48 protein-coding genes and 1 pseudogene (2 of these 49 cut by a window edge) are annotated in these 57671 nt (G+C 71.0%); 29 read left to right on the top strand and 20 right to left on the bottom strand.

What is annotated here, in order from left to right; genetic code table 11:
• From ACIBI4_RS26420 to ACIBI4_RS26395, 6 genes are all read left to right on the top strand, one after another.
• A protein-coding gene (locus ACIBI4_RS26420; RefSeq protein ID WP_399206533.1) for an ABC transporter substrate-binding protein crosses the window boundary here: on the top strand, positions 1-1424 show its 3' portion. It extends 214 nt beyond the left edge of the window; 1424 of the gene's 1638 nt are visible here — the last part of the coding sequence; the start codon falls outside the window, past its left edge; it ends in the stop codon at positions 1422-1424.
• Positions 1425-1487: 63 nt separating this feature from the next.
• On the top strand, positions 1488-2447 hold the full coding sequence (locus ACIBI4_RS26415; protein ID WP_399206532.1) for an ABC transporter permease: 960 nt from the start codon (positions 1488-1490) through the stop codon (positions 2445-2447).
• Positions 2447-4594 carry a dipeptide/oligopeptide/nickel ABC transporter permease/ATP-binding protein gene (locus tag ACIBI4_RS26410; protein ID WP_399206531.1) on the top strand — a complete coding sequence of 716 codons (2148 nt, stop codon included), beginning with the start codon at positions 2447-2449 and terminating at the stop codon, positions 4592-4594. Before ACIBI4_RS26415 ends, ACIBI4_RS26410 begins: the two co-directional genes overlap by 1 nt.
• Positions 4591-5664 carry an oligopeptide/dipeptide ABC transporter ATP-binding protein gene (locus ACIBI4_RS26405; RefSeq protein ID WP_399206530.1) on the top strand — a complete coding sequence of 358 codons (1074 nt, stop codon included), beginning with the start codon at positions 4591-4593 and terminating at the stop codon, positions 5662-5664. Before ACIBI4_RS26410 ends, ACIBI4_RS26405 begins: the two co-directional genes overlap by 4 nt.
• Positions 5661-6587, top strand: a complete 927-nt coding sequence (locus ACIBI4_RS26400) for a dihydrodipicolinate synthase family protein (protein ID WP_399206529.1) — start codon at positions 5661-5663, stop codon at positions 6585-6587. The genes ACIBI4_RS26405 and ACIBI4_RS26400 overlap by 4 nt, the downstream gene beginning before the upstream one ends.
• Before the next feature lie 170 nt (positions 6588-6757).
• Positions 6758-7375 carry a hypothetical protein gene (locus ACIBI4_RS26395; RefSeq protein WP_399206528.1) on the top strand — a complete coding sequence of 206 codons (618 nt, stop codon included), beginning with the start codon at positions 6758-6760 and terminating at the stop codon, positions 7373-7375.
• 22 nt (positions 7376-7397) lie between these two features.
• Here ACIBI4_RS26395 and ACIBI4_RS26390 read toward each other — a convergent pair whose 3' ends face one another.
• From ACIBI4_RS26390 to leuA, 6 genes are all read right to left on the bottom strand, one after another.
• Positions 7398-8630, bottom strand: coding sequence for an exo-alpha-sialidase (locus ACIBI4_RS26390; RefSeq protein ID WP_399206527.1), 1233 nt, complete (start codon positions 8628-8630; stop codon positions 7398-7400).
• Between the two features lie 110 nt (positions 8631-8740).
• Complete coding sequence (locus ACIBI4_RS26385) at positions 8741-9409, bottom strand: response regulator (protein ID WP_399206526.1); 669 nt, start codon at positions 9407-9409, stop codon at positions 8741-8743.
• Positions 9406-10809, bottom strand: coding sequence for a sensor histidine kinase (locus tag ACIBI4_RS26380; protein ID WP_399206525.1), 1404 nt, complete (start codon positions 10807-10809; stop codon positions 9406-9408). Before ACIBI4_RS26380 ends, ACIBI4_RS26385 begins: the two co-directional genes overlap by 4 nt.
• 26 nt (positions 10810-10835) lie before the next feature.
• Complete coding sequence (locus ACIBI4_RS26375; RefSeq protein WP_399206524.1) at positions 10836-12932, bottom strand: MMPL family transporter; 2097 nt, start codon at positions 12930-12932, stop codon at positions 10836-10838.
• 135 nt (positions 12933-13067) lie between these two features.
• Complete coding sequence (locus tag ACIBI4_RS26370) at positions 13068-13829, bottom strand: TerB family tellurite resistance protein (RefSeq protein WP_399206648.1); 762 nt, start codon at positions 13827-13829, stop codon at positions 13068-13070.
• A gap of 141 nt (positions 13830-13970) precedes the next feature.
• Positions 13971-15731 (bottom strand): 2-isopropylmalate synthase, encoded by a 1761-nt coding sequence (leuA, locus tag ACIBI4_RS26365; protein ID WP_399206523.1) that lies wholly within the window; start codon positions 15729-15731, stop codon positions 13971-13973.
• A 340-nt stretch (positions 15732-16071) separates the two neighbouring features.
• On the opposite strand from leuA, the gene ACIBI4_RS26360 reads away from it, so the two are divergent.
• Positions 16072-17145, top strand: a complete 1074-nt coding sequence (locus tag ACIBI4_RS26360) for a M4 family metallopeptidase (RefSeq protein ID WP_399206522.1) — start codon at positions 16072-16074, stop codon at positions 17143-17145.
• Positions 17146-17199: 54 nt separating this feature from the next.
• Entirely contained in the window at positions 17200-17466 is a 267-nt protein-coding gene (locus tag ACIBI4_RS26355; RefSeq protein ID WP_399206521.1) for a protealysin inhibitor emfourin, read from the top strand.
• 46 nt (positions 17467-17512) lie between these two features.
• On the opposite strand, the gene ACIBI4_RS26350 is transcribed toward ACIBI4_RS26355, so the two are convergent.
• Positions 17513-18367 (bottom strand): NAD-dependent epimerase/dehydratase family protein, encoded by an 855-nt coding sequence (locus ACIBI4_RS26350; protein WP_399206520.1) that lies wholly within the window; start codon positions 18365-18367, stop codon positions 17513-17515.
• Between the two features lie 139 nt (positions 18368-18506).
• Between ACIBI4_RS26350 and ACIBI4_RS26345 the strand changes: the two genes are divergently transcribed.
• Complete coding sequence (locus tag ACIBI4_RS26345; protein ID WP_399206519.1) at positions 18507-19346, top strand: helix-turn-helix transcriptional regulator; 840 nt, start codon at positions 18507-18509, stop codon at positions 19344-19346.
• Positions 19347-19454: 108 nt separating this feature from the next.
• On the opposite strand, the gene era is transcribed toward ACIBI4_RS26345, so the two are convergent.
• The gene (gene era / locus ACIBI4_RS26340; RefSeq protein ID WP_399206518.1) at positions 19455-20405 is read right to left on the bottom strand and encodes a GTPase Era; all 951 of its coding nucleotides are present in this window, start codon (positions 20403-20405) and stop codon (positions 19455-19457) included.
• A gap of 204 nt (positions 20406-20609) precedes the next feature.
• Here era and ACIBI4_RS26335 point away from each other — a divergent pair, with 204 nt between their 5' ends.
• Genes ACIBI4_RS26335 through ACIBI4_RS26320 form a run of 4 tightly spaced genes read left to right on the top strand, consistent with a single transcriptional unit; the run spans position 20610 to position 23866 of the window.
• Positions 20610-21665, top strand: a complete 1056-nt coding sequence (locus ACIBI4_RS26335) for a PhoH family protein (RefSeq protein ID WP_399206517.1) — start codon at positions 20610-20612, stop codon at positions 21663-21665.
• A 13-nt stretch (positions 21666-21678) separates the two neighbouring features.
• Positions 21679-22176, top strand: a complete 498-nt coding sequence (ybeY, locus tag ACIBI4_RS26330) for an rRNA maturation RNase YbeY (RefSeq protein ID WP_399206516.1) — start codon at positions 21679-21681, stop codon at positions 22174-22176.
• Entirely contained in the window at positions 22173-23477 is a 1305-nt protein-coding gene (locus ACIBI4_RS26325; protein WP_399206515.1) for a hemolysin family protein, read from the top strand. The genes ybeY and ACIBI4_RS26325 overlap by 4 nt, the downstream gene beginning before the upstream one ends.
• Positions 23478-23506: 29 nt before the next feature.
• Positions 23507-23866, top strand: a complete 360-nt coding sequence (locus ACIBI4_RS26320; protein WP_399206514.1) for an MmcQ/YjbR family DNA-binding protein — start codon at positions 23507-23509, stop codon at positions 23864-23866.
• Positions 23867-23880: 14 nt separating this feature from the next.
• On the opposite strand, the gene ACIBI4_RS26315 is transcribed toward ACIBI4_RS26320, so the two are convergent.
• Positions 23881-25317: an MFS transporter gene (locus ACIBI4_RS26315; protein ID WP_399206513.1), complete on the bottom strand. Its 1437-nt coding sequence runs from the start codon at positions 25315-25317 to the stop codon at positions 23881-23883.
• Positions 25318-25437: 120 nt separating this feature from the next.
• Between ACIBI4_RS26315 and ACIBI4_RS26310 the strand changes: the two genes are divergently transcribed.
• The 6 genes from ACIBI4_RS26310 (at position 25438) to ACIBI4_RS26285 (ending at position 31062) form a co-directional block, all read left to right on the top strand.
• The gene (locus ACIBI4_RS26310) at positions 25438-26295 is read left to right on the top strand and encodes a helix-turn-helix transcriptional regulator (protein WP_399206647.1); all 858 of its coding nucleotides are present in this window, start codon (positions 25438-25440) and stop codon (positions 26293-26295) included.
• 130 nt (positions 26296-26425) lie between these two features.
• Positions 26426-27172 carry a hypothetical protein gene (locus ACIBI4_RS26305; protein ID WP_399206512.1) on the top strand — a complete coding sequence of 249 codons (747 nt, stop codon included), beginning with the start codon at positions 26426-26428 and terminating at the stop codon, positions 27170-27172.
• Between the two features lie 44 nt (positions 27173-27216).
• Complete coding sequence (locus ACIBI4_RS26300; protein ID WP_399206511.1) at positions 27217-27570, top strand: cytidine deaminase; 354 nt, start codon at positions 27217-27219, stop codon at positions 27568-27570.
• 316 nt (positions 27571-27886) lie between these two features.
• Complete coding sequence (locus ACIBI4_RS26295; protein WP_399206510.1) at positions 27887-28372, top strand: hypothetical protein; 486 nt, start codon at positions 27887-27889, stop codon at positions 28370-28372.
• Between the two features lie 284 nt (positions 28373-28656).
• On the top strand, positions 28657-29928 hold the full coding sequence (locus tag ACIBI4_RS26290; protein ID WP_399206509.1) for a beta-xylosidase: 1272 nt from the start codon (positions 28657-28659) through the stop codon (positions 29926-29928).
• A gap of 105 nt (positions 29929-30033) precedes the next feature.
• Positions 30034-31062, top strand: a complete 1029-nt coding sequence (locus tag ACIBI4_RS26285) for a WxL protein peptidoglycan domain-containing protein (protein WP_399206508.1) — start codon at positions 30034-30036, stop codon at positions 31060-31062.
• 117 nt (positions 31063-31179) lie between these two features.
• On the opposite strand, the gene ACIBI4_RS26280 is transcribed toward ACIBI4_RS26285, so the two are convergent.
• Positions 31180-32295: a carbohydrate kinase family protein gene (locus ACIBI4_RS26280; protein ID WP_399206507.1), complete on the bottom strand. Its 1116-nt coding sequence runs from the start codon at positions 32293-32295 to the stop codon at positions 31180-31182.
• Positions 32296-32399: 104 nt separating this feature from the next.
• On the opposite strand from ACIBI4_RS26280, the gene ACIBI4_RS26275 reads away from it, so the two are divergent.
• The 3 genes from ACIBI4_RS26275 to ACIBI4_RS26265 all read left to right on the top strand — a co-directional run bounded on the left by ACIBI4_RS26275 (position 32400) and on the right by ACIBI4_RS26265 (position 35022).
• Positions 32400-33704, top strand: a complete 1305-nt coding sequence (locus tag ACIBI4_RS26275; RefSeq protein WP_399206506.1) for a 6-phospho-beta-glucosidase — start codon at positions 32400-32402, stop codon at positions 33702-33704.
• An 80-nt stretch (positions 33705-33784) separates the two neighbouring features.
• Positions 33785-34189 (top strand): hypothetical protein, encoded by a 405-nt coding sequence (locus ACIBI4_RS26270; protein WP_399206505.1) that lies wholly within the window; start codon positions 33785-33787, stop codon positions 34187-34189.
• Between the two features lie 41 nt (positions 34190-34230).
• Positions 34231-35022: an IclR family transcriptional regulator gene (locus ACIBI4_RS26265; protein ID WP_399206504.1), complete on the top strand. Its 792-nt coding sequence runs from the start codon at positions 34231-34233 to the stop codon at positions 35020-35022.
• A 16-nt stretch (positions 35023-35038) separates the two neighbouring features.
• Here the strand turns inward: ACIBI4_RS26265 and ACIBI4_RS26260 are convergent, their stop codons facing one another.
• The 3 genes from ACIBI4_RS26260 to ACIBI4_RS26250 all read right to left on the bottom strand — a co-directional run bounded on the left by ACIBI4_RS26260 (position 35039) and on the right by ACIBI4_RS26250 (position 39659).
• A complete protein-coding gene (locus ACIBI4_RS26260) occupies positions 35039-35944 on the bottom strand; it encodes a ribonuclease Z (RefSeq protein ID WP_399206503.1) in 906 nt (301 codons plus the stop codon).
• An 80-nt stretch (positions 35945-36024) separates the two neighbouring features.
• Complete coding sequence (locus ACIBI4_RS26255) at positions 36025-36378, bottom strand: histidine triad nucleotide-binding protein (protein WP_399206502.1); 354 nt, start codon at positions 36376-36378, stop codon at positions 36025-36027.
• A gap of 53 nt (positions 36379-36431) precedes the next feature.
• The gene (locus ACIBI4_RS26250) at positions 36432-39659 is read right to left on the bottom strand and encodes a S41 family peptidase (protein WP_399206500.1); all 3228 of its coding nucleotides are present in this window, start codon (positions 39657-39659) and stop codon (positions 36432-36434) included.
• 103 nt (positions 39660-39762) lie between these two features.
• Between ACIBI4_RS26250 and ACIBI4_RS26245 the strand changes: the two genes are divergently transcribed.
• From ACIBI4_RS26245 to ACIBI4_RS26235, 3 genes are all read left to right on the top strand, one after another.
• Positions 39763-40251 carry a hypothetical protein gene (locus ACIBI4_RS26245; protein ID WP_399206499.1) on the top strand — a complete coding sequence of 163 codons (489 nt, stop codon included), beginning with the start codon at positions 39763-39765 and terminating at the stop codon, positions 40249-40251.
• Between the two features lie 138 nt (positions 40252-40389).
• A complete protein-coding gene (locus ACIBI4_RS26240) occupies positions 40390-41223 on the top strand; it encodes a hypothetical protein (protein ID WP_399206498.1) in 834 nt (277 codons plus the stop codon).
• Positions 41224-41288: 65 nt separating this feature from the next.
• Entirely contained in the window at positions 41289-42038 is a 750-nt protein-coding gene (locus ACIBI4_RS26235) for a hypothetical protein (protein ID WP_399206497.1), read from the top strand.
• A gap of 9 nt (positions 42039-42047) precedes the next feature.
• Here the strand turns inward: ACIBI4_RS26235 and ACIBI4_RS26230 are convergent, their stop codons facing one another.
• From ACIBI4_RS26230 to hrcA, 4 genes are all read right to left on the bottom strand, one after another.
• Positions 42048-42791 (bottom strand): 16S rRNA (uracil(1498)-N(3))-methyltransferase, encoded by a 744-nt coding sequence (locus ACIBI4_RS26230; protein ID WP_399206496.1) that lies wholly within the window; start codon positions 42789-42791, stop codon positions 42048-42050.
• Entirely contained in the window at positions 42788-43861 is a 1074-nt protein-coding gene (locus tag ACIBI4_RS26225) for a nitronate monooxygenase (RefSeq protein ID WP_399206495.1), read from the bottom strand. Before ACIBI4_RS26225 ends, ACIBI4_RS26230 begins: the two co-directional genes overlap by 4 nt.
• A gap of 111 nt (positions 43862-43972) precedes the next feature.
• Complete coding sequence (dnaJ, locus tag ACIBI4_RS26220; protein ID WP_399206494.1) at positions 43973-45109, bottom strand: molecular chaperone DnaJ; 1137 nt, start codon at positions 45107-45109, stop codon at positions 43973-43975.
• Positions 45110-46126, bottom strand: coding sequence for a heat-inducible transcriptional repressor HrcA (hrcA, locus tag ACIBI4_RS26215; RefSeq protein ID WP_399206493.1), 1017 nt, complete (start codon positions 46124-46126; stop codon positions 45110-45112).
• Between the two features lie 161 nt (positions 46127-46287).
• Here hrcA and ACIBI4_RS26210 point away from each other — a divergent pair, with 161 nt between their 5' ends.
• Both ACIBI4_RS26210 and ACIBI4_RS26205 read left to right on the top strand, forming a co-directional pair.
• The gene (locus ACIBI4_RS26210; RefSeq protein WP_399206492.1) at positions 46288-47007 is read left to right on the top strand and encodes an MBL fold metallo-hydrolase; all 720 of its coding nucleotides are present in this window, start codon (positions 46288-46290) and stop codon (positions 47005-47007) included.
• Positions 47008-47042: 35 nt separating this feature from the next.
• Positions 47043-47858 carry a DUF3097 domain-containing protein gene (locus ACIBI4_RS26205; protein ID WP_399206491.1) on the top strand — a complete coding sequence of 272 codons (816 nt, stop codon included), beginning with the start codon at positions 47043-47045 and terminating at the stop codon, positions 47856-47858.
• Positions 47859-47915: 57 nt separating this feature from the next.
• Here ACIBI4_RS26205 and hemW read toward each other — a convergent pair whose 3' ends face one another.
• Positions 47916-49148 carry a radical SAM family heme chaperone HemW gene (hemW, locus tag ACIBI4_RS26200; protein WP_399206490.1) on the bottom strand — a complete coding sequence of 411 codons (1233 nt, stop codon included), beginning with the start codon at positions 49146-49148 and terminating at the stop codon, positions 47916-47918.
• A 46-nt stretch (positions 49149-49194) separates the two neighbouring features.
• Positions 49195-51135 carry a SpoIIE family protein phosphatase gene (locus ACIBI4_RS26195; protein WP_399206489.1) on the bottom strand — a complete coding sequence of 647 codons (1941 nt, stop codon included), beginning with the start codon at positions 51133-51135 and terminating at the stop codon, positions 49195-49197.
• A 179-nt stretch (positions 51136-51314) separates the two neighbouring features.
• Between ACIBI4_RS26195 and ACIBI4_RS26190 the strand changes: the two genes are divergently transcribed.
• Both ACIBI4_RS26190 and ACIBI4_RS26185 read left to right on the top strand, forming a co-directional pair.
• A complete protein-coding gene (locus ACIBI4_RS26190; protein WP_399206646.1) occupies positions 51315-55475 on the top strand; it encodes a HAMP domain-containing protein in 4161 nt (1386 codons plus the stop codon).
• Between the two features lie 11 nt (positions 55476-55486).
• Positions 55487-55958, top strand: a pseudogene (locus ACIBI4_RS26185) (two-component system response regulator); the annotation flags it as partial.
• 331 nt (positions 55959-56289) lie between these two features.
• Here ACIBI4_RS26185 and ACIBI4_RS26180 read toward each other — a convergent pair.
• Positions 56290-57671 carry the 3' portion of an AMP-dependent synthetase/ligase gene (locus ACIBI4_RS26180; RefSeq protein ID WP_399206487.1) on the bottom strand. The gene runs 508 nt beyond the window's last position, so only the last 1382 of its 1890 coding nucleotides appear in the window; its start codon lies off the right edge, out of view; its stop codon occupies positions 56290-56292.

Below are 57671 nucleotides of genomic sequence, written 5' to 3'. Positions count from 1 at the left end.
AGACCGCGTCCGCGTTCGCGATGGCCGGCAACCACCACATCTACGAGGGTCTGCTCGACACCGACCCGATCACCCGCGAGCCCTACCCGGCGCTCGCCACCGAGGCGCCCGCCGATCTGAACGCCACCACCTGGAAGTTCACCCTGCGCGAGGGCGCGAAGTGGCATGACGGCAAGCCCGTCACGGCCGATGACGTGGTCTTCGTCTTCGACCGGATCCTCGACCCGAAGACCGCCACGCTCGCCAAGGGCTTCTTCGCGAGCTGGCTGAAGGAGGTCAGGAAGGTCGACGAGAAGACGGTCGAGCTGCACCTCAAGTTCCCGTTCCCGGACGGCGCCGCGCGGCTCACGCTCGCGAAGATCATGCCCAAGCACGTCTTCGGCCAGGCGGGTGCCTGGGACGAGGCGATGAAGGGGACGAAGGTCGTCGGTTCGGGTCCGTACAAGATGACCTCGCACCAGCCCAAGACGAACACCACCTTCGAGGCGTTCGCGGACTACAACGGCCCGCGCAAGGCCGCGTTCAAGAAGATGAACTGGCTGACGATCGTGGACGCCGCGCCCCGCGTCGCCAAGATCTCCGGCGGCAGCGCGGGCGCGCAGATCGCGGACAACATCCCGTACGCCAACATCGACCAGCTCAAGAAGGACGGGCTGACGGTCGAGGGCGGGGCCGGGATGAACAACCTGTTCCTGATGTTCAACACCAAGCACAAGCCGTTCGACGACATCCGGGTCCGCCAGGCGCTGCACTACGCGATCGACAAGGAGAAGATGGTCGAGGTCGCGCTGCGCGGCCACGGCAAGCCGGCCACGTCCTTCCTCAACGAGGACAACCCCACGCACCGCCCCGCGAAGACGGTCTACGGATTCGACCCCGAGAAGGCGAAGAAGCTCCTGAAGGAAGCGGGCGTCTCCGGGCTCAAGATCGACCTGATGGCGGTCAACGTCAGCTGGATCGTGGACTGTCTGCCCACCATCAAGGAGGGCTGGGACGCGATCGGCGTGGAGACCACGCTGCAGCCGCAGGAGACCACGGCCGTCTTCACCAAGCTCGATCAGAAGCGGGACTTCCAGGTGGTCGCCGCGGCCTCGAACCCCAACCAGTTCGGCCTCGATGCCGACCTGATCATGCACTACAACTACGGGCCGCAGAACCTGTGGTCGACCACGTACTCGAAGTGGGCGTCGAGCTCCGAGGCCAAGCAGCTCTTCAAGCTGATGGACAAGGCCACGGAGGAGGGCGACCCCGCGAAGAAGAAGCAGATGACACAGGACTACATCGACATCGTCGCCGAGAACGCGGTCCTGTACCCGGTCGTGCACACCGAGCTGATGACGGCCTGGGACCCCGACAAGCTCACGGGGATCGAGCCGCAGGCGTACCCGGGGATCAATCTGCTCAAGGCCAAGTGGGTCAAGTGAGCAGTGGGTCAAGTGAGCCCCGCCCGAAGGACCATCTGCACCAAGTGAGTTGAGGAGCACCACGTGGCCGCGATAGCCAGAATCCTGGCCCGCCGCATCGCCCTGCTCGTGCCGCTGCTGCTCGGCGTGATCCTGTTCGTGTTCCTGGTGATGCGGTTCTCGGACGCCGATCCGGCCTCCGCGTTCTTCCAGGGAGCGAACCCCACGCCCGAGCAGCTGCACGAGTTCCGCGAGGAGCACGGGCTGCTCGACCCGTTGCCCGTGCGCTACATGGCGTTCGTCGGCGATCTGCTGCAAGGGGACATGGGCACGAGCGCGCTGCGCAGCACGCCCGTGTTCGACGAGATCAGCACCGCGCTGCCGCTCACCCTGCAGCTGACGTTCATGGGTCTGGCCATCGCGCTCGTCCTGGGCACGGTCTTCGGTGTCACGGCCGCGATCTACCGGGACAAGTTCCCCGACCAGGCGATCCGGGTGATCTCCCTGGTCGGGGTCGCGGCTCCCGGCTTCTGGCTGGCGCTCCTGATGATCCAGTACCTGGCGGTGGGGGCCGGCTGGTTCGAGTCCGGCGGGTACGTGAACCCGGCGGACTCGTTCTCCGGCTGGCTCAAGTCCATGACGCTGCCCGCGTTCTCGCTTTCCCTGCCGATCGCCGCGCAGCTCACCCGGATCGTGCGCACGGCCGTCGTCGAGGAACTCGACAAGGACTACGTACGGACGGCGATCGGCAGCGGTCTGCCGCCCGTCGTCGTAGTCGGGCGCAATGTGCTGCGCAACGCGCTGATCAACCCGCTGACGGTGCTCGGTCTGCGCGTCGGGTACCTGCTCGGCGGCGCGGTGGTCACCGAGCAGATCTTCGCGCTGCCCGGCATGGGCACGCTGATGATCGACGCGGTCAAGAACGGCGATCCGGCCGTCGTGCAGGGCGCCGTGCTCACGGCCGCGATCGGCTTCCTGGTGATCAACCTCGTGATCGACATCCTCTATCTCCTGGTGAACCCCCGCCTGAGGAGCGCCGCCTGATGCCCAGCACGCACAAGGACCGTCAGAACGAGCGCCCTGGGCTGGTGGGGCGTCTCGGGGTCACCCGGCGGGCCGGTCTGACGGCCGTGCTGTCCCGGCCGGGTGTCCGGCTGCGCGGTTTCCGGCGGATGCCGCTGCGGTCGCGCTTCGCGATCGGGGTGCTCGCCGCCATCGCCTTGATGGCGGTGTTCGCCGGGATCCTCGCCCCGCACGACCCGCTCGACCAGGCCACGCGCGTGGGCGGCGACGGCGCGCCGTCCGGCGGGCACTGGCTCGGACAGGACCACCTGGGCCGCGACATCCTCAGCCGGCTGATGTACGGGGCCAGGATGTCGCTGCTCATCGGGCTCGGCGCGACCCTGCTCGGCCTCGTCGCGGGCGCCGTGATCGGGGCGGTCGCGGCGACCTCGCGCAAGGCCGTCGACGAGTTCCTGATGCGCTGCCTCGACGTGGTGATGGCCTTCCCCGGGATCGCGCTCGCGGCTGTCCTCATCGCCGTGTTCGGCGGCGGGGTCCCCGTCCTGATCTGCACGATCGCCTTCCTCTACACCCCGCCGATCGCCCGCGTCGTACGCGCCAACGTCCTCGATCAGTACGGCGAGGACTACGTCACCGCGGAACGCGTCATCGGCGCCCGCACCTGGCACATCGTCGCCAAGCACGTGGCCGTCAACTGTGCGGCGCCGATCCTGGTGTTCTGCACGGTGCAGGTCGCGGACGCGATGGTCTTCGAGGCCTCGCTCTCCTTCCTCGGCGCGGGCGTGCGGCCGCCGGACCCGTCCTGGGGCAACGTCATCGCCGACGGCAAGAACCTCGTGCTGATCGGCGGCTGGTGGGCGACCTGGTTCCCCGGGCTGCTCATGGTGATCACGGTCCTGGCCCTGAACATCCTGTCCGAGGGCGTCTCCGACGCGTGGGCCGCCCCGGTGGCCCGTGATGTCCCGGCGAAGAAGGCGCGCTCCGAGGACAAGCTGGAGGCCGCCGAGGCCGGCACCGGCGAGGTCCTCGGCCTGCCCGGTCTGACGGAGGCCGCCGCGCGGCTGCGGGAGAGGGCGCGCCCCCTCCCGTCCGGCGAACCGGTCCTGTCCGTAAAGGACTTGGCGATCGGCTTCGACCAGCGGCACGACGGCATCGACATCGTCGACGGCATCAGCTTCGAGGTGCGTCCCGGTGAAGTCCTCGGCCTTGTGGGCGAGTCGGGCTGCGGCAAGTCGCTGACGGCGCTGACCGTGATGGGGCTGGAGCCCAAGGGGGCGCGGGTCCGCGGCTCGGTCTCCTTCGACGGGCAGGAACTGCTCGGCCTGCCGATGCGCGCGCGCCGCCGTCTCCTCGGTCACGACATGGCGATGATCTATCAGGACGCGCTGTCGTCCCTGAACCCCGCCATGACGATTCGCGCCCAGCTCAAGCAGGTCGTACGGCGAGGAGGGGCCCGGACCGCGGAGGAACTCCTGAAGCTGGTGGGCCTCGACCCCGAGCGGACCCTGCGGAGCTATCCGCACGAGCTGTCCGGCGGCCAGCGCCAGCGCGTCCTGATCGCGATGGCCCTGTCCCGCAACCCGAAGCTGATCGTCGCCGACGAGCCGACCACCGCGCTCGACGTGACCGTGCAGGCACAGGTCATCCAGCTGCTGCTGCGGCTGCGCGAGGAGCTGGGCTTCGCGCTCATCCTCGTCTCGCACGACCTGGCGCTCGTCGCGGACGTCACCGACCGGGTGGTGGTGATGTACGGCGGGCAGATCGTGGAGGCCGGGGTCACCGCCGACCTCGTCGAGGCGCCCTCGCACCACTACACGCGTGGGCTGCTCGGGTCCGTGCTCTCGCTCGAAGCGTCGGCCGAGCGGCTCACCCAGATCAAGGGGGTCGTGCCGTCGCCCGCGGACTTCCCGGCCGGCTGCCGCTTCGCGGACCGCTGTCCGCTCGCGAGCGAGCTCTGCCGCACCACCGCGCCCGGGCTCACCGGCGCGAGCCGTGCCCACGAGGTCGCCTGCCACCACCCCGCGGTGGCGCTGACGGTGCCCGCTCCCCGTACCGACGGAGTGGGCGGCACCGCCGTCGCCGGAACAGAGCAACCATCCGCCCGCGCCGAAGCCACCGACCCTGCCGAATCCACCGAATCCGCCGAAGGAAGCGAGGCCGTCAAGTGACCGGTGCCACCGAACCGTTGATCTCGCTGACCGGCACCCACGTCGTCCACAAGGCGCGCTCCGGTGGTCTCTTCTCGCGTGATCGGGTGTACGCGCTGACGGGCGCCGACCTCGCCATCGCGCCCGGTGAGACGGTCGGCGTCGTGGGCGAGTCGGGCTGTGGCAAGTCGACGCTCGCGAAGGTGCTCGTGGGGGTGCAGCGGCCCACGGAGGGCACGGTCGCCTTCCGCGGCCGCGACCTGTGGGCGATGAAGCCGGCCGAGCGGCGGGCCGCGATCGGCACGCACACCGGGATGATCTTCCAGGATCCGTCCACGGCCCTGAACCGCCGGCTCACCGTCCGCCAGATCCTGCGCGACCCGCTGGACGTCCACCGACGGGGCACCGCCGCCCAACGCGAGGCGCGGGTACGGGAGTTGATGGTGCTGGTCGGCCTGCCCAAGGTGCTCGCGGACGGGCTGCCCGGGCAGCTCTCCGGCGGGCAGCGGCAGCGCGTGGCCATCGCGCGCGCCCTGGCCCTGGAGCCTGACCTGATCGTGGCGGACGAGCCGACCAGCGCGCTCGACGTCTCCGTGCGCGCGCAGATCCTCAATCTGCTGCTCGATCTGAAGGAACGCCTGGGTCTGGCCCTGGTGTTCGTCTCGCACGACATCCAGACCGTGCGCCGGATGAGCGACCGCGTGATCACCATGTACCTCGGCCGGATCGTCGAGGAGTCCCCGGCCGACGTGGTGCTCAGCGGCGCACGGCACCCGTACACGCGCGCCCTGTTCTCGGCGACGCCCGGACTGCTCGCGCCGATCGACCCGATCCCGCTGGTCGGCCCGGTCCCTTCGGCGACCCGGCCGCCGTCCGGCTGTCCGTTCCGTACGCGCTGCTGGAAGGCGGACGCGCGGTGCGCCGAGGCGATGCCCGAGGTCACCGACGCGGTGCCGGCCGGCCACCGCTTCCGCTGCCACCACCCGGTGGACGACGCCCAGTCGACCCAGGACCTCGTCCTGCAGGCCGCCGCCACCGCACCGGCCGCACCACCTGTGAACACCCCCTCCGCCGCCAAGGAGACCCGATGACACTCCCCGCCCCGCTGACCGGTGTCGTACCGCCCGTCTGCACGCCCCTGACACCGGACAACGAGGTGGACACGGCCTCGCTCACCCGTCTCGTGGACCATCTGGTGTCGGCCGGGGTCGACGCCCTGTTCGTGCTCGGCTCGTCGGCCGAGGCCGCGTATCTGCCGGACGCCCAGCGCCGTACCGTCGTGGAGACGGTCGCGGGCCATGTGGCGGGTCAACTGCCCGTTCTGGCCGGTGCGATCGATATGACGACGCTGCGAGTCAACGACCATGTGGACGCGGTGACGGCGGCGGGCGCGGACGCGGTGGTCGTCACCGCGCCCTTCTACACCCGCACCCACCCGGCCGAGATCTCCCGCCACTTCCGCGCGGTCGCCGCCCACTCCCCCGTCCCCGTCTTCGCGTACGACCAACCGGCGTCCGTTCCACTCAAGTTGAGCCCGGGCCTGGTGATCGAGCTGGCGCAGGACGGGGTGATCGCCGGGCTCAAGGACTCCAGCGGCGACGAAGGCGCCTTCCGCGCCTGTCTGATGGGCACGCGTTCGCTGCCCGGCTTCTCGGTCCTGACCGGCTCGGAGCTCACCGTCGACTCGGCGCTCGCGATGGGCGCGCACGGCGTGGTGCCCGGCCTCGGCAACGTGGACCCCGAGGGGTACGTCCGGCTCTACCGGTACGCGAAGGCAGGCGACTGGGAGCGCGCGCTCGCCGAACAGGAGCGGCTGTGCGCCCTGTTCGGCATGGTCGAGGCCGGCGACCCGGTCCGCATGGGCCGCTCGTCGTCGGCGCTCGGCGCGTTCAAGGCCGCGCTCCGGCTGCGGGGCGTCATCGACACGGCGACGACGGCGGTTCCGCAGATCCCGCTGTCGGCGCAGGAGGTGGAGCGGGTGGGGAAGCATCTGGCGACGGCGGGGCTGCTGTAGGGGGCTGCGTCAGAGGTACTCGTACTCATCCCGTGGGCTCACGAGCCCGGTGACGCTCTGCCACCTGGAGCTGATCCGGGTTCCGTCCGCCGGGCGACGTCCCGGGCGTGCACGGCTGTGACAGTTGAGATCGCTCGAACAAGCGACAACTGCACATCCGAGGAGCACGCATGACTGTCACCGTCGACCATGCCGGCGCGTCCACCGCACACGCCCCGCAAGGGCGGCTGCGCGCCGCCTGGAAGCGGGCGCACACGCCGGTGCCGGGTGTCCCGCGGTGGGCGCGGATCGCGGCCTACGCCATCCCGTTCACCGTGCTTCCCTCCGGTGTGTGGCGGATCATGACCGTCATCTTCCACATCGGCGACGAGGCCACGCACGGGCGGGGCCAGCTCCCGGACTGGCTGCCCGGGCCGGTGTACATCGTCGCGCTGTCGATCCTGTCCGAGCTCCTCGCCTTCACGGCCGTCGGTCTGATCGCCGTGTGGGGCGAGGTCGTACCGCGGTGGATCCCGCTGCTCGGCGGCCGCAGGGTGGCGCCGCTCGCCGCGATCGTGCCCGCCGCGCTCGGCGCCCTGGTCCTGACGGCCATGTGGACCGCCGCCTACGTCACCGAGCTGTTCGGCGTCACCCTCCAGGGCAGACCGCTGCCCGCCGACTCCCCCACTGTGGCGCTGGACGGCTGGGAGCTCGTCTTCTTCCACGCCACCTACATGCCGCTCCTCCTGTGGGGGCCGCTCCTGGCGGCGGTCTGCTTCGCGTACGGGCGTCGGCGCCGCACCTGGTAGAGGGCTCGGGTACGGGCCGCCGCTACGGAGCGATCACGTCCGTCGGGATCCGCCGGAACGTGATCGTCTCGTACGTTCCGCTCACCCCCGTCTCGTACAGCAGACCCACCGTCCGGCGGTCGGTCTGGACGAGGTCGGAGTAGGCGGCCTTGTCCTGGGACAGGGTGAGGACCTTGGTGAAGGTGGCGCCGTGGTCCTTGCTCGCCCAGACGGCCATGGACTGGCGCGCGGTCGGGACGGACGGTCCGGAGAACACCAACGGCGCGCGCTTGCCCGCGAGTTGGAGCACGCTCGCCTGCACCACGGGGACCTCGTTCAGCGTGGGCTGGACGGTGTAGGGCCGCTGCAGCGTCTCGCCGCCGTCGCTCGAGAGGGCGTCGACGCGGTTGCCGGGAGCCGTGCCGTTGTGCTCGCGGGCGTTGAAGTAGAGGCTGCCGTCGGGGAGTTCGGCGGCGGTGGACTCGTTGGAGTTGGTCACGCCGTCGTACGAGGCGTCGACGAACCCGATCTTCCAGGTGCGTCCGCCGTCGCCGCTGTAGAGCGAGTGCGCCCCGTAGTACTTGGCCTCCGCCCCGGTGTCGGGCGATCCGGCGGGCGGTGCGACGGAGTGGTTCGCGGGGACGACGAGACGTCCCGCGTGCGGGCCCTTCGTGAGGGCGACGGCGTGCCCGGGCCCGGTCGCGTACCAGCGCCAGTCCGTGTGCTTGGTGGCGGCGGTGATGTCGCGCGGCGCGCTGAAACTGCGGCCGTCGTCACGGCTCGTCTGTACGAAGACCCGCCGGCTCTGCTCGGGCGTGGCCTCGCCGCGCATGATCTGCGCCTCGGTGACCTCGCCGCTGTTGTACGAGGTGAGCAGCACGATCCTGCCGGTGCGCGGGTCGATCACGGGCGCCGGGTTGCCGCGGGTGTCGCCGCCGCCGGAGGCGACCACGCTCAACGGCCCCCAGGTACAGCCGCCGTCGCGGGAACGCTTGACGACCACGTCGATGCTGCCGGTGTCCCCGGCGCCGCCGACGCGGCCCTCGGCGAAGGCGAGCAGGGTGCCGGCGCGTGTCTTGGTGACGGCCGGGATGCGGTAGGTGTCGTAGCCGCCCTCGCCCGAGGTGTACGGGACGGAGCTCGTGCAGGAGGCGGTGGCGGCGGCCGACGCGGGGGCGGCGGGCAGCAGTGCGGCCAGGGCCGCGGCGGCCGCGGCGGCCACCAGGAGAGGTCTCCTGCGCTTGTGCGGGGAGGTGTGCGGTATCAGCGAGGTCATCGTGCTCCTCCGTACTGAACGTAGGACGTAGGACGTTCGATGTTTCGCGTGAACGTAGTCCGCCTTCAGGGGTACGGCAATACCTCGCGCGCCGCTGCCTCCGCGGGCTGTCAGGCCGCGCTGTCCCCGGGCGCGACGAGCCCCGACTCGTAGGCGCAGATGACGAGTTGGGCCCGGTCGCGCGCGCCGAGCTTGCCCATGATCCGGCTGACGTGGGTCTTCGCGGTGAGCGGGCTGAGCCCCAACGCCTCGGCGATCTCCGTGTTGTTGAGGCCGCGCGCGACCAGCGTGAGGACTTCGCGCTCGCGGTCGGAGAGACCGTCCGGGCCGCCGGTGCGCGGGGTCGCGGGCGCGCGCAGGGCGCGGGCGATGAGGCGGGCGGTGGGGCCCGGCGACAGGAGGGACTCGCCCGCGGCCACCGTGCGGATGGCGTCGAGGAGTTCGGCCGGTTTCGTGTCCTTCACGAGGAATCCGGAGGCGCCCGCGCGCAGCGCCTCGACGACATGCTCGTCGGTGTCGTACGTGGTCAGGACGAGGACCTTGACGCCGGCCAGGTCGTCGTCGCCGGCGATCAGCCGGGTCGCCTCGATGCCGTCGAGGTCGGGCATCCGGATGTCCATGACCACCAGGTCCGCCCGTTCGCTGCGGGCCAGTTCGAAGGCCTCGCGGCCCGTGCCCGCCTGGCCGACGACCTCCATGTCCGCCGCCGACTCGACGAGCATCGCGAACGCCGCGCGCACGAGGCGCTGGTCGTCCGCGAGCAGGACTCGGATGGTCATGCCGTGTTCCTCTCCACTGCGTGCTCCGAGGCCGTGCCTCGCTCTGCCGACGTGCCTCGCTCTGCCGACGTGCCTCGCTCTGCGGACGTACCGCGCTCCGGGGGCATGCCGCGCTCCCCCGAGCCCGAGGTGCGCAGCGGCAGCACCGCCCGCACCGCGAAACCGCGCCCCGCGCGCGGGGCCGCGTCCAGGGTGCCGCCGACGCTGCGGACCCGTTCGCGCATGCCGACCAGACCGTAGCCGGACGGTCCGTGGGGCGCGGGCGCGACCCCTTCGGGACCGTCGTCCTCCACGGTCAGCCGCAGCCCCCAGTCACCCTCGGGCTGCACGCTCACCGCGATCCGTACGCCCTGCCCGGCATGCCGTACGGCATTGGTCAGGGCTTCCTGCGCGATGCGGTACACGGCCGCACCGACCGGGGCCGGCACGCCGTCGATGCCTACGTCCAGGGTCACCCGCGCACCTGCCGTACGCGCCGAGGCGACCAGATCCGCGAGCCCGTCGATGCCGGGCAACGGCTCGCGTCCGTCCGGGAGTTCGGCGTCCCGCAGGACTTCGAGGGTGGAGCGCAGCTCGCCGCGGGCCGTGCGGCAGGTCTCCGAGATGTCGTCGAGCGCCTTGGCCACGGCCGCCCGGTCGAGCCGGTCGGGTGAGACGGTCAGGACGTGGGAGGCGACCGAGGTCTGCACGCCGATCAGGGTGATCGAGTGCGCGAGGAGGTCGTGCAGATCGCGGGCGATGCGCAGGCGTTCCTCGGCGACCCTGCGGCCGGCCTCCTCCTCCCGCGTGCGTTCGGCCCGTTCGGCGCGTTCGACGATGGAGGCCACGTACCGCCGGTAGATGCGCACGTCGAAGCCGAGGAACAGCGAGGCGAACACCCAGCCCACGGTCCGCAGGAACTCCATCGCCTCGTGCGGGCTGATCCCCCACATCACGGTGAGGATGACGCCGAGCAGCCCGATCCCGACGACGAGGGTGCGGACGGGACGGCTGGTGGCGCCGACGGTGTAGAGCGCGATGTAGGTCTGCGCGGACGGCGCCGAGTGGGCGAAGTCCTGGCCGTGGTACGGCAGGATCAGGGCGACCATGGCGAGCAGGCACAGCACCGAGTGGTGCCGGCGCCACAGCAGCGGCACCGTGGAGGCCAGCAGCAGGACCCAGCCGAAGGCGTCGGGCCGGTGGCCGGAGTCGAGCTCCTGGCCGCTGCTCGTCGCCGGGGCGGTGACGAGGGCGAGGACCACGGAGTGGACGAGGCAGAAGAGGACGAGCAGCAGATCCTTGCGCAGTTGGTGCGGTGCCTCGCGCGGATCGCGGTTGATGACGGCCAGGACGCGTTCGCCGAGCCGCAGGGGCCGGGCGTCGCCGCCCGGCCCCCGGCGATGGACGGTGTCTGCGGTCACCTGTCCATCCTGCGGTATGCGCTCCCTCACGGTGCCCCTGCGGTGACCAGTTGCCCGTTCTGCTCCGGTTCGGCCGGCGCCTTCTTCGACAGCGGCCCCGGCCACCACACCTTCCGCCCCAGCGCCATGCTCGCCGAGGTCACCAGGTAAGTCCGTACGAGGAACGTGTCGAGCAGGACGCCGACCGCGATCACGAAGCCCATCTCGACGAGTTGCACGAGCGGCATGTTCATCAGGACCCCGAAGGTCGCGGCGAGGACCAGGCCCGCGGAGGCGATCACGGCTCCGGTGGTGCGCAGCGCGGTGAGCGCGGCCTCCGGGGTGTCCATGCCCTTGAGCGCTTCCTCGCGCATCCGGTGCATCAGGAAGATCCCGTAGTCGACGCCGAGGGCGACGAGGAACACGAAGGAGATCAGCGGCAGTCCGGGATCGGAGCCCTCGAACCCGAAGACGGACTCGAAGACCAGACCGCCGATGCCGAGCGAGGCACCCCACACCGCGACCACGGCGGCGATGAGCAGCAGCGGTGCGACGAGGGAACGCAGGAGCACGATCAGGATCAGCAGGACGGAGACGAGCACGATCGGGACGACGACGCCGGTGTCGCGTGAGCTGGTGTCGGCGAGGTCGAGCTGCTGCGCGCTGGGCCCGCCGACGAGGCTGGTGTCGAGCGTGTCCCGCAGCTTCTCGATGGTGGCGGTCTCCCCGGCGGACTGCGGCGGCGCGTCGGCGATCACGGAGATCTCCGTCCACTCGTCGCCGCTGCGGCCCTGCTGTGCCCCTTGGACCCCGTCAACTGCCGTGATCTGCTTGAGGATCCGCCCTGCCTCGCCGACCGGCGCGAGGACCGCGATCGGCTGCGTGGAGCGCTCGGGGAACGCGTCGGCGAGCGTCGTCATGGCCTGCACGGCCTCGGGCGTCTTGGTGAAGGAGTCCTCCTGCTTGACGTTCCCCGAGAGGTTGAACGCGCCGAGCGCGAGGGAGCCGAGGACCACGGCGGACGTGATGAGGACGGCGATCGGCCGGCGCTGCACCGAGGCGCCCATCGCACCGAACAGCGAACGGCGCTGCTTGGGCTGCGAACCGTAGGCCGGGATCAGCGGCCAGAACACCCGGCGCCCGAAGAGGACGAGCAGGGCGGGCAGCAGCGTGATCATCGCGACCAGGGCGCACAGGACGCCGACGGCGGCCGTCGGGCCCATGCCGCTGCTGGAGTTGAGGTCGGCGGCGAGCAGACAGAGCATGCCCGCGGCGACCGTCCCGGAGGAGGCGAGGATCGCCGGGCCGCAGCCGCGCAGCGCGGTGAGCATGGCGTCCAACGGCTTTTCCTGGCGCCGTAGTTCCTCGCGGTAGCGGGCGATGAGCAACAGCGCGTAGTCCGTTCCCGCGCCGAACACCAGGACCGTCATGATGCCGGTGGACTGCCCGCTCACGGTGATGTCGAAGGCCTGGTGCAGGCCGTACGTCACGGCGAGCGACAGGGCGTCCGCGATACCGGCGACGACCAGCGGCACGAGCCACAGCAGCGGGCTGCGGTAGATCAGGATCAGCAGGATCGCGACGACGGCGACGGTCGTGTAGAGAAGCGGCCCGTCGAGCGCGTTGTACACCTCGCTCGCGTCGGTCGCGAGCGCGCCGGACCCGCCGACGTCGACGCTCAGCGGTCCGTCGTCCTCGGCGACGTCCCGCACCTCGTTGACGAACGCGTCCCTGAGCTTCTCGTCCACGCCCGGCTCGTTGCTCGCCACCGGGTAGAAGAGCGTGTCCCCGCCCTTCGCCGGTACGGGCTCGGGGGGCGCCACCAGCTTGTGCTGCGCGGCGATCTCGTCGATCTGCGCCTGCGCGGTCGCCTTGTCCGCGGCGGTCAGTCCGCCGTCACGGTGGTAGACGACCACGAGTTCGGTGGACTCACCACCCGGCAGCTGCTCCTGGAGCTTGGCGACCTGCGTGGAGTCCGCACTGGCCGGCAGATAGTCGACCGCCCGGTCCTGCTGCACATCTCCGGTCTTGCCCGCGAACGGCACGACGATTGCGAGCAGAACCACCCACAACCCGAGCACCACCCACGGAATCCCCCGCCGCTTCCCCTGCCTGCTCGCCCTCATACCGGGCGCCTCCCTCATCCGAAGTCCGCGTCCCCTTCAGGGTTCCGTCCGGAGGGTGGGGGTGCGTCGGGCGTAGGGGCGAGGTGGGGCGTACTGCTGGGGGTGGTGTCGGGGTGGGATTACTCCCGGGGGAGTAGTCATCTCAGCCCAAATTCAGGACGGTGTACGCGCGGAGACCAGCAGCCGCTCAACGTCCTCCGCGCCCATGGTCAGCGCAGCCCCCACGGTCGAAAGAACCTCCCGCTCCGCAGGCGTATACGGCCCATCGGCCAAAGCGATCCGCGCCGCCTGCAGCAGGATCGACTCCCGCCCGGCGCAGGCCAGATGCGGCGCCAACGGATCGAGCGCCTCGTGCAGCTCGATCGCGAGCGTGACCCCCGAGGGATCGCACGGCCCGCCCGGCAACCGCCCCGTATCCTCCGCCAGCGCCGCGACCAGCGTCGTCAGCTGATCCTCCGTGCAGTCGGAGAACCCGGCCGAGCGCACGGCCCCGACGGCTCGCGACAGCACCGTGCGCGAGGACGTACCTCCCGCGGCCAGCACCGCGAGCGCCACCGTGTGCACCGCGTCCCGCAGCATCGCGGACAGTTTGAGCGTGGTCGGGTGATCGAGGACATCCGGCGCGAAGTGCTCACGGCACGAGGCGCATTCGACGACAGGCCCCGCGGATCCCCGCGGCAGCAGCGGCACTCCGAGCAGCGTGAACCGCCGACGGCCGGTCCTGCGCCGGTAGTTGCGGTCACCGCCGCAGCCGGGGCAGAAGAACTCCCCGTCGCCGACGGTGCTCCATGCGGTACGGACACCGCAGACGCGCCCCAGAACGCCGGGGTTTCGACCAAATCGTCCACTGGTCCGCACGCCACACCTCCGTAACGCTTCGGCAACGCTGCCGTGTTGGCGTGATGTTAGCCACATCAGTGATGCGTCGTCAGCACCCTGGACAGGACATTGGCCAAGACCGATCACTTCCGAACACGGCCGACGCACCCCGAAAGCACACCGCCCCGCCCGCGAAACCGCGGACGGGGCGTGTGGGAGCCGAGGGGCTCTCGGGCGTCAGCGCGAGGCGCGGTTCACCGCGGACACGACGGCCTTCAGCGAGGCACGTGTGGTGTTGGCGTCGATGCCGATGCCCCACAGGACCTTGTCGCCGATCGCGCACTCGATGTACGAGGCGGCCTGCGCGGAGGCGCCCTCGCTCATCGTGTGCTCCTGGTAGTCCAGCAGGCGGGCGTCGATGCCGATGCCCTGCAGCGCGTGGAAGAACGCGGAGATCGGACCGTTGCCGGTACCGGCCAGCGTGGTCTCCGTGCCGTCCACCTCGGCCTCGACGGTCAGCGTGTCGATGCCGTCGCGGTCGGTCGTGGACTGTCCGTTGCGCACCTGGATCCGGCCCCACGGGTTCTGCGGGTTCGGCAGGTACTCGTCCTGGAACGTGGCCCAGATGTCGGCCGGCGTGACCTCGCCGCCCTCGGCGTCGGTCTTGGCCTGAATCAGCTTCGAGAACTCGATCTGCATCCGGCGCGGCAGGTCCAGCTTGTGGTCGTTCTTCAGGACGTACGCGATCCCGCCCTTGCCGGACTGCGAGTTGACCCGGATGACGGCCTCGTAGGAGCGGCCGACGTCCTTCGGGTCGATCGGCAGATACGGGACGGCCCACTCGATGTCGTCGACGGTGACGCCGCGCGCGGCCGCGTCGGCCTCCATGGCGTCGAAGCCCTTCTTGATGGCGTCCTGGTGGGAGCCGGAGAAGGACGTGTAGACCAGGTCGCCCACGTACGGGTGGCGCGGGTGGACCTCCATCTGGTTGCAGTACTCCCACGTGCGACGGATCTCGTCGATGTCGGAGAAGTCGATCTCGGGGTCGACGCCCTGCGAGAACAGGTTCATGCCCAGCGTCACCAGGTCGACGTTGCCGGTGCGCTCGCCCTGCCCGAACAGACAGCCCTCGATGCGGTCGGCGCCGGCCATCAGGGCCAGCTCGGCGGCGGCGACGGCCGTACCGCGGTCGTTGTGCGGGTGCACGGACAGGCAGACGTGCTCGCGGCGGGTCAGGTTGCGGCCCATCCACTCGAAGCGGTCCGCGTGCGTGGAGGGGGTCGAACGCTCAACGGTGGCGGGCAGGTTGAGGATGATCTCGCGGCCCGGACCCGGCTGCCATACGTCGCATACGGCTTCGCAGACCTCCAGGGCGAAGTCCAGCTCGGTGTCCGTGAAGATCTCGGGGCTGTACTGGTAGCCGAAGGTGGTGCGCTCGTCGAGGATCTTCTCGGCGTACTCCATCACCAGGCGCGTGCCGTCCACGGCGATCTGCTTGATGTCGTCCTTGGAGCCGCGGAAGACGACCCGGCGGAAGACGGGCGCGGTCGCGTTGTACAGGTGCAGGGTCGCGCGCTTGGCGCCCTTCAGGGATTCGACGGTCCGCTCGATCAGGTCCTCGCGGGCCTGGGTCAGGACGGAGATCGTGACGTCGTCCGGGATCGCGCCCGGCTCCTCGATGATCGACCGTACGAAGTCGAAGTCGGTCTGGCCGGAGGCCGGGAAGCCGACCTCGATCTCCTTGTAACCCATCTTGACCAGCTGGTCGAACATCCGGCGCTTGCGCTCGGGCGACATCGGGTCGATCAGCGCCTGGTTGCCGTCGCGCAGATCCGTGGAGAGCCAGCGGGGCGCCTTGGTGACGCGCTGCGAGGGCCAGGTGCGGTCCGGGATGTCGACCTGGTCGTACTTCCCGTACTTGTGGACCGGCATGCCGGACGGCTGCTGGCTGTGCGTCGCGTTGGTGATGGGCGTCTCGGCGCCGGCGAATGCAGTCATGATGCGTAGGGCTCCTCATTGGTCCGCTCTGGGGCGGCCGACGGGTCGTAGCGCAACACCAAACTCCGCGGGGAGGGGGTCGGCCTACGTCTTACTGGCCCTCGCCGCGGCAGCTAAGGAGAAGCAGCCCGAAACGCATGATGCGGAGCAGACTAGCCGAGGCCGACGCCGGACGCGGGACCGTTTCAGTATGCGGGACCGGCCGGAGGTATCGGACGAGAGGTGACGAACACCTCGAAATCCAGTGTTCGCCCAGATCTTCCCCCGATCTCGCGTATCCCGTTCACCAATCATGGTTGCGAGGGGTGACAGGTCGGTGACGCAGTGCCACTGTGCCGCCATGACCGCCAATCGCGCGGGCTACGAGCCCGTCTTCTGCACGATCGTGCCGCCCCATATCCTCGACCGCCTCGCCAGGTCGGGGGATCCGCGGCTGTCCGCCGCCGCCCGCAGGACCCTCACCGCGGACGCCGCGCAGCGCACCGCGCGCCGCCTGACCACGGTCGCCGGCACCCCGACCGCGGCCCCGGTGCCCGCGCCCTCGCCGGACAAGCCCCAGCGCACGATCTACGACGCGAAGCGCAAGGAGGAGCTGCCCGGCAGGAAGGTGCGCGGCGAGGGCGAGAAGCCCGGCAAGGACGCCACCGTCAACCGCGCGTACGCGGGGCTCGGCGCGACCTTCGAGCTGCTCCTGAAGGCGTTCTCGCGCAACTCCATCGACGGCGCCGGCCTCCCTCTGAATGCCACCGTCCATTACGGCGAGGACTACGGGAACGCGTTCTGGAACGGCGAGCAGATGGTGTTCGGCGACGGGGACGGCGAGATCTTCCTGGACTTCACCATCCCCGTCGACGTCATCGGTCATGAACTGGCGCACGGCGTCACGCAGTACACGGCGAACTTCTCGTACTACGACCAGCCGGGCGCCCTCAACGAGTCCGTCTCGGACGTGTTCGGCTCGCTCATCAAGCAGTTCACGCTCGGTCAGAGCGCCGACCAGGCGGACTGGCTGATCGGCGCGGGCCTGCTCGCGCCGCGCGTCACGGGCAAGGCGCTGCGCTCCATGAAGGAGCCCGGCTCGGCCTATGACGACGACGTGCTCGGCAAGGACCCGCAGCCCGCCACGATGGAGGGCTATGTGCGCACCGGCAGCGACAACGGCGGCGTGCACATCAACTCCGGCATCCCCAACCACGCGTTCTACCTGGTCGCGGAGGCCCTCGGCGGCTACGCGTGGGAGCGGGCCGGACAGATCTGGTACGACACGCTCACCGCGGGCGAGCTGGGAATCACCGCGGACTTCGAGGCCTTCGCGCAGGCCACGGTGGCGGCCGCGGCCTCCCGGTACGGCGAGGGCGAGGAGCACCAGGCCGTGGTGAAGGCCTGGTCGCAGGTCGGCGTCCCGTCGGCCTGATGTGAGGTGCGGGGCGGGTACCGCACCGGCCCGCCCCGTACTAGACAGGAAGCCATGCGTATCCAAGTCCGGCGCACCGGAGGATTCGGCGGTCTCGAGCACCACCGCGAGGTGGACACGTCGGGGCGGCCCGATGCGGCCGAGTGGCATGCCCTCGCCGACGAGGCGGCCGCGCACGGCCGCGGCACTCCCCCGGTCGGCGTCCCCGACGGTTTCTCGTACCAGATCACCATCGACGGGCGGACCGTGTACTGCGCGGATCCGCGGCTGACGGAGACCCAGCGCAGGCTGATCTCACGGGTGCTGAAGGAAGGCGCCTGAAGCGCCCGGCACCTCTCGGGTGAGGTGCCGGGCGCTCGTGCTCGCCCTAGAGGGCCCCGGCGTCCTTCGCCGTCCATACGGACGGGAACAGCGGCCGGTAGCCCAGCTCGTGACGGATGCGGGCGGTGGACATGATCCCGGCCCACGCGTCCGTGAGCTCCTTGTCGTACGCCTCGGGCGGCACGGGGAGGCCGTTCAGCTGGAACAGGTCGACCGTGGTGACCGGGGCGTCGTCCGCGATGTTGTAGACACCCGAGGCGCCCGGTGTGTACAGCAGGCGCTGCAGGCCCTGGGCGACATCCGCGTGGTGGCCCATGTGCAGGCGCTGCAGCGCGTTCCAGTGCGGCACCCACTGCACCGCGTCCGACAGGTGCGGGTCCCCGTCGCCGTAGACGAACGGCAGTCGGCCGATCCGCAGGTCGTCCAGGCCCTCCAGCGCGCCGAGCGCCTTCTCGGCCTCCCACTTGGACTCGGGGTACGCGCCCCACATCGCCCCGCCCGGCGAGGTCTCGTCCTCCTCGACCAGCGCGCGGCCACGCCCCTGCCCGTAGACGAGACCGGTGCTGACCTGCACGAACCGCCGCACCCCCGAGGCCACAGCGGCCCGGCCCAGCTCGATCGCCGCGTCCCGGTTGACCGCCCGCGCCTCCTCGTCCGGCACCCCGCGGAACGCGGCGGCCACGTTCACGACCGCGTCCGCCCCGGCCGTCGCCTTGCCGAGCACCTCGGCGTCACGCAGATCCCCGACCACCACCTGGGCGCCGAGCTCCGCGAACCGCTCACCGCGTGCCGCGTCCCGGACCAGGACCCGCACCTCGTCACCCTGCGGAGCGCCCTGCAGCAGCCGCGGCACGAACCGCCGCCCGACCTGCCCCGTCGCTCCCGTCACCAAAGTCAGCATGGCCGCCTCCTCGTCGTACGACTGCCCTGTGCAGCCATGCGCCCAGCCTGCGGCGGGTGCGGGCCGGGCGGGAGAGACGCGGTTGTCCAGGGAGCGGCACTCCCTGGATACGGCGGCGGGCGCGAGGGATGCTGGAGCGGTGGACCGCATCGAACTCGCCGATTTCCTGCGCCGCTGCCGTACGCGCCTGAGCCCGCCCGATGTGGGCCTGGCCGCCGGGCCGCGGCGCCGTACGCCCGGGCTGCGGCGCGAGGAGGTGGCGCAGCTGGCCGGGATGTCCACGGACTACTACACGCGCCTGGAACAGCGCCGCGGCTCCCACCCGTCGCGGCAGATGCTCACCGCGCTGGCCCGGGCGCTGCGGCTGACGGACGCGGAGCGTGACCATCTGTTCCATCTGGCCGGCGAGGAGCCGCCGCGGCGCGGCCCGTCCTCCGGGCACGTACGGCCCGGTCTGCTCCTGATCCTCGACCGGCTGCACGATCTGCCGGCGATGGTGCTGGGCGACTGGGGCGAGGTGCTTGCGCAGAACAGCATGTCGGTGGCGCTGACCGGCGACTACCAGGGCCGCAACCTGGTCCGCAGCTGGTTCCTCGACCCGGACACACGGACGATCGCCCCGCCCGAGCACCGGGCGATGCACGCCCGGGCCCATGCGGCGGCGCTGCGGGCGGTGGCGGCGGCCCGTCCGGACGATCCGGGGCCGGCCGCGCTGGTGGCCGAACTGCGGGGCGCGTCAAGGGAGTTCGAGGAGTTGTGGGAGCGGCATGACGTCGTGGTCGAGCGTCCCTCGCCGAAGCGTTTCGTGCACCCTGTGGTCGGCGTCCTCGACCTCGACTGCGAGGTCCTCCTCGGCGACGGCCACGACCAGCAGCTCATCGTGCACTCGGCACGGCCGGGCACGCCGACGTACGAGCGGCTCGAGCTGCTGCGGGTGATCGGGCTGCAGGACCTGAGCCCGAGCGGACTCGGGTCCTGATCAGCCCGTCGGGTGCGGCGATCAGTCCCGCCGCTTGGCCTTCTTGGGCAGGGTGGCGACCGCTCGCCACACGCCGCGTACCGCATCGATCAGAAAGTCGAACACGTCTCAGAACCCCAGTCGTCGAAGCTGCTTCGGATCCCGCTGCCAGTCCTTGGCGACCTTGACGTGCAGGTCCAGGAAGACCGGCGTGCCAAGGAGCGCCTCGATCTGCTGACGGGACTTCACGCCGACGTCCTTCAGACGCTTGCCCTTGGGGCCGATGATGATGCCCTTCTGGCTGGAGCGTTCGATGTAGACGTTGGCGTGGATGTCGAGCAGCGGCTTGTCGGCCGGGCGGCCCTCGCGCGGCAGCATCTCCTCGACGACCACCGCGATGGAGTGCGGCAGCTCGTCGCGTACGCCTTCGAGCGCGGCCTCGCGGATCAGCTCCGCGACCATGACCTGCTCGGGCTCGTCGGTGAGGTCGCCCTCGGGGTAGAGCGGGGGGCTCTCGGGGAGCAGCGGGATCAGCAGGTCGGCGACGAGCTGGACCTGGGTGCCCTTGGTCGCGGAGACCGGGATGATCTGGGCCCACTCGATGCCGAGGTCCTTGCCGAGCTGGTCGATCGCGATGAGCTGCTCGGCGAGCGTCTTGGAGTCGACGAGGTCCGTCTTCGTGACGATCGCGATCTTCGGCGTCTTGCGGATCCCCGCGAGCTCCTTGGCGATGAAGCGGTCACCGGGACCGAGCTTCTCGTTCGCCGGGAGGCAGAAGCCGATGACGTCGACCTCGGCCCACGTGGTCCGTACGACGTCGTTGAGGCGCTCGCCGAGGAGGGTGCGCGGCTTGTGGAGGCCGGGGGTGTCCACCAGGATCAGCTGCGCGTCGTCGCGGTGGACGATGCCGCGGACCGTGTGGCGCGTGGTCTGCGGACGGTTCGAGGTGATGGCGACCTTCTGGCCCACGAGTGCGTTGGTCAGGGTGGACTTGCCCGCGTTGGGCCTGCCCACGAAGCAGGCGAAGCCCGCGCGGTGGTGTGCCTGCGGCTCGGGGGTGGGTGCGCTCATGGGGGCCATTCTCCCTGATGCTCGGCGGTGCGCTTGCCTTGGGCCGGGGTGCGACTCTGGTCCGGGTATCCCGCGCCCCTGGAGTGCGGGCTCCGCCCTGCTCAAAAAGCCCTCGGCGCGGTCCGCCCTGAGTCGTACCCTTGCAGTGCAAGGTCCGTCCACCTGGGCGGAGCCCCGTACGAGGAGGACGACCTCAGGCCACAGCGCCGGCCCATGACTCAGACACCCACAGCTCAGCCCTCCGCGCAGGGCCCCGCTCGAGCCCACTTCACCGTGCCTGCCAAGCACCCGATGGTGACGGTCCTCGGCTCCGGAGACTCCCTGCTGCGTGTGATCGAGAAGGCCTTCCCGGCGGCCGACATCCATGTCCGGGGCAATGAGATCAGCGCCGTGGGCGACCGCGAGGAAGTCGCGCTCGTCCAGCGCCTGTTCGACGAGATGATGCTGGTGCTCCGCACGGGCCAGCCGATGACGGAGGACGCAGTGGAACGCTCGATCGCCATGCTCAGGGCGAGCGAGAACGGGGAGGGCGCGGAGGAGACTCCGGCCGAGGTGCTCACGCAGAACATCCTGTCCTCGCGGGGCCGCACGATCCGGCCCAAGACGCTCAACCAGAAGCGCTATGTCGACGCGATCGACAAGCACACGATCGTGTTCGGTATCGGCCCCGCCGGTACGGGCAAGACCTATCTCGCCATGGCGAAGGCGGTGCAGGCCCTGCAGTCCAAGCAGGTCAACCGCATCATCCTGACCCGTCCGGCCGTCGAGGCCGGTGAGCGCCTCGGCTTCCTGCCGGGCACGCTCTACGAGAAGATCGACCCGTATCTGCGCCCGCTCTACGACGCGCTGCACGACATGCTCGACCCCGATTCGATTCCGCGGCTGATGGCGGCGGGGACGATCGAGGTGGCGCCGCTGGCGTACATGCGTGGCAGGACCTTGAATGACGCCTTCATCATCCTCGACGAGGCCCAGAACACCTCCCCCGAGCAGATGAAGATGTTCCTGACCCGCCTCGGCTTCGACTCGAAGATCGTCATCACCGGTGACGTCACCCAGGTCGACCTGCCGAGCGGCACGAAGAGCGGTCTGCGCCAGGTCCAGGAGATCCTGGAGGGCCTGGACGACGTCAACTTCTCCCGGCTCACGTCCCACGATGTCGTACGGCACAAGCTCGTCGGCCGTATCGTCGACGCCTACGAGAAGTACGACACCGAGCACGGCACGGAGAACGGCACCCACAAGGGCAGCCGTAACAAGCGGAAGTAGACCCCAGCGCACCATGGCGATCGACGTCAACAACGAGTCCGGAACCGAGGTCGACGAGCAGGCGATCCTCGACATCGCCCGCTACGCGCTCGCGCGGATGCGGATCCACCCGCTCTCCGAGCTCTCGGTGATCGTCGTGGACGCCGACGCCATGGAGCAGCTGCACATCCAGTGGATGGACCTGCCGGGTCCGACGGATGTGATGTCGTTCCCGATGGACGAGCTGCGCCCGCCCATGAAGGACGACGACGAGCCGCCGCAGGGCCTGCTCGGTGACATCGTGCTGTGCCCCGAGGTCGCCGAGAAGCAGGGCAAGGAGGCCGAGACGCAGCACTCGATGGACGAGGAGCTGCAGCTCCTGACCGTGCACGGGGTCCTGCACCTGCTCGGGTACGACCACGAGGAGCCGGACGAGAAGGCCGAGATGTTCGGGCTTCAGGCGGCCATCGTCGACGGCTGGCGCGAGGAGCACGGTCTGACGGGTCCCTCGCCGGCGCCCACCGTCTCGTGAGTACCACCCTGATCCTCGGCGTCATCGCGCTGGTGATCGTCGCCTGGCTCGCCTCCTGCGCGGAGGCGGGCCTTGCGCGTGTTTCGACCTTCCGCGCCGCGGAGGCGGTACGGCAGGGGCGCCGGGGCAGCGACCGGCTCGCGCAGGTCGCGGCCGACCCGACGCGCTATCTGAACGTGGCGCTCCTGGTGCGGGTCGCCTGCGAGATGGCGGCGGCCGCGCTCGTCACGTACGCCTGTCTGCAGGAGTTCGACAAGACCTGGCAGGCCCTTGCGGTGGCCATCGGTGTGATGGTGCTCGTCAGTTATGTGGCGGTCGGCGTCTCGCCGCGCACCATCGGCCGGCAGCATCCGCTCAATACGGCGACGGCCTCGGCGTACGTCCTGCTGCCGCTCGCCCGGATCATGGGCCCGGTCCCGCGGCTGCTCATCCTGCTCGGCAACGCGCTGACCCCCGGCAAGGGTTTCCGCCGCGGTCCGTTCGCCTCCGAGGCGGAGCTGCGCGCGATGGTGGACCTCGCCGAGCAGGAGTCGCTGATCGAGGACGAGGAGCGCCGGATGGTGCACTCGGTCTTCGAGCTCGGCGACACGCTCGTGCGCGAGGTGATGGTGCCGCGCACCGACCTGATCGTCATCGAGCGCTACAAGACGATCCGGCAGGCGCTCACACTCGCGCTGCGCTCCGGGTTCTCGCGGATCCCGGTGACGGGTGAGAGCGAGGACGACGTGGTCGGGATGGTGTACCTGAAGGATCTGGCGCGCAAGACGCACATCAACCGGGACGCCGAGTCCGAGCTCGTCTCGACGGCGATGCGGCCCGCGTCATTCGTGCCGGACACCAAGAACGCCGGGGATCTGCTGCGGGAGATGCAGCAGGACCGCAATCACGTGGCCGTCGTCATCGACGAGTACGGCGGCACGGCGGGCATCGTCACCATCGAGGACATCCTCGAGGAGATCGTCGGCGAGATCACCGACGAGTACGACCGTGAGATCGACCCCGTCGAGGATCTGGGCGACGACCGCTTCCGGGTCACCGCGCGGCTCGACATCGAGGACCTGGGCGAGCTGTACGGGCTCGATTCCTTCGACGACGACGACGTGGAGACGGTCGGCGGTCTGCTCGCCAAGGCGCTCGGGCGCGTGCCGATCGCGGACGCGGAGGCGGTCGTGGAGCTGCCGGACGGGCGGATCCTGAAGCTGACGGCGGAGGCCGGGGCGGGCCGCCGCAACAAGATCATGACGGTGCTCGTGGAGCCGGTGTCGGTACCGGAGCCGGAGGATGCGGGCGAGGACCACTAGGGCCTGTCCGGCCGAGGGATGGCGACTCCATGACACCTGCCGCGCTTCGCGCGTTCTGTCTGTCGTTCAGCGCGGCCACGGAGGAGTTCCCCTTCCCGCGCAATCCGGAACTGTCCACGTTCAAGGTGCTCGGGAAGATCTTCGCGTTCAGCCATCTCGCGGAGCGGCCGCTGAAGGTCGCGCTCAAGGCCGAGCCGGAGAACGCGATCCGTCAGCGCGCGCAGCACCCGGCGATCGTGCCGGGGTGGCACCTCAACAAGCGGCACTGGAACACCGTGACCGTCGATGAGCTCCCGGCCGCGTTCGTCCGGGAGCTCATCGAGGATTCGTACGACCTGGTGGTGGCGGGTCTGCCGAAGGCGCAGCGACTGCGGCTCGACCGGCCCTGAACCACCCACCACCCTTATCCGACCGAGGACTTGCGGCGCAGGCCGACCGCGATCAGGAGCGCGGCCGCGAGCACGATCGCCGCGTCGAGCGCGACCACTGTGCGGTAGCCGGCGGTCAGATCGTCCGCGGTGGTGGCGAGGACGCCGAGCAGCGGGATGCCGACGGTCAGACCGAGCTGCTGGCTGCTGGTGACGAGGCCGGTGGCCAGGCCCTGCTCCTCGTTCGGCACACCCGAGGTGACCGTGATGCCGTACGCGATGATCGCGCCCATGTGGAAGAAGCAGGCGAGCGAGGCGACGGCCGTGGCGAGGACGACGCCGAGGGTGCCGGTGCCGGTGAGCAGCAGCGCGGCCGTGAACACCGCCTGACCCGCGAGTCCCGCGACGAGCACCCGACGGGCGCCGAGGCGTCCGACGAAGCGCGGCACGAGGGAGCCCGCGACAGCGGCGGAGATCCCCTGCACACCGAAGACGATGCCCGTCTGGAACGGCGAGAGGCCGAGGGTGTCCTGGAGGTACAGGGTGAGCACGAAGACGATCGTGGTCATCATCGAGAAGGTGATGAGACCGCCGAGGTTGCCCCAGGCCACGCTGGGCCGGCGCAGCATCGGCAGCGAGACCAGCGGCTGTTCGGTGCGCGACTCGATGCGCAGGAACGCGGCGAGCAGCAGCACGCCGGCGGCGAGGGTGAGCTGGACGTCGAGGGTGCCGAAGCCGTGTTCGGCGGCGGTGGTCAGGGCGTAGATCAGGGCGAGCAGTCCGCCGGTGACGGTGATCGCGCCGGGGATGTCGAGCCGCGGACGCTCGGGGCTCTGGGACTCGGTGAGCAGGACGGGGGCGAGCGGCAGCACGATCAGTGCGAAGACGCCGAGCAGACCCATCGTGGAGCGCCAGCCGAGGGTGTCGGTGAGGATGCCGCCGAGCACCATGCCGACGGTGAAACCCAGCGACATCAGGGTGCCGGAGAGGGCGAGCGCACGGTCGCGCTGCGGGCCCTCGGGGAACGTGGTGGTCAACAGCGCCATCCCGGTCGGCACGATCGCGGCGGCGCCGATGCCCTGCAGGGCGCGTGCGGTCAGGAACGAGGCCGGGTCCCAGGCGAAGGTCGCGAGGACCGAGGCGGCGGCGAACAGGCCGAGTCCGGCGAGGAAGAGCCGCCGCCGTCCGTACAGGTCGCCGAGCCGGCCGGAGAGCAGCAGGAAGCCGCCGGACGGCAGCGCGAACGCGGTCACCGCCCACTGGAGCGCGGCGTCCCCCATCCCGAGGTCGGCGCCGAGCACGGGCAGGGCGACGTTCAGGACGGAGAAGTCGAGCGCGACCATGAACTGGGCGGCGCACAGGACGAAGAGGACGAGCTTGTCGCGGACGGAGAGACCTGGGGTGCCCGCCGGGGTACTGGGGCCTGTATCCGCAGGGGACTTGGCCGCGGGGGACGTGGTGTCGAGTGCCATGGCCACGATCCTGCGGCCGTCGGAATACCCGTGGAGAGTGGGAACTTATCCTGGTGGCCGCACCACCAGCCTGGCCGTAGTCGAGCTCCCGGGGGAGAGCACGTGACCGAGACCGCCGCAATGAAGACCCACCGTCTGTCGGAGCTGCGCGAATTCCTGATGACCCGCCGCGCGAAGGTGACACCCGCCGAGGCGGGGCTGCCCGCGGGCGGGCGGCGGCGCACCCCGGGGCTGCGCCGCGAGGAGGTGGCGGTGCTCGCCGGGGTCGGGGCGTCCTGGTACCAGTGGCTCGAGCAGGGCCGGGACATCTCCGTCTCGCCTCAGGTCCTCGACTCGGTGGCGCGGGTGCTGCGGATGTCGAGCGCCGAGCGCCGTCATCTGTACGTGCTGTCGGGGCTCAATCCGCCGACGCTGGAGGTGGAGGGGCCCGACGGGTCGATGTGCGACGGTCTGCGGCGGCTGATCGACGCGTGGATGCCGTATCCGGCGCACATCATGGACCGCTACTGGAACTGCGTGCAGTACAACGACGCGGCCGCCGTGATCCTGGGGATGCGCCCCGAGATCCGGCAGAACTGCCTGATCTCCTTCTTCACCGACGAGCTCTACCGCTCGCGCGCGGTGCACTGGGAGGCCAACGCGGAGATCCTCGTGGCCCAGTTCCGCTCGGCCTGCTCGGAGGCGCCCGAGGACGAGGGCTTCCAGGAGCTGGTCGAGGAGGCCAAGGAGGTCAGCCCGGAGTTCGTCGCGCTGTGGGAGCGCCGCGATGTGTCGCCGGGCGGTGTGATGAACAAGCAGCTGTCCCACCCGCTGGTCGGCGCCCTGCACTTCGAGTCCACCCAGCTCCGTATCCCGGCCCGCCCGGACCTCGCGATCGTTCTCCACACACCCCTCGCGGCCGCGGACACGATCCGCAAGGTGGAGTGGCTGGTGTCGCCGGAGGGGCGGCGGGGGGCGATGTATCCGGTGGCGGGGTGACGTGAGCCGGTGAGGGGGCCGAGGCGGGAGCCGATGTAAAGGCCGCGTGAGGGCCTCCGTACCGTAGGCGCAACGCGACGGCGCAGCACTGCCGTCGCATAGCCACCCGAACCATCCCTGGAGATCCCTCGTGCGTCCCACCCTGCGTCGTGCCGCCGTCGCCGCGCTCGCCTCGTCGTCCTTGCTGTTCGCCGTGGCGTGCAGTGGCTCGGGCAGTGATGACAAGCCCGCGGACAAGAAGTCCACGGCGGCGAAGCCGGAGCCCGAGGCGAAGCCGCTGACGCGGAGCCAGGCCGAGGCCGCCGCGCTGGAGCAGAAGGACGTGCCGTCCGGCTGGAAGTTCGACAAGTCGATGTCCGACACCCAGGACGGCTCGACCGTGTTCGGTCTGGGCACGGCCGACAAGAAGGAGTGCCAGCCGCTCCTCGACCAGATCATCCACAGCTCCGGCTCCCCGGCCGCGCAGGCCACGGTCACGAAGTCGTACACCAAGGCGGACCTGGGTCCCTTCCTGTCGCACGGCGTGTTCTCGTACACGACCGACGACGCCAAGGAGGCCATGAAGAACGCGCAGCCGCCCGCGAGCGGCTGCGCCACCTTCACTGCGGACTTCGAGGGCGACAAGGCCACGTTCAAGTACTCGAAGCTGGATGTCCCGGCCGCGGGCGACGAGACGCTCGCCTGGCGCCTCATAGCGGTGGACGACGACAGCGGCGTGCCGATGCAGTTCGACTTCGCCGCCGCCCGCGTGGACAGCGCGCTCTCCGTGACGCTCCTGACCAGCGTCGACAACAAGACCGACATCTCCGCGTTCAAGGCGGGCTTCGCCAAGGGCGCCGAGCGGGTGGCCGCGGCCGTCGAGGCCAACGCCAAGTAGAGGCTGCTCGCGCCACGGCGGCGCCCCCTTCGTATGCTCGACCCATGACCGAGAGCACCCCCCTCGATCCCGAGGACCGCAAGATCGTCACGCTGGCGCGCAGCGCCCGTGCCCGCAACGAGGTGCCGGAGGGCGCCGCCGTACGCGACGAGACCGGCCGCACCTATGTGGCCGGGACCGTCGCCCTGGAGTCGCTGCGGCTGAGCGCGCTGCGCACGGCCGTGGCGATGGCCGTGGCGAGCGGGGCGCAGTCCCTGGAGGCGGCGGCCGTGGTGAGCGCGTCGGAAGCGCTTTCGGCGGAGGACCTCGCGGCCGTACGGGATCTCGGCGGGGAGGGGACTCCGGTTCTGCTCGCGGGGCCGGACGGAACGGTGCGTTCGACGACGCCCGCGGCCTGAAACACGGCACCAATTCCCTTGCCGGCAAGGGAATTCGGCAGAAGACCAGCACGCCCGATCGGCGCGGAAGCAGAAGAATCAAGGCGATTCCTCTTGTCTTCTCGCGCCGATTCGGCGTCAATGGGCAGCGCTTACCGATCCGACGGACCGTCAGATTTACTGGGGCAGCCGAGTACGGAGGGACGAGCCGCCACTCCGTACGGCCTTCGGCCCTCCCACGTTCCGTGCGGCACCCGCACCCATGCATGGATCGCATGCGCCTTCGTGCGCCCTCGTGCGGCATTACGGCAACTCCCTTACATGGAAGGGGAACCGAATGAGAGGCAGCAAGCTCGGCATCGGAACACTGGCGGCGGGTGCGCTCGCCGCGGGTGCGCTGGCCTTCGCGCCGGCCGCCCTCGCGGTGTCACCGGACAAGGCCACCGCGAACTACGACTGCGGTACGTGGGGCGGCGGCACCGCCGAACTCACCGCGACGCAGTCCGGATCGAGCATCACCATCCAGGTGAAGACCGCGGTCACCACTCCCATCGCCATCGGCGCGGGCGACGTGACGACCACGCTCAACATGGCGCACAACGGCACGGGGGTCGCCACCTTCACCGGCAGCAGCAACCCGGCCATCCCCGCGGGCGGCGCCTTCGACAGCGGCCCGCTGACCAACGCGACCAGCTTCGCCGCCGGCGACACGCTGGACTCCTATCTCGGCGCCACCCCGTCCCTCACGCTCGAGGTCTTCGGTACGACGGTCGAGTGCTACGCCTCCGGCCCGCAGTCCCCCGGCCCGTTCGTGGTCGACTGATCAGCGCCTGAACGACACGGCCCGGTACGGCCCCCACGGGCGGTACCGGGCTTCCTCCTGCGCGGCGAAATGTGTGATCTTGACAGAACCTGATGGGTCATCAGTCGAAGTCGCACGATTCCATTGACTTCTCACACAACCCGCACATCAATGGCTCCCTGTCGTCGCGGAAGAGCCGCCGTCGGCGACATATTCGAGGAGGGGGCAACATGCCTTCAGGCAACAGGAGTGGCAGCGGACGAAGACGCCGCTGGGCAGCAGGGTTAGGAGCCATCGCACTCGGAATGACAGGGCTCGGGGCCGCGGTGGCGACACCGGCGGCCGCGGCACCGCAGGAAGTCGAATTCACCACGGTGTGCACACCACCGTCGAATCTCGGCATCCCGCCCATCGAGGGACCCACCACCGCGAAGATCACGGTCACTCCGGCGGCCCCCAAGGTCGGCGACACGGTCACCGTGACCTACGAGGTGACGAAGCCGGCCTCCGGCAACCCCACGAGCATCGCGCTGCCGGCCGACATCATGAAGCCGTCGGGCAATGTGATCCTCGGCGGGGCACAGACCGGCGAGGTCGCGGTCGAAGGACCGCGCAAGAACACGCCGGTGCCGGGGAACGCACCGTTCCCGGCGTTCTCGATGACCGGCACGTTCACGGTCACCTCACCCGGTGACATCACCTTCTCGCCGGGTGACTACACCATCAACACCAACTACATCATCGACATCGACATCCCGTGTGTCGTCAAGACCCCGCCCGCCCCGGTCTCCGAGACCGTCACGGCGACGGGTGGCGGTGACCCGGTCAACGAGCGCACGCTGACGCTGGCCACCTCGTCCGGCGAGCCCGACGCGTATGTGATGGCCCAGTACGGCAAGTTCACGCCGGGTGCGGCCATCACGCTCGCGGGCTGGAACGGGACCTCGATCACCGCGGACAAGGGCTCCGGCGTGGTGGCGGCGTCCGGTTCCGGCAGCATCCGGGTCAAGGTCAAGGACCCGGCGACGGTCGGCATGGTGGCCTTCGAGGGTGACGCCTGGGACCCGGCGAAGGGTGCGGGACCCGTCCCGTACACGGTCGACACGGGCGGCGGTGGCGGTTCGACCCTGGACCAGAACCTCAAGTCCTCTGTGAAGGCCGGGCAGTTGACCATGACGCAGGGCGGCGACACCGTCCAGATGTCAGGGGTCGACTTCGGTGAAGGCGGCGCGTCCACCGGCGCGCTCAACAAGGTGACGGTCAAGGACTTCCGCGGTGGCCCCGTGGGCTGGTCCCTGACCGGCAAGGTCACCGCCTTCAACGGTCCGGGCGGCGCGACCATCGGTGCGGACAAGCTGAGCTGGTCTCCGAAGTGCACCACCAAGGAGGGCAGCCCCAGCACGTGCGCGGCGGGCTCGGCCGGTCCGGTCGGCAGCCAGGGTGCGACGCTCGCGCAGACACCCAACGCCGCCATGACCGGCGGTGAGTTCCAGGTCGACGCCGGACTGTCGCTGAACGTTCCCGAGTTCACGGCACCCGGTGAGTACGCGGGTGTGCTCACGCTCACCCTCACCTGACGGCTCCCCCCTCACGTCAGGCATCCGCACCCTTCACGAAAACCCGGCGGGCCGGCCTCCTCACAGGCCGGTCCGCCACCCACACGTTCCCGGGGGTCCGCGCACATGTTCGTCACGCAGTCCGGCTCGCATCACGTCGCCCAGTCCGGCTCGAAGCACGCCACCAGAACGTTCCGGCCGTACGCGGCACTTGTCGCCGCCTTCTCGCTCGTGGCCGCACTGCTGCTCACCGCCGGCGCGCCGGCGCCCGCGTACGCCGCCGACAACGGGCGCTGGTCGGTCTACCCGTCGTCCGGGCAGCCCGGCGGGCGGCCCTACTTCTTCCTGATGGCCGATCCCGGTACGACGCTGAAGGACAAGGTCACCGTCACCAACAAGGCCGACGAGCCGCTGACCTTCAAGCTGTACGCCTCGGACGCGTACAACACCCCGCGCGACGGCGGCTTCGCCGTGCGCGCGCTCGGCGAGAAGCAGCGCGGGATCGGTGCCTGGGCGAAGCCCGCGAAGTCCCGGGTGACCGTGCCGCCGAAGAAGTCGCTCGACATCCCGCTGACGATCAAGGTCCCGGAGAGTGCGGAGCCCGGTGACCATCCCGGGGCGCTGGTCGCCCTCGACGAGCAGATCGACCCGGCCGAGGGCTCGGTCGAGGTCGGGGTGCAGCGGGCCGTCGGGGCGCGGATCTATCTGCGGGTGGGCGGGCCGACCGTGCCCGGGCTCTCCGTCGAGAACGTGAAGATGAAGCACGACAAGCCCCTGGTGCCGGGCTTCGGCAAGAGCACCGCCACGATCACGTACACGCTGCACAACCGCGGCAACGTGACCCTCAACCCGAAGGTCGAACTGACCGCGAAGGGCCTCTTCGGCCGCAAGCTGCTCGACCGCGATCTGACGAAGGTCCCGGCCGAGCTCCTCCCTCTCCAGAAGGTCGAGCTGACCGAGCGCTGGAGCGGCGCGCCCCAACTGGACTGGGGTGACGTGGAGTTGACGGCCACGAGCAAGGACGTCAAGACGACCGGCTCGACCTCGTTCCTCGCGCTGCCGTGGCTGGTGGCGGGCGCGATCCTGGCGATCCTGCTCGGCGGGGTGTCGATCTGGGTTGCGAAGCGGCGGAAGGCCCGGGCGACGGCAGCGTAACCGCCCCTGCCGGGGGTGTGGGGGCGTCAGCCCCACACGCTCCCACCGCCGCGGAGCGGCGGAGCATCATCGGGGCGGAGCCCCGCAAGGCCGGGTGCACCCCGCGCCAACCGAACCTCACCGCTCCCCGAACCCGATCGTCGGCACCGCCCTCCGCAGCGGCCAGGGGCGGGCCGACTCCGGGACCAGGCCCTCCAGGAACGCGTACCTGCGCAGGGCCGCCGGGTCCTGGTGCTCGTACGACTGGATCCTGCGCCACCACGCCGCGATCTCCGCCCAGCCGGGCGCGGAGAGCGAGCCGCCGAACTCCTGGACCGAGAGCGCCGCCGTCAGCCCGGCGAACGCGAGGCGGTCGGCGAGCGGCCAGCCCGCGAGCGTGCCGGTGACGAAGCCCGCGACGAAGACATCGCCCGCGCCGGTGGGGTCGAGCGCCTCGACCGCGATGGCCGGGACCTCGGCGGTCTCGCCGCTGCGCCCGTCCACCGCGTACGCACCCTCCGCGCCGAGCGTGACCACCGCGAGCGGGACATGCGCCGTCAGCGCGCGGGCCGCCGCGCGCGGGCAGTCCGTGCGCGTGTAGCGCATCGCCTCCTCGGCATTGGGCAGGAACGCCTCGCAATGCGCGAGGTCCGCGAGCCCCGAGAGGTCCCAGCGCCCGCTGTCGTCCCAGCCCACGTCCGCGAAGAGCAGTGTGCCCTTCGCGGCGGACTGCGCCACCCACTCCTCGCGCACACCCGGTGACAGCGACGCGATGGCCGCGCGCGAACGGGGCGGGCAGTCCGGTACCGGTTCGGCGGGCGGTGCGTCATGGCCGTGCGAGACCATCGTGCGCTCGCCCTCGTACGCCATGGAGACGGTGACCGGGGAGTGCCAGCCGGGCACGGTGCGCGACTGCGTGAGGTCGATGCCCTCGCCGCGCGCCAGGGCGTCCCAGCAGTACGACCCGTAGTGGTCGTCGCCGAAGGCCGCCGCGAGCGAGGTGCGCAGCCCGAGCCGGGAGAGCGCTGTCGCCATGTTGGCCACGCCGCCGGGGCTCTGCCCCATGCCGCGGGCCCACGACTCGGTGCCGCGCACGGGGGCGGAATCGAGGCCGGTGAAGATGATGTCGAGGAAGACGGTGCCCGTCAGATACACGTCCCACGGGGGGTCGCCGGACGTGCGCAATGTGGCCAGCGGATCCAGGCAGCCCTTGCCGCCGCCGGGTGCTCGGCCTGTGCCGTCGGTTGCGCTCACCAGGTGCTCCGTACGAAATATTCTGCGGTGGATGGTGGAGAGGGCTGCAGATCCGGCCAGTCTGCCCCACGGCACTGACAATCTCCTGCGGTACGTTCCGGGGCATGAGGCTGACGATTCTGGGTGGCGGCGGTTTCCGCGTTCCGCTGGTGTACGGGGCGCTGGCGGGAGCCGGTTCGGACACGGTGACCGAGCTGACCCTGTACGACACGGACCGGACCCGGCTCGAAGTGATCCGGGCGGTCATCGCGGAGCTGCCCGAGGGCCCGGCCCTGCGGATCGCGGACGATCTGGACGACGCGCTGCGCGGCGCCGACTTCGTCTTCTCCGCGATCCGGGTCGGCGGCACCGCGGGCCGGGTGCGCGACGAACGCGTACCGCTCGGCGAGGGCGTGCTCGGGCAGGAGACCGTCGGCGCGGGCGGGGTGCTCTACGGGCTGCGCACGATCCCGGTGGCGCTGCACATCGCCGAGCGCGTCAAGGCGCTCGCCCCCGACGCCTGGGTCATCAACTTCACCAACCCCGCGGGCATGGTGACCGAGGCGATGGCCTCGGTGCTCGGGGAGCGCGTGATCGGCATCTGCGACTCCCCCGTCGGCCTCGTCCGGCGCGCGGCGCGGGCGGCCGGGGCCGACCCGGACACCGTCACGTACGACTATGTGGGACTCAACCACCTGGGCTGGCTGCGGACGTTGGCCACGGCGGACGGCCACGACCTGCTCCCGGGTCTCCTGGCGGACGAGGAGCGCCTGACCTCGTTCGAGGAGGGCAGGCTCTTCGGCGCCCCCTGGCTGCGCGCGCTCGGCTCGCTGCCCAACGAGTATCTGCACTACTACTACTTCCGCCGCGAGAGCCTCGCCTCCGTCCGCGAGGCGGCCGAGACCCGCGGCGAGTTCCTCGACGAGCAGCAGGGCGGCTTCTTCACGCGAGCGTCCGCCGAGCCCACTAAGGCGTACGACCTGTGGGAGGCGACCCGGCGCGAGCGCGAGTCCACATACATGGCCGAGTCCCGTGCGGCGAGCGGCGGCTGGGAGCGGGACGCCTGCGACCTGGACGGCGGCGGCTACGACCAGGTGGCGCTCGCGCTGATGCGCGCGCTGTCCTCGGGCACGGGGGCGCGGCTGATCCTGAACGTGCGCAATGGCACGACCGTCCCCGAACTGCCGGCCGACGCGATCATCGAGACGGTCTGCACGGTGGACGCGACGGGCGCGCGCCCGCTGCCCTGCGCGCCGCTCGGCCCGGCCGAACTCGGCCTGATGCTGCAGCTCAAGGCGGTGGAGCGGGCGGCGATCGAGGCGGCCGTGTTCAAGAACCGCGCGGCGGCGCTCAGGGCGCTCGCGCTGCATCCGCTGGTGGACTCCCCCGCTGTGGCGGAGCGGATCCTGGAGCGGGCGGCGGCGGGGTAATCGCTTTCGCAACGTCCCCAACTTCCCCTAGGGTCACTGGAGTTGAGATCAACTCCAGGCCAACGGGAAGAGAACTCCAGATGCTCAAGAGTGTGGGCCGCAAGGCCGTCGCCGCGGCCCCGATAGCCGCCCTGACGCTCGCGTTCCTGCCGGGCAGCGCGTCCGCGCATCACACCGCTTGCGAGGGCAACGTCGTGATGCGCATCCCCGCCGGTGACGGCGAGAAGGTCGCGGGCGCCTGTATGGAGCCGCACGGCGAGACCCTGCGCGTCCGCGACTACAAGGCGGACGGCTACGCGGCGCGCGCCCAGGCGTACCGCAAGGTCCGCGGTGAGTGGGTGAAGGTCGGCGGGGTCTGCTTCGACGACACCAGCACCGGCAACCCCGACCGCTACTGCGACCTCGACATCGCCGAGACCACCGATGTGAAGATCAAGCTGTGGGAGGGCGCGTACGACCTGTGGGGTCCGGTCTTCACGGTCTGACGGCCCTTCGCGGCCGCCGTGCGGGGACTACGATCTCCGGCATGCCGGATCAGGAACCCCCCACGGGCGGTGTCCGCGAGGTGAAGTCCGCCGCGCGCACCGTCGAGCTCCTCGAAGTGCTCGCCGCGCGCGGCGACCGCCCCGCGCGGCTGCGCGAGCTGGCTCTGGAGCTGGGGGTGCCGCGCAGCTCGATGTACGCGCTCCTGCAGACGCTCATCGACCGCGGCTGGGTGCGCACCGACACCACGGGCTCGCTGTACGGCATCGGCATCCACGCACTGCTGACCGGCACCAGCTATCTGGACAGCGACCCGCGGGTGCGCGCCGTACGCCCGTTCCTCGACGAGGCCTCGGACGCGCTGGGCGAGACCCTTCACCTGGCGCGTCTGGACGGCACGGACGTCGTCTACCTGGCCACCCGTGAATCGCACGCGTATCTGCGGACGTTCTCGCGCGTGGGCCGCCGGCTGCCCGCGCATGCGGGCGCGCTGGGCAAGGCGCTGCTCGCACAGGACCCGGCGCGGCTGCCCGCGGGCCCGCTGGAGCAGCTCACGCCCCGTACGCACACGACGCGCGAGGCGCTGGCCGCGGATCTCGCGGAGGTACGGGAGCGCGGTTACGCCGTCGACCGCGAGGAGAGCGTCCTCGGCATCACGGGCTTCGGCTTCGCGCTGCGCTGCGACGACCCGCCCGTGGACGCGATCAGCTGCTCGGTCCCGCTCGCGCGCCTCACCGAGGAGCATGAGCGGCGGATCGTGGCGGTGATGCGGGAGATCCGTACGAAGATCGAGGCGGTGGCGGTACGGGCTTCGGGGGCCGCGCAGTGGCGGTGAGACCGTGGCCCGTGGCTCACCCCCGCTTCGGCACCTGCACCCGCATCAGGTCCTCCGCCACCGTCAGCTCCCCTTCGAACCCGGCCGCGCGCGCCTGACGTTCGAACTCGCCGGCATCCGTGTACCGCTGCGAGAAGTGCGTGAGCACCAGATGCCGCACCCCCGCGTCCCGCGCCACCCGCGCGGCCTGACCCGCGGTCAAGTGGCCGTGGTCGACGGCCAGTTGCTCGTCCTCGTCCAGGAACGTCGACTCGATGACGAGCAGATCGCAGCCCTCGGCGAGTGCGTGCACGCCGTCGCACAGGCGCGTGTCCATGACGAACGCGAACCGCTGCCCGCGCCGCAGCTCGCTGACGTCCGCCAGGGTGACGTCCCCGAGCACCCCGTCCCGCTGCAGCCGTCCCACGTCGGGACCGGTGATCCCGCGCGCCCGCAGCGCCTCGGGCAGCATCCGCCGACCGTCGGGCTCGACGAGGCGGTAGCCGAAGGACTCCACGGGGTGCGAGAGCCGGCGCGCTTCCAGGCGGTACGCGGCCGTCTCGGCCAGCAGCCCGTCCTGCTCGACCGGCGCCTCGGTCAGCTGTACGGACTCGCGGTACGCCGTCGCGTACCGCAGCCGCTCGAAGAACTGCTGTCCGCTCGCCGGGTAGTGCGCGGTGACCGGGTGCGGCACGCGGTCCAGGTTGATCCGCTGGATGACGCCCGCGAGGCCGAGCGAGTGGTCGCCGTGGAAGTGCGTGACGCAGATCCGGTTCAGGTCGTGCGCGGCGACCCCGGCGCGCAGCATCTGGCGCTGGGTGCCCTCGCCCGGGTCGAAGAGGATGCCCTCGCCGTCCCAGCGCAGCAGATAGCCGTTGTGGTTGCGGTGCCGGGTGGGCACCTGACTCGCGGTGCCGAGCACCACGAATTCCCGTGAGGACAAAGGAACTTACCGACTTTCGTCTTCGTACGAGACCTGCGGCGGGACCTGCCGCGGGTCCGGCTCCGGGGCGGGGCCCTCGACTATCCGGGCGGCCACTGCATCCCGCGCCCGCCCAGAACGTGCGCGTGCGCGTGGAACACCGTCTGGCCGGCGCCGGAGCCGGTGTTGAACACGATCCGGTGCGCCTCCAGCTTCTCGTCCGCCGCCACCGCGCCGGCCTCGCGCAGCACGTCGGCGGCGATCGCGGGCTCGGCGGCGGCGAGCGAGGCGGCGTCCGGGTGGTGGACCTTCGGGATCACCAGGACGTGCGTCGGCGCCTGCGGGTTGATGTCCCGGAACGCCACCGTCGTCTCGCTCTCGCGCACGACGGTGGCCGGCACCTCGCCCGCCACGATCTTGCAGAACAGGCAGTCGGCCTGCGGTTCACCAGCCACGCTCGGGCCTCCTCGGGTCCGTGATCGGTCGGGGGCATGCTATCCGGCGCGCTTCACCGCAGCTCCGGCAACTCGGGCGCCGCCTTCGCCGGTGTGTTCTCCAGGGCGTCGAGTGCCACCCGGATCGCCGTGTCCAGCTGCGGGTCGCGGCCGGCCACATGGTCCTGCGGGGCCATGACCACCTCGACGTCCGGATCGACGCCGTGGTTCTCGACGCCCCACTCGTGACCCTCCAGCCAGATCGCGTACTTGGGCTGGGTGACGAGCGTGCCGTCGACCAGGCGGTAGCGGTTGTCGATGCCGACGACGCCGCCCCAGGTGCGGACGCCGACGACGGGACCGATGCCGAGCGCCTTGATGGCGGCGTTGACGATGTCGCCGTCCGAACCGGAGAACTCGTTGGCGACCGAGACCACCGGGCCGCGCGGTGCGTCCGCCGGGTAGCTGAACGGGCGGCGGCCGCGCGGCAGGTCCCAGCCGACGATCCGGCGGGCGAGCTTCTCGACGACCAGCTGGGAGGTGTGGCCGCCGCGGTTCTCGCGCACGTCCACGACGAGGCCCTCGCGGGCCACCTCGACGCGCAGGTCGCGGTGGATCTGCGCCCAGCCGGGCGCCTGCATGTCGGGGACGTGGAGGTAGCCGAGGCGTCCGCCGGACTGTTCGTGGACGTAGGCGCGGCGGTCGGCGACCCAGGCGTGGTAGCGCAGGGGTTCCTCGTCGGCGAGCGGGACGACGACCGTGTGCCGCAGATCGCCGCCGCCTGCCGGGGAGACGGTCAGCTCGACCGCCTTGCCCGCGGAGCCGACGAGCAGCGCCGCCGGGCCGCGCAGCGCGTCGACCGGGGTTCCGTCGACGGCCACGATCGCGTCACCGGGACGGACCGCGACGCCGGGGGCCGCGAGCGGGGAGCGGGCGTACGGGTCGGAGGTCTCCGAGGGCAGGACGCGGTCGATGCGCCAACTGCCGTCCTCGTGCCGGGAGATGTCGGCACCGAGGAGTCCCTGGCGGGTGTCCGATGATCCGTAGCCGCCGTACGGGGCGACGTACGCGTGCGACGTGCCGAGCTCGCCGTGCACCTCCCACAGGAGGTCGACGAGGTCGTCATGGGTGGCGACGCGGTCGAGGACGGGACGGTAGCGGTCCAGGACGCCGTCCCAGTCGATGCCGCCGAGGTCGGGGCGCCAGAAGTTCTGGCGCATCAGCCGGCCCGTCTCCTCGTACATCTGCCGCCATTCCGCGGCCGGTTCGACCCTCCGGCGGATACGGGACAGATCGACGGTGATGTTGGAGTCGCTGTCGTCGTCGGTGGAGGGGCGGCGGTCGCTGGGGATGACCTTGAGGACGTCGCCGGTGTGCAGCAGGACACGCCTGCCGTCGCCGGTGACCGTGAAGTGGTGGGCGTCGGAGGCGAGATCCTCGATGCGCTGCTGCACCAGGTCGTAGCGCTCCAGGTCGGTGCGCGGGCCCGGGTCGTCGGGCGTGGCGCGCGAGACGCCGAGCGCGCCGCGCACCGGGTGACGCAGCCACAGGACGCCGTCCTTGGCGGCGCGCAGCGTGGAGTAGCGGGCGGCCTCGACGGGGAAGGCGACGATGCGGTCGGCGAGCCCGTCCAGGTCGATCCGGGTCGCGGGCTGCTCGTCGCCGCCCGGGACCTCCTCGCTCTTCTCCGTCGACTCGAAGGGACGGCCGTGGCGCTGCGGCCCGAACGGCGAGGGCGTGGTCGCCGCGAGGGTGATCAGGTGCGGGCGGCAGGCGCCGACGAACGCGAGGTCGAAGACATGCGCGTCGTAGACCGGGTCGAAGGAGCGCTCGGAGAGGAAGGCGAGGTGCTTGCCGTCGAGCGTGAAGGCGGGCGAGAAGTCGCTGAAGCGCAGCGGGGTCGCCTCGGTGACGGACAGGTCGGCGGTGTTGGCGAGCTTCAGCTGCCGCAGCGGCGACGGGCCCGGGTGGGACCAGGCGAGCCAGGCCGAGTCGGGCGAGAAGGTCAGCCCGGTCGCATCCCCGTCCTCGCTGCGGTCGACCTCGCGCACCTCGCCGCTCTCGCGGTCCACGAGCAGGACGCGCCCGTCGTGTGCGGCGACGGCGGCGCGGCTGCCGTCGGGCGCCATCGCGAGGGACAGGACGCGGCCCAGCTGCCCGGCCGCCACGCGTCGTACGGACGCGCCGGCGGCGACTCCGGCGGCGGGCGCGAACTCCAGGGCGTCCTCGCCCTCGGCGTCCGTCACCCACACCACGTGCTCCTCGCCGCTCACCCGGAAGGTGCGCGGCAGCCGGGCCCGTACGCCGGGTGTGGACGCGAGCGCGCGGGCGGGGCCCTCGCGGTGCGTCACCCAGTGGATCGAGCCGCGGACGGAGACGGCGCTGCCGCGGCCGGTGTGGTCGGGCGCGGTGGAGCCGAGGAAGCGGTCCGCCTTGACGGGGTGCGGCTGCAGGTCGACGCGCTGGCCGCCGAGCCGGATGCCGAGCTCGCGCGGCTCGGCTCCGTCGAGATCGTCAAGCACCCACAGCTGACCGGCGCTTGTGTACACGACGCGCTGCCCGTCGCTCGCCGCGTGCCGCGCGTAGAAGCCGTCGGCCGGGGTGTGGCGGCGCAGATCGGTGCCGTCCGGCAGGGACGAGTACAGCGCACCGGCACCTTCGTGGTCGGACAGAAAGGCGATCCGCTCCCCCACCCACAACGGGTACTCGATGTTCCCGTCAAGCCCCTCGTGCACGCGGACGAACTCCCCGTCCCCGTCCCGGTCGATCCACAGCTTGCCCGCCGTGCCCCCGCGATACCGCTTCCAGTACGCGGCCTCCCGCCCCATCGACACGGAGACGAGCAGCACCTGCCCGCCCGTCCCGTACGCGAGATCACCGACCGGCCCGTACGGCAGCCGGGCCGCGGGCCCGCCGTCGAGGGGCACCTCCCAGGCCCACTGGCGGCGCAGGGACGCCTGGCCGTGGGTGGTGACGGCGAGGACACCGCCGCCGGGGGTCCAGCCGCGCACGGAGGTCTTGTTGCTGCCCCAGTGCGTCAGCCGCTCGGCCCGCCCGCCGTCGACCGGCGCGCAGTGCACCTCGGGGGCGCCGTCGCGGTACGAGGTCCAGGCGACATGGCGCCCGTCGGGCGATATCCGGGGGTGACTCACGGGCATGTTGTCGGCACTCACCCGCCAGGCGCGGCCTCCCTCCAGCGGGGCGATCCAGACGTCGTCCTCGGCGGTGAAGGCGATCAACTCGCCGCGGACATGCGGGTATCGGAGATACGAGGGCTGCGTCGGCGTCACAGGAACGGTCACCTGATCACCTTAAGAGGGCCTCTTCCGTTGCGGGGGCCTCAGTGGGAACCTGTCCCGTATGGGGGCATTGAGGCGCTTACGTGATCGCCGGACCGTTGCCGCAGTGGCCGCTGTGGCGGCCGCCGCGCTGGGGGCGGTGGCCTGTCAGCCGGTCGACGGGCAGCTCAGCACGGTCGCGGTGTCGCTCACCACGGACCGCAAGGGCACGGACGCGCTGGAGAAGAAGGGCGTCGAGGTCCAGTGGCTCAGCTGCACCTCCTCCTTCGGCGAGGGCGGCGCGACGCCGCGCACGCGCACCAAGTCCCCTTCCGTACGCAACGTCGCGACGGTCGACTGCGAGGGCGAGACCAAGGACGGCCGCGCCATCACGCTCACCGGGAAGGTGACGGAGGAGCGCGGCGGTGCGTGCGTACGGGGTGATCTGACCGCGAAGGTCGAGAAGAAGACCGTGCTGCGGGCGGACGTCCTGGGCAACTGCGCCGACGCGAAGCCGAGCGTGCGGCCGCCGGGGAACGGGGTGCGGCCGACGGTCACCGTGACGAAGACGGTGACGGTGTATCCGCCGACTTGCGACTGCCGGCCGGGGAAGTAGCGCGGCACGTATGGCGGCGCCGTGCGGCATGTGATTTGAGCCAACTTCTGTGCGTACAAGGCGAGTTGTGGTGCAAGCTGTCCCCGATGCGGGCCGCCGAACCCCCATACGGCATAAGCCCCGTGCTGGGAGGCCGCCATGGCCACACGCCACCAGGCCGAGCGGTTCGCCCTCGCCCTGACGACGGCGGCAGGACCGCTGACGATCCTCGCGGACGTGCTCGGGCTCCTGGACGAGGTCGCACCCAATGGGGTGCAGATGGTGACGTTGCTGATCCTGTCGTCGGTGACCGTGTTCCTGCTGCTCGAGGTACGACGGTTCGAGGTGCTCGACCGTGTCGAGCGACGGCTCGCGACTCTCGCCCTCGACGAGAGGGAGCGGTACGGGGGTGTGCAGCGGGTGCACCCGGAGTTCCCGACCACCCGTGTGAAGGCGCTCGTCCGGCAGGCCCGGACCGAGGTGAGCGTGCTGCAGACCTGGATGCCCAACCTCGATGTGCTCAAGGAGGATCTGGAGCACGTCCTGACCGCGCCCGGCTGCGTGGAGGTGCGGATCCTGCTCCTCTTCCCGTCGTCCGAAGTGGCGGACCTGCGCAGGGAGGCCCTGCGGGACATGCCCACGGCCAGCACACCGGTGAACGTGAAGGACGCCATCGAGAACAACCTGGACTGCCTCGCGCGGCTGCGTGCCGGACTGCCCACGGACCATCGCGGCCGGCTGAAGGTCCGGCTCTACAACTCGCTGCCGTCCATGGCCGTGTACCGGGCGGACGAGACCTATGTGGTCAGTTCCTTCCTGCACGCCCAGCTCGCCATCAGCTCCCCCCAGACCGAGATCGAGGGCTGCGACACGGCCCGGGGCGCTGAGGTGGAGAAGGAACTGGACACGCTGTGGCAGATCGGCAAGGACGTCGAACTGACCGACTGGCGGCGCTCGGTCGGCGCCATGAGCTTCGTCCGCGCCTCGGTGTGACCCCCCTGCCCCTCAGCCCGCCCGCCCCACCTCGTACCGTCCGCGCCCCGGAAAGGCCGCACCTCATGCACCCCACCACCGCGTCCAGCGTCATCGAAGCCCTCGACGCCTACGAGGACGACCTCATCGCCCGGTACAGGGCCCACCCCGTCCTGGCCGACACCACCGCCCTCCCCGACGAGACCTTTGCCCGGCTCCTGCTGCAGCGCCGCTTCCTCTCCCTCGTCTTCACTCCGGCGTACGACCTCGCGATCGATCTGCTCGACGACAAGGAGGGGCTGCGGATCGCGCGGGTCATCCTGCGCGAGGAGTACCCGGACGGGTCGGGCAACACCCGCTCGCACCGCGAGGACATGATCGAGGACATGGTCCAACTGGGCATCTCGCGGGCCGAGTTGAAGGCATCCCGACCGACCCCGGCCACGCTGGAGGCGATCAACGCCACGTTCGCCCTGATCGCTGACGCGGGCGGGAAGCCGGACGCGGATCTGCGCATCCTGACGCTCCTGCGCTTCTGGGGCGAGATCCTCGTCGCCACCGAGTACACACAGTTGTGGCAGCGCATCGGACCGCTGCTCACCGCGGGTGACGAGAACCGCTCGCACTTCTACTACCCGCATCTGATCCATGACGCGAAGGCCCACCCGCTGGCGACGGTCTCCCTGCTCGCCACGTCCCACGCGGACCGCCTGGCCCGGCGGCTGCACGCACTCCTCACGAGCGCGGAGCCGGAGGCGGCCGCCACGGCGTTCCGCGAGGAGGAGGAACGGGCCCTCGCCGTGAAGCTCCGCTTCTACGAGCAGTTCAACGCCTAGCCGGGGGAGCTACCCCCAGCGCCCACTCCGCCCCAGCAACAACGCCACCGCCGCAGTCCCCGCGGTGGACGTCCGCAGGACACTCGCGCCGAGCCGGTACGGCTGCGCACCGGCCGCCGCGAATGCCTCCAACTCCTGTGGGGAGACGCCTCCTTCGGGCCCGACGACCAGCACGATCGAGCCCGTCGTGGGCAGTTCGGCGGAGGCCAGCGGCAGGCTGCCCTCCTCGTGCAGGACGCCCGCGAAGTCGGCGGCCGCCAGGAGCGCCGCCACCTGCTTCGTGGTGGCGAGCTCCGCCACCTCGGGGAACCGCAGCCGCCGCGACTGCTTCCCGGCCTCCCGTGCCGTGGCCCGCCACTTGCCGAGCGACTTGAGGCCGCGCTCGCCCTTCCACTGCGTGATGCAGCGTGCGGCGGCCCAGGGCACGATCGCGTCGACGCCGGTCTCGGTCATGGTCTCCACGGCGAGTTCCCCGCGGTCGCCCTTGGGCAGCGCCTGCACGACCGTGATCCGCGGGCTCGGCTCGTCCTCGGCCCGCAGCTCCGCGGTCTGCACGAACAGCTTGTCCTTGCCCTCGGTCCGCGCCACGACCCCGGCCGCCGCGCGTCCGAGCCCGTCCGTGAGCACGATCTCCTCACCGGTCTGCAGCCGCCGCACCGACACGGCATGACGGCCCTCGGGCCCGTCGAGCGTCAGGAGATCACCGGGCGCCGCCCCTTCGAGGGAGTCGACGACGAACACGGGGGCGGTCATGCCGCACCTCGCACACCGAGCGCCGCGGCCGCTGACCGGAACTCGGCGTCGAGCACCTCGATCAGCTGACCGGCGGGCAACTCCCGTGCCATGCGGTGCCCTTGACCGGCCCAGAGCGCCATCCCCTGTGCGTCACCGGCCTTCGCGGCGGCCTTCCGCAGCCCGCTCGTGAGGTGGTGCACCTGCGGATACGCGGCGGGCGCGTAGGGCCCGTGCTCGCGCAGGAAGCGGTTGACGAGGCCACGGGCCGGGCGTCCGGAGAACGCGCGCGTCAACTCCGTCCGTACGAAAAGGGGGTTGGTCAAAGCCTGTTTGTGCAGCACGTTCGCTCCGGACTCAGGACAGACGAGAAAAGCCGTACCCAGTTGCGCCATGTCCGCCCCCGCGGCCAGCGCGGCCGCGATCTGTCCCCCGCGCATCAGCCCGCCGGCGGCCACGATCGGCAGCTGCACCGTCTCGCGGACCTGCGCGATCAGCGAAAGGAGACCGATCCCGGCGCCGTCCGTCTCGGGGTTGTCGCGGTGCGTGCCCTGATGCCCGCCCGCCTCGATGCCCTGCGCGCACACCGCGTCGGCCCCGGCCCACTGCGCGGCCTGCGCCTCCTCGGCCGTGGTGACGGTGACGATGCTGTAGGTGCCCACGCGGGCCAGCGCGTCGAGGACATCGCGGCCGGGGCAGCCGAAGGTGAAGGAGACGACCGGCACGGGGTCGTCGACGAGGACCGCGAGCTTGGCGTCGAAGCCGTCGTCGAGATCGACGTCCGGATCACCGAGCGGTGTCTCGTACCAGGCGGACTCACCGGCGAGTTGGGACGCGTACACGGTGACGGCGGCCCGGTCGCCGTACTCGGGCTGCGGCATGAACAGGTTCACGCCGAACGGCTGCCCGGTCAGCCCGCGCAGCTGCTTGATCTCCTGGTACATCCCGTCGGCGGTCTTGTACCCGGCCGCGAGGAACCCGAGCCCACCGGCCTCGGACACGGCGGCGGCCAGCGCGGGACAGGAGGCACCACCCGCCATGGGGGCCTGCACGATCGGCACCGGGCAGAGATCGGTCAGTGCGGTGGACATGACGGCATCGTGCCACGTCCGCCGTTCCCGGCTAAATCGGGCCGGTCACCTCCCCGTACGAGACCGGCCCCCTCCTCGTACGAGAAGGGGGCCGGGCCTGACGTGAAGAACTCAGCGGCCGTTGAAGGCGTCCTTGAGCCGCGAGAACAGGCCCTGCTGACCGGGCTGGAACTGGCCCGTGGGCCGCTCCTCGCCGCGCAGCGCCGCGAGCTCGCGCAGGAGCCGCTCCTGCTCGGGGTCGAGCTTCGACGGCGTGAGCACCTCGACATGCACGATGAGGTCGCCGCGGCCGCCGCCCCGCAGATGTGTGACACCGCGGCCGTGCAGCGGGATCGACTGGCCGGACTGGGTGCCGGGCCGGATGTCGACCTCCTCCATGCCGTCCAGCGTCTCGAGGGGCACCTTCGTGCCGAGCGAGGCCGCCGTCATCGGGATGGTGACGGTGCAGTGCAGATCGTCGCCGCGGCGCTGGAACACCGCGTGCGGCAGCTCGTGGATCTCGACGTAGAGGTCACCGGCGGGACCGCCACCGGGGCCCACCTCGCCCTCGCCGGCGAGCTGGATCCGTGTGCCGTTGTCGACACCGGCCGGGATCTTGACGGTCAGGGTGCGGCGCGAGCGGACGCGGCCGTCGCCGGCGCACTCCGGGCACGGCGTCGGTACGACGGTGCCGAAGCCCTGGCACTGCGGGCAGGGGCGCGAGGTCATGACCTGGCCGAGGAAGGAGCGCGTGACCTGCGAGACCTCACCGCGGCCGCGGCACATGTCACAGGTCTGCGCGGAGGTGCCGGGTGCGGCGCCCTCACCGGAACAGGTCGTACAGACGATCGCCGTGTCGACCTGGATGTCCTTGGTGGTGCCGAACGCGGCCTCGTCCAGCTCGACCTCGAGGCGGATCATGGCGTCCTGGCCGCGGCGGGTGCGCGAGCGCGGCCCGCGCTGGGACGCGGTGCCGAAGAACGCGTCCATGATGTCCGAGAAGTTCCCGAACCCGCCCTGCCCGAAGCCGCCCGCGCCACCGCCGCCGGAGGCCGACAGGGGGTCCCCGCCGAGGTCGTAGACCTGCTTCTTCTGCGGGTCGGAGAGCACCTCGTAAGCGGCGTTGATCTCCTTGAACCGCTCCTGGGTCTTCGGATCGGGGTTCACATCCGGGTGGAGCTCACGCGCCAGTCTCCGGAAAGCCTTCTTGATCTCGTCCTGGGAAGCGTCGCGGCGCACGCCGAGTACGGCGTAGTAGTCCGTGGCCACTTACGACTCCGCCAGGATCTGTCCGACGTAACGTGCCACTGCGCGTACTGCTCCCATCGTTCCGGGGTAATCCATGCGGGTCGGTCCGACCACGCCGAGCTTGGCGACTGCTTCGCCGCCCGAACCGTAGCCGACCGAGACGACCGACGTGGAGTTGAGCCCCTCGTGGACGTTCTCATGCCCGATACGGACGGTCATGCCCGGATCCTTGGCCTCGCCGAGCAGCTTGAGGAGCACGACCTGCTCCTCGAGGGCTTCGAGCACCGGCCGGATCACGAGCGGGAAATCATGTCCGAAGCGCGTCAGATTGGCGGTGCCGCCGATCATCAGCCGCTCCTCGGACTCCTCGACCAGGGTTTCGAGGAGGGTGGCGAGGACGGTCGAGACCGTCCCCTGGTCGTCCCGGTCGAAGGACTCGGGCAGATCCTGGACGAGCTGCGGCACGTCGGAGAACCGGCGTCCCGCGACCCTGCTGTTGAGCCGGGCCCGCAGATCCGCGAGCGAGGTCTCGCCGAACGGCGCCGGGCAGTCCACGTGCCGCTGCTCGACCCGCCCCGTGTCCGTGATCACCACCAGCATCAGACGGGCGGGCGCCAGCGAGAGCAGTTCCACGTGCCGGACCGTGGACCGGGTCAGCGACGGGTACTGCACGACGGCGACCTGCCGGGTGAGCTGCGCGAGCAGCCGTACGGTCCGTCCGACGACGTCATCGAGATCGACGGCCCCGTCCAGGAAGTTCTGGATGGCCCGCCGCTCGGGAGCCGACAGCGGTTTGACCCCCGCCAGCTTGTCGACGAACAGCCGGTAGCCCTTGTCGGTCGGGATCCGCCCGGCACTCGTATGAGGCTGGGCGATGAACCCCTCGTCCTCCAGGGCCGCCATGTCATTGCGTACGGTCGCGGGCGAGACCCCGAGCTTGTGCCGCTCGGTCAGCGCCTTGGAGCCGACGGGCTCCTCGGTGCCGACATAGTCCTGGACGATGGCGCGCAGCACTTCGAGCCTGCGTTCACTGAGCATCCGCGCACCTCCATCTGCCGTTCCCGACCCGGCCCGCCCTGCCGGCCCGGTCCGCCTGGCACTCGTACGGGTTGAGTGCCAGCAAACCTAACGGTCAGTGTACGGCCGTCGGGTGGCCCCCCAGCAAGGCCGACCGGTCACGATGCGGTTAGCGTCACGGTATGAGCATCAGTTGGGAAGAGTTCGGGTGGGAAGAGCTGGCCGACGGGGTCGGCCGCAGGCGGCTTCCCGTGTGGGACGCGACCGTCGCCCTCGTCGTCGGAACGACCGGGGCGCTGCTCTTCGACACGGGTGCGACCCTGCGCGAGGGCGCGGAGATCCGTACGCAGGCGCAGGCCCTGCTCGGCGGCCGGCGTGTGACCCACATCGCGCTCAGCCATCCGCACTTCGACCATGTCCTGGGTACGGGGGCGTTCGCGGGCGTGCAGATCTACGCGGCCGCGGGCATGGACCGGGTCCTTGACGCGGGCCGCGAGGAGCTCCGTCTGGACGCCATACGCCAGGGGGTCCCGGAGGCCGACGCGACCTCCTCCACCGACATCGTGATCCGCCCGCACCACCTGATCACCCATGACTGGTCCATCGACCTGGGCGGGCGCGACGTCCTTCTGTCGCTGCTCGGTCCCGCGCACAGTCCGCAGGACCTGGTGGCGGTGGTGCCCGACGCGGGCGTCGTCCTGTGCGGCGACCTGGTCGAGGAGTCGGGCGAGCCGCCGGCGGGCCCCGACGCGACGCCGGGCCTGTGGCCGCACGCACTCGACCGGCTGCTCGGCCTGGGCGGCCCGTCCGCCCGCTACGTCCCAGGTCATGGTTCCGTCGTGGACGCGGCCTTTGTCCGTACGCAGCGGTCGGCCCTGGCCGCGCGCTTCGGCGTGTCGTAACCCGCGCGGCCCACCCTCTTCCTATATTCGGCCGAATGCGCAGCTACAGCCCCGACCTGACCCCGCCGTGGAAGAAGCCGAAGCCGGTCCCGGAGGTGGAGGCTTCGGCGGACCTGGTGGTCGAGGAGGTCGCCACGGGCTTCTGCGGGGCGGTGATCCGCTGCGAGGCGGGAACGGTCACCCTGGAGGACCGCTTCGGCAAGCACCGGGTGTTCCCCCTGGAACCGCGCGGCTTCCTGCTCGACGGCCGGATCGTCACCCTGACCCGCCCCTCGGCGCCCGCCCCGCCGCGCCCGTCCCGCACGGCCTCCGGCTCGCTCGCGGTCCCGGCCACCCGCGCCCGGGTCGCCCGCGCAGGCCGCATCTACGTCGAGGGCCGCCACGACGCGGAACTCGTCGAGAAGGTCTGGGGCGACGACCTCCGCGTCGAGGGCGTGGTCGTCGAATACCTCTCGGGCATCGACGACCTCCCGTCGATCGTCACGTCCTTCTCCCCGGCCCCCGACGCGCGCCTGGGCATCCTGGTCGACCACTTGGTCCCGGGCTCGAAGGAGTCCCGCATCGCGGCCTCGGTCACGGGCGCGGACGTCCTGGTGGCCGGCCACCCCTACATCGACGTATGGGAGGCGGTGAAGCCCGCCACGCTGGGCATCCGCGCCTGGCCCCGCATCCCGCACGGCGAGGACTGGAAGACGGGAGTGTGCCGGGCGCTGGGGTGGCCGGCGAACACGGGGGCGGCGTGGCAGCACATCCTGTCGAAGGTGACGTCGTACAAGGATCTTGAGCCGGAACTCCTGGGGCGGGTGGAGGAGTTGATCGACTTCGTCACCCTGGGCTCCGGGGACCGGTAGCAGCCCCCGCGGGTTCCTCCCCGCGTGCCTGCACCCGCACCCTCAGTCCACCAGACCTCAGTCCACCAGATCCCTGACCACCGCATCCGCCAGCAACCGCCCCCGCAGCGTCAGCACCGCCCGGCCCTCCTCGTACGGAGCGGGCTCCAGCAGGCCGTCCGTGAGGGCGCGGCGGGATGCTGCCAGGCCGTCGGGGCGCAGGAGGGACAGGGGGCAGCCCGACAGCAGGCGGAGTTCCAGGAGGATGCGCTCCACCCTGCGGTCCTCGTCCGCGAGGAGCTCCCGCCCCGCGCCCGGCGAGGAGCCCGCGGCCAGACGTCCCGCATACGCACCCGGGTGCTTGACGTTCCACCAGCGCACGCCGCCCACGTGGGAGTGGGCGCCGGGGCCCGCGCCCCACCAGTCGGCGCCTCGCCAGTAGAGCTCGTTGTGGAGGCAGCGGGCGGCGGCGGTCGTGGACCAGTTGGAGACCTCGTACCAGCCGAAGCCGGCCGATGTCAGGGCCTTGTCCGCCATCAGGTAGCGGTCCGCGTGGACGTCGTCGTCCGTCATGGGGATCTCACCGCGGCGGATCCGGCGGGCGAGCTGGGTGCCCTCCTCGACGATCAGGGCGTACGCCGAGACGTGGTCGGGGCCCGCGCCGATGACGGCGTCGAGCGAAGCCTGCCAGTCGTCGTCGCTCTCGCCGGGGGTGCCGTAGATCAGGTCGAGGTTGACGTGCTCGAAGCCTTCGGCGTGCGCCTCGGCCACGCACGCCTCGGGGCGGCCGGGCGTGTGGGTGCGGTCCAGGATCTGCAGGACGTGCTGCCGTGCGCTCTGCATACCGAAGGAGAGGCGGTTGAAGCCCCCGGCACGCAAGGCGGCGAGGTACGCGGGGTCGACCGAGTCCGGGTTGGCCTCCGTGGTGACCTCGGCCCCGGCCGCGAGGCCGAATTCGTCGCGGATCGCGCCGAGGATCCGTACGAGATCGGCGGCCGGCAGAAGCGTGGGCGTGCCGCCGCCGACGAAGACCGTCTCGACGGCGCGCGGGTCGTCGCCGAGGACCTTGCGGGCGAGGCGGATCTCGTCGATCAAGGTGTCGGCGTAGTTGTCGCGCGAGGCGAGCACACCGCCGGATCCGCGCAGCTCACTGGCGGTGTACGTGTTGAAGTCGCAGTAGCCGCAGCGGGTCGCGCAGTACGGCACGTGGACGTAGAAACCGAGGGGGCGGGCGGCGCTGCCGGCGAGCGCGGACGCGGGCAGCGTCCCGTCGTCGGGCACGGGTTCCCCGTCGGGCAGTACGGAAGGCATACGCCCATTGTCAGGGATGACAGGCGCGGCCCCGCGCGGGCGGCCGTCAGCGGGCCTGGAGGACGAGTAACGCGAGGTCGTCGTCGACCGGTGTCTCCGCGAAGTCGTGGACGAGGCGGCGGATGCGGTCCGCGACCATCGACGCCGAGAGCCCGCCGCAGCCGGCGAGGGCCTGGGCGAGGCCGTCGCTGTCGTCGAGGAGGCGGGCGCCGGAGCGCCGCTCGGTCACGCCGTCGGTGACACACAGGAGCGTCTCGCCGGAACCGAGCAGGAAGGACTCGCTGCGGTACACGGGCTCGTCGAGCACCCCGAGCAGCACCTGCGGCTCGGCGGCAGGCCGGACCTCACCGTCGGGGCAGAGCAGCAGCGGCAGCGGGTGCCCGGCGCACGCGAGGGTGCAGCGCACACCCTCCGGGGACGGTTCCAGCTCGCCGTACAGGAGGGAGAGGAACCGGGTCGGCGACCCGTCCGCGCCCAGGTCGCGCATGCCGACGGCGGCGACCGCGCGCGCCGCGGACTCGGCGGCCTCCATCGCGTCGTCGAGGAGGAGCCGGTTGAGGCGGTCGAGGACGTCGGAGACCTGGTAGCCCTCGCGGGCGAGGAGCCGCAGCCAGGGCCGGGCGAGGCCGGTGACGACGGCGGCCTCCGGACCATTGCCGCAGACGTCGCCGAGGGCGAAGCACCAGCGGCCGTCGCCCGCGGGGAAGATGTCGTAGAAGTCGCCGCCCGCGAGACCGTTGTCCCGCGGCTCGTACACCAACGCGCTGTCCACGCCCGGGACTTCGGCCATCGAGCTGGGCAGCAGCCCGCGCTGCAGGACACGGCTGATGGTGGCCTGGCGCGCGTACTGGCGGGCGGCCCCGATCGCGAGGGCGACGCGGCGGCTGAAGTCCTCCAGGAGCCCGGTGACCTCATCGGGGAAGCGCATCATGCCGGTCCGCCCGAGCAGCAGCGTGCCGAGCGCGCGGCCGCCCGCGACGAGGCGGTACGCGAGGGCCGTACCGGATGAGTCACCGATGGCGTCGAAGGGCCAGGGAACGGGGACGGGCCCGCCGTGCAGCGGGCCCGGGATGACCGGCAGGTCCTTCTCCAGGGCGCGCCGCAGTTCCTCGATCCGCGATTCGCTGTGGTGCCAGACGCGGGCGAGCCGGGGCGCGGTCGGCCCGGTGCCGCGCCCGTGCCGGTCGGACTCGTCGTTGAGCCAGACCGCGCACCAGTCGGCGAGGCGGGGCACGAGCAGCTGACCGGCAAGGGCCGCGACCATCTCCTCGTCGAGCTGGCCCGCGAGCAGGTCGGAGGCCTCGGCGAGGAAGGCGAGCGCGCCGCGGTGGCCCCAGTCCCCTTGGTCGCGGGCCTTCTTGGGCTGCGGCGAAAGGATGTCCGCGACTCGCAGGCCGCGCTGCAGCGCCTGCTCCCCCGCGTACGCCTCTATCTGCCGGGCCGCGTCCACGCCGTCCACGGGCAGCCGCGCCCAGACGGTCTTGGTGCCGGTCCGGTAGGTGATGCCCCAGGACTCGGAGAGGCAGGCGACGAGCTGGAGCCCGCGCCCGTACTCGGCGAGGCCCGGCGGATGACCGGACACCTCTCCCTGGACGGGCCGCCCGGGGTGGTGGTCGCCGACCTCGATGACGACGGCCGCGCCTTCGTCGAGGCCCCCGTCGGCGGCGAGCACGGCCTCCATGCGGCAGACCACCTCGACCTGGGTGCCCGCGTGCACCACGGCGTTGGTGACGAGCTCGCTGACGAGGACCACCGCGTCGTCCGCGAGCCGCTCCGTCAGACAGGCGGCGACGGGCACACCGCTCTCGGTCCAGTCCGCGAACGCGGCGCGGACGAAGCGGCGGGCGGCGGCCGGTGCGAGGGGATTGCCGGGCAGCGAGGTGCCGGCGTGGGCACCGTCCGCGGGTCGCAGCAGGCCGGGGCCGGGCGCGGCGAGCGGACCGGCCGGGCGGATCGTGTTCTCCCGCTGCATTGGAATGGACCCCACTTGCGGCTCCTGAGCAGTTCGGTCAAATGCGTCTCAGGTGACGGGGACAGAGTGACAGACTGGCTCCGCCCATAAGCGACGAGTTACTGAAGTGGGCCGCCATGAGTGACAACATCGAACTGCCGGCGCTCGGAAATGGTCATTTCCGGGCTGAGGACTTTCACCCGCTGCTCGCCGCGATGACTTCGCTGCGCGATGGCGACTTCCGGGTGCGTGCGCCGGAGGGTTCGACGGGTGTCTCGGCCGAACTGGCCGCGGTCTTCAACCAGATCGCGGACCGCAACCAGCATCTGGCCGCCGAGCTGGCCAGACTCCGCCGCGAGATCGTCCGCCACGGCAGACTCGACGAACGGGTCGCGGCCTCGCCGGGCCAGGGCGCCTGGTCGACGGCGGTCACGGATGCGAACACCGTGGTGGACGCGCTGGTGGCCCCCGCCGCCAACGCCACGCGTGTGCTGGACGCGGTCGCCGGGGGTGATCTGACCCAGCGGGTCGATCTCCACGACGGCAACCGCCAGTTGCGCGGCGACCTGCGGCGCCTGGGCCGCGCGGTCAACAAGATGGTCGACCAGCTCTCCCTGTTCACGGGCGAGGTCACGCGCGTCGCCCGCGAGGTCGGCACCGAGGGCCGGCTGGGCGGCCGCGCCAAGGTGACGGGTCTGTCCGGGAGTTGGCGGGCGGTCACCGAGGCGGTCAACACGATGGCCTCGCGCCTCACGGCCCAGGTGCGCGATATCGCCGCGGTGACCACGGCGGTGGCGAGCGGCGACCTGACGCGTACGGTCACGGTCGAGGCGACCGGCGAGCTGCTCGAACTGAAGCTCACCGTGAACACGATGGTCGACCAGCTCTCCGCCTTCGCCGACGAGGTCACGCGCGTGGCCCGCGAGGTCGGTACGGAGGGCCAGTTGGGCGGCCGCGCTCAGGTCCGCGGCGCGAGCGGGGTCTGGAAGGACCTCACGGACAACGTGAACTTCATGGCGTCCAACCTGACCTCCCAGGTGCGCAACATCGCGCAGGTGACCACGGCGGTGGCGTACGGGGATCTCAGCCAGAAGATCACGGTGGACGCGCGCGGCGAGATCCTGGAGCTGAAGTCCACGGTCAACACGATGGTCGACCAGCTCTCCGCCTTCGCCGACGAGGTCACGCGCGTGGCCCGCGAGGTCGGTACGGAGGGCAAGCTGGGCGGACGCGCGCAGGTCCGCGGCGTCTCGGGCGTCTGGAAGGACCTCACCGAGAACGTCAACTTCATGGCGGACAACCTCACTTCGCAGGTCCGCAACATCGCGCTCGTGTCGACCGCCGTCGCCCAGGGCGACCTGTCGAAGAAGATCACGGTCGAGGCCAAGGGCGAGATCCTGGAGCTCAAGACGACCTTCAACACCATGGTCGACCAGCTCTCCGGCTTCGCGGGCGAGGTGACCCGCGTGGCCCGCGAGGTCGGCACCGAGGGCAACCTCGGCGGTCAGGCGCAGGTCCGCGGCGTCTCGGGCGTCTGGAAGGAGCTGACGGACAACGTCAACTTCATGGCGTCCAACCTGACTTCGCAGGTCCGCAACATCGCCCAGGTCACCACGGCCGTCGCCAACGGCGATCTGTCGAAGAAGATCACGGTCGACGCGCGCGGCGAGATCCTGGAGCTGAAGGACACCGTCAACACGATGGTGCAGCAGCTGCGCGCCTTCGCCGACGAGGTCACGCGCGTGGCCCGCGAGGTCGGCACCGACGGCAGGCTCGGCGGCCGCGCCCAGGTCCTCGGCGTATCGGGCGTCTGGAAGGACCTCACGGACAACGTCAACTACATGGCGGACAACCTCACTTCGCAGGTCCGCAACATCGCCCAGGTCGCCACCGCCGTCGCGCAGGGCGACCTGTCCAAGAAGATCGACGTGGACGCGCGCGGCGAGATCCTGGAACTCAAGACCACCATCAACACGATGGTCGACACGCTCTCGTCCTTCTCCTCCGAGGTCACCCGCGTGGCCCGCGAGGTCGGCTCCGAGGGGCAGCTCGGCGGCCAGGCGCGCGTCGAGGGCGTGTACGGCACGTGGAAGCGCCTCACGACCAATGTGAACGAGCTGGCGCTCAACCTCACCACCCAGGTCCGTGCGATCGGCGAGGTGGCCTCCGCGGTCGCGCAGGGTGACATGTCGCGCTCGATCACGGTCGAGACCCAGGGCGAGGTCGCCGAGCTCAAGGACAACATCAATGTGATGGTGTCCAACCTGCGCGAGACCACCCGCGCGAAGGACTGGCTGGAGTCCAACCTGGCCCGTCTCGCAGCCTTGATGCAGGGCCACCGCGACCTGATGGAGGTCGCGGACCTGATCCTGCGCGAGCTGACCCCGCTGGTGAACGCGCAGTACGGCGCGTTCTTCCTGGCCGAACCCGAGGCCGAGGGCACGGCCCTGCGCACCTCCGTACCGTCCAAGGGCCTTGCCTTCATCGGCGGTTACGGATCGGCGCACGGCTCCGTCATCGAGACCGGCGCGATGCCCGTGCACGGCCTCGTACGGCAGGCGGCCCTGGAGAAGAAGCGGATCCTCGTCGAGGAGGCGCCGCCGGACTACATCAAGATCAATTCAGGGCTCGGCGACGCGGCACCCAGCAGCGTCGTCATCATCCCGATCCTCTTCGAGGACCGGCTGCTCGGTGTCATCGAGCTGGCCTCGTTCTCCCGGTTCTCGGATGTGCACCTGGCGTTCTTCGACCAGTTCGTGAACACCATCGGCGTCGCGATCAACACCATCATCGCCAACTCCCGTACGGAATCGCTGCTCGGCGAGTCCCAGCGGCTCGCCCTGCAACTGCAGGAACGTTCGGACGAACTGCAGCGCCAGCAGGCCGAGTTGCAGCGCTCGAACGCCGAGCTGGAGGAGAAGGCGGCGCTGCTCGCCACCTCCTCGCAGTACAAGTCGGAGTTCCTGGCGAACATGTCGCACGAGCTGCGCACCCCGCTGAACTCCCTGCTGATCCTGGCCCGGCTGCTCGCCGACAACCCGGAGGGGCGGCTGAACGACCAGGAGGTCCAGTTCGCCACGACCATCCACCGCTCGGGCACCGATCTGCTCCAGCTGATCAACGACATCCTCGACCTGTCCAAGATCGAGGCGGGCCGGATGGACGTCCGCCCGAAGAAGCTGCCGCTCATCAAGCTGCTCGACTACGTCCACGCCACCTTCCGCCCCCTCACCCTCGACCGGGGCCTGGCCTTCGAGGTGGCGGTCGGCGAGGACGTACCGCGTGAGATCTACTCGGACGAACAGCGCCTCCAGCAGATCCTGCGCAACCTCCTGTCCAACGCGGTGAAGTTCACCGCGAACGGCCGCGTCGAACTGCGCGTGAACCGCGTCAAGAACGTGGACGGCGAGCACCTCACCTTCTTCAAGGAGAGGGAGACCGAGGACCTGATCGCCTTCGCCGTGTCGGACACGGGCATCGGCATCGCCCCCGACAAACTCCCGGTGATCTTCGAGGCGTTCCAGCAGGCGGACGGCACCACCAACCGCAAGTACGGCGGCACGGGCCTCGGCCTCTCCATCAGCCGGGAGATCGCGGGCCTGCTCGGCGGCCGGATCGTCGCCGAGAGCGAACCCGGCAAGGGCTCCACCTTCACGCTGTACGTGCCCGTGGCGCACTCCGGGCACGGCCCGGTACCGGATCCGAAGGCCGAGGACGGCGAACTGACCCAGGGCCTGCGCTCGCTGCGGCTGCCGGGACAGCAGTCGGGCGAGGGCCCGTTGGCCGTGCACGACCCGGCGGCGCCGGACCCGGCCCACGACCAGGAGGACAACTGGCCGGCCACCACGAAGCTGGAGGAGTGGCGCTCGGGCCGCGCCGGGCAGGTGCTGCAGGGCCACCGCGTCCTCATCGTGGACGACGACATCCGCAACGTCTTCGCCCTGACCCATGTGCTCGGCCGCGTCGGCATGCCCGTCCTGTACGCGGAGAACGGCCGCGAGGGCATCGAGATCCTCGACCGCAACGGGGACGTCGAGGTGGTCCTGATGGACATCATGATGCCCGAGATGGACGGCTACGAGACGATCGAGGTCATCCGCCGCACCCCGCGCTGGGCGGATCTGCCCATCGTCGCCCTCACCGCGAAGGCCATGCCGGGAGACCGCGAGAAGGCCATCGCGGGCGGCGCGAACGACTACGTCCCCAAGCCGGTGGACGTGGACAAACTGCTGACGGTGATGTGCTCCCTCCTGGACCCCGAGGGAGCTGCCCCGGATCCCGAGGGCACCGCGGCGGAGCAGCACGGGCACGCAGCAATCGATCAGGGGCAGGCGAGCGGCATAGGGGAGCCCGCCGCCCCGCCCGAGACCGAATAGGCCTTACCACCATGAGTTCTGAGGTTGCGAAAGCCGGTTTCCCGGCCGACGACAGCGCCAGCATCCTCCTCGTCGACGACATGGAGGACAACCTGACCGCGCTGGAGGCCGTCCTGGGGTCGCTCAACGAGCCGCTGGTCCGGGCGCGTTCGGGCGAGGAGGCGATGAAGGCGCTGCTGCGGCAGCACTTCGCCGTGGTCCTGCTCGACGTCCGGATGCCCGGCATGGACGGCTTCGAGACCGCCGCGAACATCAAGCGGCTCGACCAGACCAAGGACATCCCGATCATCTTCCTGACCGGCACGGACGCCGATACGGGATATGCCTTCCGGGGTTACGCGACGGGGGCGGCGGACTACCTCACCAAGCCCTTCGACCCGTGGGTGCTGCGCGCCAAGGTGACCGTCTTCCTGGATCTGCACCGCAAGAACCTGCAGCTCCAGCGGCTGCTCGCGCGCGAACAGGCCCAGTTCTCGGAGCTGTCGGAGCGGCTGGCCCGGATCGAGTCGCATCTCGTGGAGCCCGACGCGGCCGAACTGGCGGCGGCGCGCGGCGAACTGGCGCAGATGGAGGAGCTCCTGACACGGATGCGGGGGGGGGGGGGGGGGGGGGGGGGGGGGCCCCCCCCCCCCCCCCCCGCGGGGGGGGGGGGGGGGGGGGGGCCGGCGGCCCGCCCGCCGCGGGGGGGGGGGGGGGTGTTTTGGGGGGGGGGGGGGGGGGGGGGGGGGGGGGCGGGGGGGGGGGGGGGGGGGGGGGGGGGGGGGGGGCGCCCCCCCCCCCCCCCCCCCCCCCCCCCCCCCGTCCGCGGCAGGTGCTACGCCTCGCGGGCGCCCGCGTACATCTCGTCGACGAGCGGCTTGAACTCCCGCTCCACGACGGGCCGCTTGAGCTTGAGGCTCGGCGTCAGCTCGCCGTGCTCGACGTCGAGGTCACGCGGCAGGATCCGGAACTGCTTGATGGTCTGCCACTTCTGCAGGCCCTGGTTGAGCTCCTTGACGTAGCCCTCGATGAGCGCGTTCGTCCGCGCGTCGGCGAGTACGTCCGCGTACGCGGTGGAGGAGAGGCCCTCCTCCTTCGCCCACGTGGTGATGGACGGCTCGTCCAGGGCGATCAGCGCGGTGCAGTAGTTGCGGTCGGCGCCGATGACCAGGATGTTCGAGACGTACGGGCAGACGGCCTTGAACTGGCCCTCGACCTCGGACGGCGCGATGTACTTGCCGCCGGACGTCTTGATGAGGTCCTTCTTGCGGTCGGTGATCCGCAGGTAGCCGTCTACGGACAGCTCGCCGATGTCGCCGGTGTGGAACCAGCCGTCGGACTCGAGGACTTCGGCGGTCTTCTCGGGCAGCCCGTGGTAGCCCTGCATGATGCCGGGGCCGCGGAGGAGGATCTCGCCGTCGTCGGCGATCCGCACCTCGCAGCCGGGCAGCGGCTTGCCGACCGTGCCGGTGCGGTAGGCCTCGCCGGGGTTCACGAAGGAGGCGGCGCTGGACTCGGTGAGGCCGTAGCCCTCCAGGATGTGGATGCCGGCGCCCGCGAAGAAGTAGCCGATGTCGGGCGCGAGCGCGGCCGAACCGGAGACGCAGGCGCGCAGCCGGCCGCCGAAGGCCTCGCGCAGCTTGCCGTAGACCAGCTTGTCGGCGACGGCGTGCTTGGCGCTCAGACCGAACGGCGCCGAGGACTTGCCGGTACGCCGGAAGTTGTCCTGCGTGACCTGCGCGTACTCACGGGCGACGCCCGCCGCCCACTGGAAGATCTTGTACTTGGCACCGCCGCCGGCGCGTGCCTTGGCCGCGACCCCGTTGTAGACCTTCTCGAAGATGCGCGGCACAGCGGCCATGTAGGTCGGCTGCACGACCGGCAGATTCTCGATGATCTTGTCGACGCGGCCGTCCACGGCGGTGACGTGCCCGACCTCGATCTGCCCGGAGGTCAGCACCTTGCCGAAGACGTGCGCGAGCGGCAGCCACAGGTACTGCACGTCGTCGGGTCCGCACAGTCCGGTCTGCGCGATGGCCTTCGCCATGTACGACCAGTTGTCGTGCGGCAGCCGGACGCCCTTGGGCTTGCCGGTGGTGCCCGAGGTGTAGATCAGGGTGGCCAGCTGGTCCTTGGTGAGGGCCGCGACCCGCTCCTTGACGGAGTCCGGGTTCTTCTCCAGGTACGCCGCTCCGCGGGCCTCCAGGTCCGCGAGCG

It is taken from the genome of Streptomyces sp. NPDC050418 (genome assembly GCF_044458745.1).
Taxonomy (GTDB): Bacteria; Actinomycetota; Actinomycetes; order Streptomycetales; family Streptomycetaceae; genus Streptomyces.
This window is presented reverse-complemented; position numbering and strand designations above follow the sequence as displayed.

Bases quoted from the DNA above. Each gene is read 5' to 3' on its own strand.
- ACIBI4_RS26410 (WP_399206531.1), top strand. From the start codon at position 2,447: ATGCCCAGCACGCACAAGGACCGTCAGAACGAGCGCCCTGGGCTGGTG.
- ACIBI4_RS26400 (WP_399206529.1), top strand. From the start codon at position 5,661: ATGACACTCCCCGCCCCGCTGACCGGTGTCGTACCGCCCGTCTGCACG.
- ACIBI4_RS26395 (WP_399206528.1), top strand. From the start codon at position 6,758: ATGACTGTCACCGTCGACCATGCCGGCGCGTCCACCGCACACGCCCCG.
- ACIBI4_RS26390 (WP_399206527.1), bottom strand. From the start codon at position 8,630: ATGACCTCGCTGATACCGCACACCTCCCCGCACAAGCGCAGGAGACCT.
- ACIBI4_RS26385 (WP_399206526.1), bottom strand. From the start codon at position 9,409: ATGACCATCCGAGTCCTGCTCGCGGACGACCAGCGCCTCGTGCGCGCG.
- ACIBI4_RS26375 (WP_399206524.1), bottom strand. From the start codon at position 12,932: ATGAGGGAGGCGCCCGGTATGAGGGCGAGCAGGCAGGGGAAGCGGCGG.
- ACIBI4_RS26370 (WP_399206648.1), bottom strand. From the start codon at position 13,829: ATGTGGCTAACATCACGCCAACACGGCAGCGTTGCCGAAGCGTTACGG.
- leuA (WP_399206523.1), bottom strand. From the start codon at position 15,731: ATGACTGCATTCGCCGGCGCCGAGACGCCCATCACCAACGCGACGCAC.
- ACIBI4_RS26360 (WP_399206522.1), top strand. From the start codon at position 16,072: ATGACCGCCAATCGCGCGGGCTACGAGCCCGTCTTCTGCACGATCGTG.
- ACIBI4_RS26355 (WP_399206521.1), top strand. From the start codon at position 17,200: ATGCGTATCCAAGTCCGGCGCACCGGAGGATTCGGCGGTCTCGAGCAC.
- ACIBI4_RS26350 (WP_399206520.1), bottom strand. From the start codon at position 18,367: ATGCTGACTTTGGTGACGGGAGCGACGGGGCAGGTCGGGCGGCGGTTC.
- era (WP_399206518.1), bottom strand. From the start codon at position 20,405: ATGGCCCCCATGAGCGCACCCACCCCCGAGCCGCAGGCACACCACCGC.
- ACIBI4_RS26335 (WP_399206517.1), top strand. From the start codon at position 20,610: ATGACTCAGACACCCACAGCTCAGCCCTCCGCGCAGGGCCCCGCTCGA.
- ybeY (WP_399206516.1), top strand. From the start codon at position 21,679: ATGGCGATCGACGTCAACAACGAGTCCGGAACCGAGGTCGACGAGCAG.
- ACIBI4_RS26320 (WP_399206514.1), top strand. From the start codon at position 23,507: ATGACACCTGCCGCGCTTCGCGCGTTCTGTCTGTCGTTCAGCGCGGCC.
- ACIBI4_RS26315 (WP_399206513.1), bottom strand. From the start codon at position 25,317: ATGGCACTCGACACCACGTCCCCCGCGGCCAAGTCCCCTGCGGATACA.
- ACIBI4_RS26310 (WP_399206647.1), top strand. From the start codon at position 25,438: ATGAAGACCCACCGTCTGTCGGAGCTGCGCGAATTCCTGATGACCCGC.
- ACIBI4_RS26300 (WP_399206511.1), top strand. From the start codon at position 27,217: ATGACCGAGAGCACCCCCCTCGATCCCGAGGACCGCAAGATCGTCACG.
- ACIBI4_RS26295 (WP_399206510.1), top strand. From the start codon at position 27,887: ATGAGAGGCAGCAAGCTCGGCATCGGAACACTGGCGGCGGGTGCGCTC.
- ACIBI4_RS26290 (WP_399206509.1), top strand. From the start codon at position 28,657: ATGACAGGGCTCGGGGCCGCGGTGGCGACACCGGCGGCCGCGGCACCG.
- ACIBI4_RS26285 (WP_399206508.1), top strand. From the start codon at position 30,034: ATGTTCGTCACGCAGTCCGGCTCGCATCACGTCGCCCAGTCCGGCTCG.
- ACIBI4_RS26275 (WP_399206506.1), top strand. From the start codon at position 32,400: ATGAGGCTGACGATTCTGGGTGGCGGCGGTTTCCGCGTTCCGCTGGTG.
- ACIBI4_RS26270 (WP_399206505.1), top strand. From the start codon at position 33,785: ATGCTCAAGAGTGTGGGCCGCAAGGCCGTCGCCGCGGCCCCGATAGCC.
- ACIBI4_RS26265 (WP_399206504.1), top strand. From the start codon at position 34,231: ATGCCGGATCAGGAACCCCCCACGGGCGGTGTCCGCGAGGTGAAGTCC.
- ACIBI4_RS26240 (WP_399206498.1), top strand. From the start codon at position 40,390: ATGGCCACACGCCACCAGGCCGAGCGGTTCGCCCTCGCCCTGACGACG.
- ACIBI4_RS26235 (WP_399206497.1), top strand. From the start codon at position 41,289: ATGCACCCCACCACCGCGTCCAGCGTCATCGAAGCCCTCGACGCCTAC.
- ACIBI4_RS26230 (WP_399206496.1), bottom strand. From the start codon at position 42,791: ATGACCGCCCCCGTGTTCGTCGTCGACTCCCTCGAAGGGGCGGCGCCC.
- ACIBI4_RS26225 (WP_399206495.1), bottom strand. From the start codon at position 43,861: ATGTCCACCGCACTGACCGATCTCTGCCCGGTGCCGATCGTGCAGGCC.
- hrcA (WP_399206493.1), bottom strand. From the start codon at position 46,126: ATGCTCAGTGAACGCAGGCTCGAAGTGCTGCGCGCCATCGTCCAGGAC.
- ACIBI4_RS26210 (WP_399206492.1), top strand. From the start codon at position 46,288: ATGAGCATCAGTTGGGAAGAGTTCGGGTGGGAAGAGCTGGCCGACGGG.
- ACIBI4_RS26205 (WP_399206491.1), top strand. From the start codon at position 47,043: ATGCGCAGCTACAGCCCCGACCTGACCCCGCCGTGGAAGAAGCCGAAG.
- hemW (WP_399206490.1), bottom strand. From the start codon at position 49,148: ATGCCTTCCGTACTGCCCGACGGGGAACCCGTGCCCGACGACGGGACG.
- ACIBI4_RS26190 (WP_399206646.1), top strand. From the start codon at position 51,315: ATGACTTCGCTGCGCGATGGCGACTTCCGGGTGCGTGCGCCGGAGGGT.